Genomic DNA, 57,671 nt, shown 5'->3' with positions numbered 1-57,671 from the left:
CGGCACTTTTTAAGTTTGCCTACTTCCCCAACTATGACAAAGCCATTGAGTTCCTGGCCGAGAATCTTGCAGACCCTGAAGCTTGGGAATTCTCGGATGCAAACGAAAAACATTATTCAATTTTGAAGAGTTATCTGGAACATATTTTCAGAAAGCTCAAAGCAGAGAACAAGGTGGCATACACAAGCAACAACTCTCACGCTTGTTTCAATACGGGATTGGTAACCAAGAATCTGGAGCCTATATTCGCTTTCTTTGAGGAATACCGCAAACCTCGGAAAGGAAAGGACAATCCCCAATATTGTTTCAAGGCTTTCCTAAAAGAAAGTGACATCCAACTGCTAAAAACATTTCCAAGCAGACACCCGGACATTGCCGACTTCTTTCAGAAACCCGAGGATCTGATTTTCAATCCACGATGTCAACTTATTCCACAACTTGACCATATCATTGAAGACAACCTGACACGATTCCCCATCCACATCCAATCTCTGGATTCGGGAGAAATACGCCGTAGACTGGATGGAGCCATAGAAGAAGTGAAGAAAAGAGTAAAAACCAACTACAAACTGGCTGTCCCTCAATTTTACAACAACCGTATCCAGCTATTGTTACCCCTGAACCTTACGCCAGGGTCTCCCAATCCTGATTTGGCATTGGTCATCCATAAAATCAGCGATGATACTTATACCGCCCGCACCTGTCTCACACTGAAAATGGCGTATAACAATGCCCGGTTGATCGTGAAGCCGCAAAGCGTATGGCTGAAACCATAAGCACTTCTCCATCAGGGTGAGCCATCCATCTGTCATTCACCCATGGCCTATCAACACCCCTGCCCGAAAAGCACACTCTTGTAATCAGGCCTTGCCGGGGAGTTGCCGCTCCGTCACACACAGGAAGGACAGATGCCCCCACGCACAGAACAGCTGGCCACACAACGCCGGTAGTAGCACGGAGGATTTTTGGGGAAATAAAATAAAAGTAGTACCTTTGCAGTCAAATTACGATATAATAAGGTATTAGAAAAAGATGATCACACTTTCAAATCTTGCGATCCAATTCGGCAAGCGGGTTCTCTACAAGGACGTTAATCTGAAGTTTACACCGGGCAACATCTACGGCGTCATCGGTGCCAACGGCGCCGGCAAGTCGACGCTGCTCCGGGCCATCTCCGGCGACCTGGAGCCCAACAAGGGAACCGTGGAACTGGGGCCGGGCGAACGGCTGTCGGTATTGGAGCAGGACCACTTCAAATATGACGGATACAAGGTGATGGATACCGTCCTCATGGGACACGAGACGCTCTGGCGGAACATGAAGGAGCGTGAGGAACTTTACGCCAAACCGGAGATGAGCGAGGCGGACGGCAACCGCGCCGCCGACCTCGAGCTGAAGTTCGCCGAGATGAACGGATGGGAGGCTGAGAGCAATGCGGCACAGCTGCTGCAGAACCTCGGTGTCAAGGAGGACCTGCACCAGAAGCAGATGGCGGAACTGTCGAATACGGAGAAAGTGCGCGTCATGCTGGCAAAAGCCCTCTTCGGGAAACCGGAGAACCTGCTGCTCGATGAGCCTACCAACGACCTCGACCTCGACACCGTCGAGTGGCTGGAGGACCACCTCGGCGACATCGACGAGCACCAGACGGTACTGGTCGTTTCCCACGACCGTCACTTCCTCGATTCCGTCAGCACGCAGACCATCGACATCGATTTTGGCAAGGTGACCGTCTTCGCCGGCAACTACTCTTTCTGGTACGAAAGCTCGCAGCTGGCTCTCCGCCAGGCCCAGAACCAGAAGATGAAGGCCGAGGAGAAGAAGAAACAGCTGGAGGAGTTCATCCGCCGGTTCTCGGCCAATGTGGCAAAGAGCAAGCAGACCACCTCGCGCAAGAAGATGCTGGAACGCCTGAACGTCGAGGAGATACGTCCTTCGAGCCGCAAATATCCGGGCATCATCTTCTCCATGGAGCGCGAACCGGGCAACCAGATCCTTGAAGTGGAGAACCTGAAGGCTGTCGATGCCGACGGCACAGTGCTGTTCGACAACGTGAACTTCAACATCGAGAAAGGGCAGAAGGTCGTCTTCCTCTCCCGCAATCCGAAGGCGATGACGGCCCTCTTCGAGATCATCAACGGCAACCGAAAGGCTGACGGCGGCACTTACAACTGGGGCGTGACCATCACGACGGCCTATCTCCCGCTGGACAATACCGGGTTCTTCAACAGCGACCTGAACCTCGTCGACTGGCTGTCGCAGTACGGGCCGGGCAACGAGGTCGCCATGAAGGGATTTCTCGGGCGCATGCTCTTCAAGCAGGAAGAGGTTGAAAAGAAGGTGAACGTGCTCTCCGGAGGCGAGAAGATGCGCTGCATGATTGCACGTATGCAGCTGCAGAACGCCAACTGCCTGATTCTCGACACGCCTACCAACCACCTCGACCTGGAGAGCATTCAGGCGTTCAACAACAACCTGATCAGCTTCAAGGGCAACATCCTCTTCAGCTCCCACGACCACGAGTTCATCAACACCGTGGCCGACCGCATCATCGAACTGACGCCGAAGGGAACCATCGACAAGCTGATGACCTATGACGAATACATTCACGACGACCGCATCAAAGAGCAGAAGGCGGGGATGTATTAAGGCAGAATCCGGGGATTCCATACAGGCATGCCGGAGCCATGAGGCAGGGCTGGCCCGCCGGTGTCTTCCTGCTTTCATGCGGCATCCCCGGCCGGCCGGGAAGGCTGAAGCCGTCAGAGGCGGTCGGCAGAACCGGTCTTGAGAACGTCAAAGATGGCATACAATTTGCAATACATACTTATGAGAAATAGAATTTAGACATGAGTAAGAACAAGAGAAAGATAAACGTGGATGGCGAAGAGCTGGAACAGAACAGCCAGAATACCGCCGCGAACGAAGCTGAGACGCAGGAAGAGCAGCCTGTGCCGGAAGAACAGGAGACCGACCCTGCAACGGCTGCACGGCAGGAAGCCGACCAGTGGAAAGACAAGTACATCCGTCTGGCGGCTGAATTCGACAACTACAAAAAACGCACGCTGAAGGAGAAGTCGGAGCTTATCCTCAACGGAAGCGAGAAGACCGTCTCGGCAGTCCTGCCCGTTCTTGACGATTTCGAACGCGCACTTGCTGACAAGACGGAAGACCCGCAGGCCATCAAGGAGGGCTTTGAACTGATATTCAAGAAGTTCATCAAGGTGCTGGAAACGTTAGGCGTAAAGAAGATCGAAACCGACAACGCCGACTTCAACGTCGACTACCATGAGGCCATCGCAATGGTTCCGGGCATGGGCGACGAAAAGAAAGGCAAGGTGATCGACTGCGTACAGACGGGTTACACGCTCAACGACAAGGTCATCCGCCATGCGAAAGTGGCCGTCGGACAATAATATCGGAAGGAGACAGAAAGAGACGAAGAGGCGCTGAAGGAAATCCCACTCATGCGGGGGCTGTCCCCTCGGCACTCCGGACATAAGGGTCGGGGCGGCCGCCTTCCCCTTTGCAGCTCTCCCTGCCTCCTTAAATTCCATAAAGAAGAATGGCAAAAAGAGACTACTACGAGGTGCTGGGTGTCAGCAAGAGCGCCTCAGAAGACGAGATAAAGAAAGCATACAGGAAACTTGCCATCAAGTATCATCCCGACCGCAATCCGGGTGATACGGAGGCAGAGGCAAAGTTCAAGGAAGCCGCCGAAGCATACGATGTGCTGCATGACCCGCAGAAACGCCAGATGTACGACCAGTTCGGTTTCGATGCACCGGGCGGCGGATTTGGCGGCGGCAGTCCGTTCGGTGCAGCCGGCGGATTCTCCATGGACGACATCTTCTCCATGTTCGGCGACATCTTCGGCGGGCGCGGCAGAGGCGGACATCAGGCACAGAGATACCGGGGTACGGACCTGCGTCTGAAGGTCCGGCTATCCCTGCAAGAGGTAGCGACAGGTGTCACCAAGAAGTTCAAGGTGCGCAAGGATGTTACCTGCGACCACTGCCACGGCTCTGGAGCAGAGGCCGGCAGCGGTAGCGAGACCTGCCCGAACTGTCATGGGACGGGCGTGGAAATCCGCACCCAGCAGAGCATCTTCGGCATGATGCAGACCCAGACCGTCTGCCATGTCTGCGGCGGCGAGGGAACCGTTATCAAGAACAAGTGCAGCCACTGCCATGGAGAAGGCATCGTCAAAGGCGAAGAAGTCGTTGAAATCAACATCCCGGCAGGCGTAGCCGAGGGTATGGTCGTCAATGTCCCGGGCAAGGGCAACGCCGGAAGACACAACGGTGTGACGGGAGATATCCAAGTGTACATAGAGGAAGAGCCCGACGATACCTTCATCCGCGACGGACAGAATGTCGTCTACAATCTCCTGCTCGATTTCCCGACGGCGGTACTGGGCGGACAGGCTGACATCCCGACCATTGACGGGAGCAGCGTGAAGATCAAGATCGAACCGGGCACGCAGCCGGGCAAGACGCTCCGCCTGCGCGGCAAGGGACTGCCCGCCGTCCAAGGCTATGGAATCGGCACAGGCGATCTGATCGTCCACATCAGCGTGTATGTCCCGAAGGAACTGAACAAAGAAGAGCGGAAAGCCATCGAGAGGCTGCGTGAGAGCGAAAACTTCAAAGGCGACACCACGACCAAGCACTCCATCTTCGAGAACTTCCGTAAACTGTTCTCATAGACGCTTATCACCGCTTATCACAGCCCATCATCGCTTATCACAGCCATCATCGCTTATCACCAGCCATCACCGCTTATCACCGCCCATCCCCTCCTACCCCACCCATCCCATGACATACCAAGAAACTGTAAAATACCTGTTTGCCAGCACCCCCGTCTTCGAGCACATCGGTGCTTCCGCCTATAAAGAAGGACTGGGTACGACAAAGGCTCTGGACGAACACTTCGGCCATCCTCACACCCGTTTCCTGTCCATCCATGTTGCCGGAACCAACGGCAAAGGCTCCTGTTCGCACACACTGGCCGCCATTCTCCAGGCCGAAGGCTACAAAGTAGGACTCTACACCAGTCCGCATCTTGTTGACTTCCGAGAGCGCATCAGGGTCAACGAACAGATGATTCCGGAACAGGAAGTCATAGATTTCGTCGAACAGGAGCGTCGCTTCTTCGAACCGCTCCATCCGTCTTTCTTTGAGCTGACGACAGCACTGGCATTCAAATACTTTGCTGAACAGAAGGTAGACATCGCCGTCATCGAAGTAGGTCTGGGCGGCAGGCTGGACTGCACGAACATCATCACCCCCGTCCTGTCCATCATCACCAACATCTCACTCGACCACACACAGTTCCTCGGTAATACCCTGGCAGCGATTGCCGGCGAGAAAGCAGGCATCATCAAACAGGGCGTACCCGTCATCATCGGCGAGGCCGTACCCGAGACAAAGGCGGTATTCCAGGCAAAGGCACAGAAGATGGACGCACTCATCGTCTTTGCGGAAGACATTCCGGCCGTATGCGCATCACACGCACTCCCTACCGGCGGCATCGCTTACCGGACACGCTTCTTCGGCGACATCACCGGCGAACTGGGCGGCAGTTATCAGGAGAAGAATGCCAACACGGTGCTGACAGCCGCCATGCTCCTGTATAATAAAGGCGTGATCAGAAATACCGACAGCATCGCCCGAGGCTTCGCCGATGTCTGCGAGGCTACAGGCCTGATGGGGAGATGGCAGAAACTGCAGGACCGTCCGCTGGTCATCTGCGACACAGGGCACAATGCCGGAGGCTGGCAGTACCTCTCCCGGCAGATCCGTCACCAGCCCTGCCGCTGCAGGCGCATCGTCTTCGGCATGGTAGACGACAAGGACCTGCACGCTGTCATGTCCATGCTGCCCGACGATGCCGCCTACTACTGGACACAGCCCTCCACCCGACGTGCCTTCCCGGCAGAGAAAGTCGCCGCCACAGCTGCCGGCTACGGCCTGCACGGAGAGACCTTCCCTACCGTTCCGGAAGCCTACCGTGCCGCCCTTCATGCTGCCGACAAGGACGATTTCATCTTCGTCGGAGGTTCCAGCTATGTAGTGGCCGACCTTCTGGCAGCCATCAGATGACCTCCGGGCAGCCTTCGGTACAGGCTCTCAAAGCAAACATAAGTCCAACGAAGCACACAAAAGGACAAAGACACACAAGGGAAGCAAAGAGACATAAGAAAAGCAAAAAGAGACAAAGACACACAGAGGGAATGAAGGGGCGACTGCTGCAAAGCACGTCCCTTCATTCCCTTTTATCAATCCCCCTTCCCCGCCGATGCCGAAGCCGTCAGCTGCCTTTGTATTCCTTTGGAGACACCTTGTACATCCCGGTAAAACATTTGTTGAAATACGACAGACTGCTGAAGCCCACCTGATACATCACCTCGGAAACCGTAAGCTGCCCCTGTCCAAGCAGCATGGCAGCCCGCTTCAGCCGCTGTTCACGTATGAAACTGACAGGTGTCTGCCCTGTAAGCAACTTCATCTTCCGGTAAAGCTGCTTCTGTTCGATTCCGATCAGCTCGCACAGTCTGCTTACATTGAATTCTTCCGACGACATATTGCTGTTGATGGCCTTCATGATTTCGGTCATCAAACGCTCGTCATCATTCACCGTTTCAATTCTCCCCTGTCCCTCTTCCGCGATAGAAACGATATGGGCACTCTTGACTATCGAAGCCTTCCGCCTGAGCAGCTGTACCATGTGCAGCTGGAGTTTCTGCAGATTGAAAGGCTTGGGAATGAACACGTCGGCACCGCACGAAATGCTCTTCAGTTCTGTCGTCTGGTCATCTTTTGCCGTCAGCATGATGATGGGCGTGTCTGCTGTCGCATGGTTATGCCGCAGCCGCCTGCACAGTTCCGTCCCGTCCATGCCGGGCATCATCTGGTCGGTGATGATGATGTCGGGGACTGTCGCCGCCACGTGTTCCATCGCTTCCTCACCGCTGTAAGCCACCATCGCCCTGTAGTTCTCGTTCAGGGCAGACTTCAGGAAGTCCACCATGTCATGGTTGTCATCCACGACAAGCACCGTCGGCCGTCCGTCCGCATCGCCGGTACGACTTCCGTCGCCCGACAGTCCGTACCCGGCCTCGCCGACAGGAATCGAGAAGGTCACCCTCAGCCCGCCGGCATTCTCGGCGGCGATTGTCCCCCCATGGAGTTCCACATATTTCCTCGCCACGGCCAGCCCCAGCCCCGTACCGTCATGCTGGCTGTCGCCTTTGTAGTACTTATAGAAGATCCGGCGGAGTTCGCCTGCCGGGACACCCGGCCCGTTGTCAGCAACGCTGACCGTTGCGCAGCCCTGTCCCGTACCGACGCTGACCGTAATCCGCCCCGTCCTGTCGTCAACATATTTTGCAGCATTGGACAGGAGGTTGCGGACGACCGACTGTATCTTGACGATGTCAACATCCATCCAGAGCGTCTCTACGGAGCTGTGGAACGACAGCGACACCTGCCGGTCCCGTGCCCGGTCAGAAAACTCACGGACACAGTTGCCCACCAGGGAGACGAAATCGACGTGCGAGTCGAGAATCCGGTCATCGCCCTCGACTTCCATCCGCTTGAAGTCCAATATGCGGTTGATGATGTCGCTCAGCCGCATGGCATTGCCATGTATCGACCGCAGCTTCCCGCGGAAACGGGCATTGGTCGTTTCCGACAGCAGCTTCTCCAGCGGGGCTATGATCAGGCTGAGCGGTGTCTTGACCTCATGCGACATCTCGACGAAGAAGTCCATCTTCTGCTCCGTCAGGGCGATGGCGTTCTCCCGTTCGCGTTCTCTTAGCTCCTGCTGCGCACGCCTTCTGTAAAAGGAGAAGACCGCATAGACAAGCGACGAGGACGACAGAAGATACAGCAGCCATGCCCACCACTGCCGGTACCAGGGATAGGGCACCCAGAGCGTGTACTTCCTGACACTGCCCGACCGGGGACCGGCCGACACATACAGTTCGCAGGCACCGCCCGGCAGGGCCGGCAGGGCGATGCTGTTCGTCCCCGCAGCCAGCGGCATCCATCGGCTGCCGTCGCCCAGTCTGTACCACAGTACTTCCGAGCTGCCGTTGCCGTAGTCGTAGGTGGAAAGGAAGATGGAGATGTTCTTCCTTCCGCCAAGACGGATATCCGTGGCAAAGCGCGGGACAATGCCGCCGACAGCTCTGCCGTCGACGCTTATCCCCGTGACGTAAACATCCACGTCACGGCTGTTCCTTCCGTCCGATATCCGCTGCCTGGCCACGACATCCTGTCCGCCCCAGCATATCGAACGGTCTGCACCCACGTAAGTACCGGCCGTGAACCTGTACTCGGGCTTGCCCGAAGAATGGACCGTATTGTCGTGCAGGTCGATGTAGAAAAGTCCTTCTGACGTCGACATCCATACCCGGGCGTTCTCGTTCACGAAGGCATAGATCATGCCGTCATCCACGCTGAACCCGGTATCGGTGTACCTGCCCGATGCCATCTCGTATCTGTAAAGACGACCCTGCACGTCAATCCATACAGAGCCTCTTGCCACCGTCATGCCGTCAAGAAACATCTTCCGCCTGAGCGACACGCGGAAACTGCGTGTGTCGATGGACACCAGTCCCTTGCCGGTATAGGTCCACAGGTGTCCGCTGCCGTCCGGAACAAGCCGGTAGGCCGTGCTTACCAGCTCGGCATCCTTCCCGAAGGGCGACCGCAGCATCCGGTAAGTCCCGCCGCTCCGCAGCAGCGCCTTCTTGTCGACGACGTACAGTCCGCCCATGTAGGTGGCCACCCACAGCCTCCGCCGGTCGTCTTCGTAGAGGGCATAGGCCCAGTCCGAATTCCGTCCGTCGCTGCCGGTGAGGGTGAAATAGTCGAACCGGTCCGCCTGCCGGTCGTACCTGGCTATACTCGCATCCGTGGCGATCCAGATGTCATGGTCACGGTCTTCATAGATATGGCGTATCATGTTCTTCTTCAGTCCGCTGCCGACCCTGAACCATCTGCAGCCCCGCCTTGTGACGTGCAGGATTCCGTTCTCTCCTCCGAGCCACTTCTCCCCGTCAGCCGTCTCGAGGACGTTCGTGAAGGTGTTTCCCTCGTTCGAGCGGATCATGTCGACAATGCGGGTGTACTCGAAAGGATCCGCCTGCCGGGCGAATGCCGCCCCGTGGTCGGTGGAGATCCATATATTGCCCAGGCGGTCGCGGAAGAAGCTGTTGATACGGTTGCTGGGCAGACTGTACAGAGGCGACGACACGTCATGGCTCACCGTCCGTCTGCTTCCGCTTTCCGGGTTGAACACCAGCATGCCGTATTCTGAAGCGACGAGCAGGTTGCCGTCAGGCAGGACGAGGGGATGGTTGTACGTGCTGCCCGACAGGGCACGAGCCGTCTTTCCGTCCACCAGACTGCGGTGCAGGAGACCATGCTCCGTTCCGACCCACAGACACCTGCGTCTCCGGTCTATATCGATGCTGTAGACATTGTCGTGTATGCCCGTGTCCCTTATGTTTCCCCTGCCGTCCATGAAAGAGAGTCCCTTCAGATGGCCTATGTACACGCCGTTGCCGACAGGTCGGATGGCGTAGATGATATTGTCCTTGCCGCCCGGAACCATATACCGCTGCCACAGCCGGCGCCGGGTGTCGAAGCTGAAGAGACCGTTCGACTTCGTCCCCGCATAGAGGACTCCTCCCGACATGACGACTACACGTACCTCGCCCGTCTGCGGGACATTGCCCAGAGGGTTGCAGAGCCGTTCGCTCCTGATGTCGAGAAACCGGAGTCCGTCGTCACCGCCCAGTATAAGGATGTCGCGGTTCAATGCGGCAGCAGTCCAGAAGCTGCCGCCGGTAATCTTCCGGGTGCTGTAACCGTCGTAGGTGAACACGCCCTGCCTCGTGATGAGCCAGACCATCCCCTGGCGGTCCTGCCACACCTGCTCCACCTCGTTCGCCGCATAAGGCAGAGAAACGTTGAAAAACCGGGCGAAGTGCGCCGACCCGGACGCCATGCAGGCTGCTCCCGACAGAAGGAGCAGCAGTGAGAGGATTCTTCGTCTTAAATGTCCGAACATCTTTGTCATACCAAAAAGATTACAGCCGTGGAGCAGACAGGACCGTCCCTGTTTTCCCCGTACGGCAAATCATTTGCAAAATTACAGAAAAAGCCGCTTTCCGGGCGGCTTCTTCTTGTTTTTAATGTGTTTTCCGCACGGCAGCGGACAGGAAGGCAGGGAAGCGGCGGACAGCCCTCTTCCGGACGGATCCGCCTCCAAGGAACGGACAGGATTGCACCGGCCGTTTTGTGACCTGCCGTCCCCGACATTCCAACCAACGCCCTCTTGCCCTTCAATCAACGCCCCATCAGCCTTCAATCAACGCCTCCTTAGACCGCAACCAAGCACCTTTTGAAAACGGCTTTATAATGCACTGTTCATCAGATGGATACAAGTCCGGATCCAGCCGCCCTTCGGATGAAAGAGGAGACCGTGAAAAAGAAGTGGAAAAAAGGACTTTCGACGGATGCGGACGGCAGTCTGCCAGCCCGGTCCGGAAGAGCGAGCCGTTCTCCCACCGCCTGCGGTTTCCCGCCGTCCTCCGCTGCACAGCGGGCTATTCCGCATAGGCATCCAGCGCCACCGTGGGTGTACCGTTGACGAAACAGCCCTTGTTGTAGCCTTCGTTGTAACCGGCAGGTGCTTCCGGCTCCCAGTAGAAGACCCCCTCGAGATGTCCCGTGGCCTTTCCTTTGCGGATGACCGAGGCAATGCAGTCGCGGCACTCCTCGGCATTGTCATAGTCCATGCCGATCTCGCAGAGCATGACCGGTTTTCCATAGGTGGCATACAGCGTCTTGATATTGTCTACACATTTGTCTGCATAGACGGCACCCTTTCCCTTTTCAGGATAGAGCGACATACCGATGACATCGTACTTCCCGCCATACTTCCGCATATAGTCGAAGACACGGGTATAGAACGCCAGGTTGTCGCCACAGTCAATGTGGACAATCACCTTGGCGCCGGGGAAGACACCCTTTACCGCATCGTAGCCCGCATTGGTCAGTTCGGCATAGTTGCTCCCGTTGTCGATGCGGCCCAGCGGCCACAGCATGCCCGTGCGGGTCTCGTTGCCGACCTGCACCCATTCAGGGGTGATGCCGAACGACTTAAGTTTCGTCAGCACCGACGTGACATGGGCGGCCACCGCCGTCTTCATCTGCGGGAGGTCGTAGCCTGCCCACGCTGCCGGAACGGTCTGCTGTCCCGGATCAGCCCAGCTGTCACTGAAATGGAAGTCGATCATGACCCTCAGCCCCAGTGCCGCAGTCCGGCGCGCCTTCACCAGCACATCGTCGGCGTTGTTCCAGCCCGATGCCGGATTTACCCAGACACGCAGCCGGACGGCGTCTACATGGCAGTCTCTTTTGAGCAGTGTCATGAGTTCCGTGCGCCCGCCGTTCCCGTCATAGAAGCTCTGTCCCTCGCTCTCCAGCTGGGTCACCCAGCTTATGTCCGCACCTTTGGCGAACGTTCCGGCTGCGGCCGGTGTCTGTTCCGGCTGCCGGGGGGAGGTCACGGGACTGTCTTCTTTGTTGCAGGATGCCTGCACGCCTGTGATGAACAGCAGCAGGGCGATCATATTAAAAAACTTCTTCATTTTTACAGTTGTATAAGGATGTTGTTTATTGTTCAGTTAATGTATAAGTGCCCTTGCAGAGATCGACGGTGAAGGCATAGGTCTTCCCGACCTTCCATCCCTTCGGTGCGCCATCTTCCTTCCTGCCCCACCGGAGCGTGCCGTCAGCCTGCGTGCCAAACAGATTCTTGCTGGAACCATTGAGGAGAATCTGCACGCCCCACGGGGTATCGGCTGTCGCCGCGACCGTTGCGGCATATACCCCGGGACGGCCGGCTACGGGGGACATCCCGACCGGTTCCCAGCTGTCGTTGAAGCCGGCATATGCGACTTCCGTGACAGCCTCGTCCATCGGATACCAGTAGCTCATCCAACCGAGCGAGGCGCAAACGACATACAGGCCTTTGCCGGGCTGGGGAATGTTCCGGCCTTTCACGGTGAGCTTCTTCTCCTCCGTGGCGGGATCCTGGTCGATTTCCGTCCAGTCCTGATAGGCCTTCGAGAAGTAATAGCCCCATGAGGAATTGAAACTGACCGCTGCGGCATAGCAGAGATTGTCCTCGTCGTACAGCGTCAGATATTCCGTGTAGTCCCACAGGTCGTCGTTGCCGAGGATGTACAGCTTTCCCGGGACTTCTTCCGGAGTGCTGCCCTTGCCTGCCGTGCAGGTCCAGCCCGTCGGATCGGAAAGATCCAGCATCAGCGTCTGGTCGCCCGCAGAAGGAACCTGCACCGTGATGTCAGTAGGGACAGAACCGAATGTGATCTTCCCGTTCTCCATGCCAAAAGCCACGTCCGTGCGGAGGGCAGCCTCGTCGTCTGTCCCGGTAGAGACATTGTATTGCCTGCCGGTACCGCTGATACGGATCCTTACCTCTCCGGCTGATGCCGCATGGAAGGGCAGCGTCCACCTGCCCGTCTTCCTGTCGTAGGTCATTTCGCCCTCGATGGCTCCGCTGACGGAAAGCGAAGGAATGTACAGCGCACTCCATTCCTGCCGCGGGGTGTTCACGACCGTGTAGTAACAGCCTGACGGCCCCGGAAACCAGAAGTTCCAATGCGTCTCGCCGCTGCCTGCCGCAAACGCCTTGCCGCCGCCGTCGTCGCCGACATTGCCCCAGAGCGTGCCGTCGCCTTCCTGCAGCCACCAGTTGTACCATCCGGCAGCCCCCACGAACCCGCGGTAGATGCCGTCGGACTCGGGCGAAGAAAGCCGCCTGCCGGTGTCAGTACGGTCGGAGGCGAGGATGAAGGCCCGGCTCATGTCAATCCGGTAAGGGGTGACCTGTATGCGGTAAACGTTGCTGTACACGGGATCCAGGTTGTTCGCCAGCACCGACTTCATCCGTATGTACAGGGGCGACGGCGTATCGCCCGCCAGCCCCAGCCGTCCGGCAAGCGTGTTGAGTGCCTCGACCGTGTACTGCAGGGAAGTGCTGCCGGCCTTGGTGAGGACTTCCACCGGAGAGGAGAAATCCTCCGTACCGGCGAACTGCAACGTGTTTGCTGTCGTACCGGCCGGTGCCTGTACACGCTCATCGCTGGTGGACAGCCGGGAATTGTCCGTCCAGTAGAGGGTCAGGGCAAGATCCGGCTTATGGTTCTTGTCGAGGACGACATCGCCGGATCCGTCCAGTTCTACGGCCTGTGCTCCGCTGGAGGAAATCAGGTCAGCATCGGTGCTGCATGAGGCAGAGGACAGGACGGCCAGCAAAGATAGTAAAAAATATTTTGTTTTGTTCATAACCTATCAGGGAGTTAATAATTTTCGTTTGAAAGATTGGGGTTGGCCGACAGTTCGGCCGCGGGAATCGGATAGACATTGTACCGGCTGTCCGTGGCACGTCCGTCTGCCACGCCGCCTTTCCACTGCCACGTGTACGCATCCCCTGTGAACAGGCCGTACCGTATGAGATCCGTGCGGCGTGTACACTCCCAGTAGAGTTCGCGACCCCGCTCGTCGAGGATGAACTTCAGCGTGAGCTGCGCCGCACGGATGTCGCCGTCGGCATTGCCGAAGGCACGCTCCCTCACACGGTTGACGCATTGCAGTGCCTCGGCACGTGACGCACCCTGTCCGCCACGCAGCACGCTCTCAGCAAGCATGAGGTACACATCCGCAAGGCGGAACACAGGATAATCAATGCTGCACCCTGCCGCTCCCGTATTGCTGGCAGGCTCGCCTGCATCGGTAAGATTGGAGTATTTCTCGCCGAAATAACCTTCCGACTGGTTGTCGATGCCCTTTCCGAGCCATTGCTCCTGACCGTCGGTATAGAACCTGTACCGCCGGTCGGTCTTCTCCCTGCCTGCGAAAAGCTGCGGCAGTTCACCCCGCACACGGAACATACCCCATCCGTTCGTCAGTCCATAGCGGGCAGGATTCTGGGTGCTGGTGTTGCCGCATTCGCCACAGACGATATAGGTCGTGGCACCCCAGGAGACCGTGTGGACGGCATCGACGACAAGCGGGAAGATAATCTCGTTGGTACGCTTGTCATTGTCGGCATTGAACAGTTTGCCGTAATCCTGCTCAAGGGAAAAGCCGGCACTGACGATTTTCTTGCAGCAGGTAATGCAGTCTGTGTAGTGCATACCGGCACCGTACACTTCTGCATTGAGGTACAGCTTCGCCAGCAGAGCCCATGCAGCAGCCTTTGATGCACGTCCGTATTCGCACGACTGCGGGGCCTGCAGGCCGTCGGAGGATATGCTTTTCAGTTCCGATTCGATATAACTGAAGAGCTGCCTGTTGCTGTAACACCCGGGCGTGTAAGATCCGACGCCCATCGTTTCATCCACGAAAGGTCCCTTCCCGAAAAGGTCGAGCACGTAGTAGTAGGACAGCGCACGCAGGAAGCGGGCCTCCGCACGGTAGGCCTTCAGACGGCTGTTCCCCCCGGAGACGGCTTCGGTGTCATGGCGCAGGAACTCATTGCACAAGGCAATCGTATAGTATGCACGATAGTAGGTGTCGGCCACCCAGGGGTCGCTGGCATCCCACGACATATAGGTCAGTCCCTCTATCTTGTCGCCCGAGAGCCATGTCCCCGCCAGCTCGTCAGTAGGTGCCTCCTGGAGATTGAAGTAGCCGCGGAGGAAGTCGTAGCCGCTGTTGCTTGCCAGATCGGCATTGCCGCCGCCCTGTTCCTGTCCGGTGATGACAAACGAGGCATACAGTTTGGCAAGTGCCTGCCTGTATCCTTCTTCCGTGCCGTAGACTTCACCGGCGGAATGCTGGCTGTCGGTATGGGGAGTCTGGTCGAGGTCGGCCGTGCAGGCGTTCAGACCGCATACGGCCAGAGTAATAAGAATGATATGTTTTGTCTTCATTGTTTTCGATGTTTTAGAAATCCAATCCTATGGTCAGAGAATAGATACGGGGACGCGGGTACACGCTCATGTCTATGCCGCCCTGGCACTCCGGGTCGACACCCGTGTAATCCGTGAGGGTAAACACGTTCTGCACCATGAACGAGGCGTTGAGCGAACACCACTTCGCAATCTTCCCGAAATTGTACGACAGCTGCAGGTTGTCCATCTTCAGGAACGAAGCGTTCTCCACATAGAGGTCGCTCTCGAACTGCCGTTTCCGGAAATGTGTCTCCAGATAGCTGGCATTGAGGCGGTTGAGCTGGTAGCTGTTGTACGACATCGTTTCCCATGCACCCGTATTCATCGCCATTCCGTTGTAGAGGTAATTGCCGACACTGGCACGGAGCGATGTGCTCAGCGTGAGCCGCTTCCAGCGCACTGACGTGGAGAGACCGAAGAGCCAGTCGGCCGACGGCGAATGGTGATGGTACAGGTCCTTCGAGTCTACCTTTCCGTCGCCGTTGAGGTCGGCGTAGAGTCCTTCTATCGGCAGTCCTGTCCTCTCGTCATAAATCTGCTTGTAGACGTAGTAACTATAAGGTGCATGCCCCTCTGACAGCACCTGTACATAATGCGAGTCGATGGCACCGGCCGGCGTGTGGGGCGATGCCGAACGGGCGTTGAGGCGGAGATTCGTAATCCGGTTGCGCTGCCAGGTCGCATTACCGCTGAGGCTCCACTCCCAGCTGTCTGTCTGCACAGGCGTTGCAGACAGGGAGATTTCCACACCTTTGCCCGTGATATTCCCCACGTTGCTCAGCATCTGCTTGTTGAAGTTCGTACCGGCTGCAACAGGGACCGTGGCCAGCAGATCTTCTGTCCTGCGGCGGTAATAGTCGATGGAACCTGTCAGCCTGTCGCCGAAAAATCCGAAGTCCAGCCCCCAGTTCCAGGCCTTTGTCGTCTCCCACTTCAGACCGCTGTTGTATGCGGACGGACGGTAGGTTGCCGTCGGAATGCCTCCGAACATATAATAGGCCCCGCGCTGGCTGAGCGTGTACAAAGGCAGATAGCAGTAATTGGCAATGCCGTCCTGCTGCCCGGTCACACCATAGCTGGCACGCAGTTTCAGCGTGCTGAAAGCCGGTTTGAGCACCTTGAAGAAGCCTTCCTCAGACACCCGCCATCCCAGTGCGACCGACGGGAAAGAACCCCACCGGCTGTCCTTGCCGAAGCGGGAGGAACCGTCGCGGCGCAGACTGGCCGTGAGCAGATACCTGCCGTCGAAGCTGTAGTTCAGACGGCCGTAATACGAGAGCAGGACATGCCGCTGGTCGTCGGCGGCAGAGGCAGCCTGCTGCTCGGCCGGTTCTCTGTCATTGAGTTCGGTGTAGGCGGCGTTGGTGTACTTCCAGAACTGGTAGTCGTAACCGGCCGTGACCTCAAAGTTGCTCTTGATACGCTCCACATATCTGTTGTAGTTGAAATAGAACGTGAACAGCCTGTTCCGGTTCTTCTGCGGCCCGTACCCGTAGTTGCGGCCTCCTGTGTTGTAATACTGGTAGGCTTCGTGTGGCACATAGACGTGTCCCCGGCCGCGCGACCCGTCGTAGCCGAGCGTAAGGTGGGCATGGAGACCGGGCAGGAAACGGAAGCTGTAATCTGCATCGAGGCTGCCGATGACCCGGCAGACCTTGCTCGTGGAATGATAATTGGAAAGTAGTCCTGCCGGATTTCCCGTAGCACCCGTGACAGGAACGCCGTTGGCATCGACCGCTTCGTGATAGCCGAGGAAAGCGTCGCTGCCCGAATAGACCGGCGAACAGGGATTGTGCGTGGCAGCGCTCCAGATGGCTTCCGTATTGGCAAATCGGTTGTCGCCATAGGTCGCCTTCAAGTTGACATTCAGCTTGACACGGTTGTCCAGGAGGGTGGGAGTGAGCGTAAGGCTGCCGGTGTAGCGGGTCACATTGTCCGTCCGCAGGATTCCGTTCTGGTCGCTTATGCCGAGGGACAGGCGGTAAGGCATCGCACCAGCCCTGCCGGAGATACCAAGGTTGTTGTCCGTTCCGAAAGCGGTATGGAATATTTCTTTGTTCCAGTCGGTGTCGACACCGTCGTTGAGCAGCGACTTCTGGCTGTCATTGCCGTAAGTGCGCACCAGACGGTACAGCTCGTCACGTGTAATCATATCAGCCGTCCGGGTGGGAGTCTGGAGGGCGTTCGTCGAGGAGAACGTGATCTTCGGGCGGACGGAACTGGTGCCCTTCTTAGTGGTGATGATGATGACACCGTTGGAGGCACGCGATCCGTAGATGGCCGTCGAGGACGCATCCTTGAGGATAGTCATGCTCTCGATGTCGTTCGGATTGATGAGACTCAGGAAGTTTCCGCTGCCGGAAACCGACCCGCCGACCTCCATGGGCATGCCGTCGAGCACTATCAGCGGGTCGTTGGACGCATTGAGCGATGCGCCGCCACGGATGCGGATCGTACTGCCCGCCGAGGGCGAGCCGCCGCTGTTGACAATCTGCACACCGCTTACCTTGCCATTGACCAGTGCCTCGGGCGAACTGACAACCCCCTGGTTGAAATCCTTGCTGCCCACACTCGACACGGAGCCGGTAAGATCGCTCCTGCGCTGTACACCGTAACCGATGACGACAGCCTCCTGCAGGACCTGCTCGTCAGAGGCAAGCGTGACAGACAGCGGTCCCCTTGCGGGGATGCGCACCGTCCGGGTCTTGTAACCGACATAGGAGACCTGCACTTCTGCCGTCTGCCCGTCTACTTCAAGGACGAACTTTCCGTCAAGATCGGTGACAGTGCCTTTCCCTTGCCTCCCTGTCGTCACGGTCGCACCGACAAGGGCTTCCCCATTGTCGTCCGACACCGTGCCTGTCACCGTCCTGACATTCTGTGCGAAAGAAGACGCAGTGACGAGAAAGACAAGGAAAACCATACAGAACAAGCGCGCTTTGAAATTGCTTTTGTAAATCATATTGGTTTTTAGTTATATAGATAATTGTATCCGGTATAAGAAATCGTGCTCCCCAGAGCCGGCCGGCCGCCTCCTGTCCTCCCTGCAACAAGGCTGGAGAGGCTGACCGATGACACCTTCGTCCAGGTCAGGAGCAGCCTGCCAGAGAGAGAGGCGATCCGTTTGATGTGGCAAAATTAATAGACTTCCCGATACAACGCAAGCACAAAATGGACAATGTTTTGCTCATTTTGGACAGGGTGGGAATCTGTTGGGACAAAACGTTTTCTACCGGTGCAGGAGGGGGATTTTCCATTCCCATTGTGAAGCCGACAGCTATCCGGCAGCCGGAATGGAACGAATAAGATTTCTGTATGACGCAGGGATGAACCGCAGGCGGATCTGTCATGCAGACCTCATCAGACCGATAATAAAAAAGGGGATGTGTAAAATGCAAATTAATAACCTGACAACTTTCAAACTATAAGCAGGTTTTTCCTAAAAGCAAAGAAAAGGCCATTTCTTTACTCAAAATCGAGTACAGAAATGGTCATTTTTAATGAATTGTCTCAAACTGTAAGATGATCAAAATGGTATTTGCATTTTGACACACCCTCAAATCAGATCTGTATGATGGGGAACAGTTGTCCTATTCCCGGGATACAGTCTGACAGGCCGGAGGACAGACATACCCGGACCGCAGGCAAGTGGATGATGCCGGTCTGACCCAATAGGACAGACAGGATGTCAGGTACCGACGGCAAGAGGCTTTCCGCCGGCACAGGGAATGCTGTTCCCAACCGGTCGGGATTCCTGTTCCCAGCCGCTGGGAATCCAGTTCCCGGCCGTCGGGAAGCCGAGTCCCGACTGGCTGGAGACCATTCCGGGGCGCGCCTGATGTCCGGGGGCGTGCGGTTCAATGTTTCCGGTTGACCGCCTTTCGGCCTGCTCTCAGGCCGGGTTGACGGTTTCAAGACAGAATCCCGCTCTTCCGACGACCTGTGATCTGACCGCCGGCCGCCTCCCTATTCGTTGACGACTTTCTTCCGGGCTTCTGTCCATGCGATGATTCCGCCCCGAAGATTGGTGACGGAATACCCTTTCCCGGCAAGGAGCAGAGCGGCAATGGCGGAACGCTTGCCCGAACGGCAATAGACGGCGCAAGGACGCTTCCTGTCGAGCCGGGCGAGCGCATTTGTCAGGAAGGCGGAATCCTTCACATTGATGTTCACTGCCCCGGCAAGATGCCCCTCGGCATATTCCGCCGGTGTACGGACATCCACCAGCTGGACAGAATCGGAACTGATGACCTGCTCGAAACGGTTGACATCTACATTCTCGAAAAGCTCCTGCGCCGTTGCGCCAAGACTGACGCCCATTGCTGCCAGCAGGGCTGTAATCATCTTTTTCATCTCTCTTCTGGTTCTTTTATCTACTGACGGGGACTGCACAGGCCTCCCTCTCCTCCCCCTGACAATCCTTGCTCAACGCAAGGGCATGTCCCGGAGAGCCTCACGGATCCCTGCACCGGCCGTCATCTGGTTTGTTATAAGACAAAAAAAGAGAGTTGAATCATCAACTCTCTCTCTGTTGGGATACCCGGATTCGAACCAGGAATGACAGGACCAGAATCTGTAGTGTTACCATTACACCATATCCCAATGAACATTCAACTCATTTCCGAATTGCGATTGCAAAGGTAGCACTTTTTCCCGAACTGCCAAAATTTCCATGGACTTTTTTCTATCTACAGCCTGTTTTTTATGCTTCGCCCGCCAAACGGGCGGATTCCCGCCGTGCCTGCAGCGCCGCCTTCGGCGTGAAGGAACGGAGGAAAAATCCCGCTCATTGCCTGCGGACCAGACGGATCACGTTCACCTCCGGCCACGCCCCGAACCTGAACGGGACCGTACCGCCGATACCGAGCGAGACATACAGCATAGAACCGTCTTCTACGTATTTGCCGCCCCACTCATGGTACGCCCACTTGGCGGGAGAGAACCGGCCGATCTTCAGCTGGCCGGCATGGGTATGGCCGGAAAGGGTAAGGGCGATGTCCGTCTTGTGCAGGACGCCCCGCCGCCAATGCGTAGGGTCGTGGCTGAGCAGGATCTTGAACGTCCCGGCGGCCAGTCCCTCCATGGCCTTCCCCAGGTCGCCCATGCTCTTGAAAGGCGGGCGGCTGATATTCTCCACACCGATCAGGGTTATCGATTCGCTCTCGTCCGCTCCCTCCCGCCGGCGCTTACGGACAATATGGACATGGCGGTTCATCAGCAGATGCCAGCCGATCTTCTCCTCCAGATACTCCAGCACACGCTGGTTGCGCAGGGCGGGCGGTTCCTGGGCGAATGCCCCTTTCCGGTCGCCGCCCCTGTTCCCGGCAGTCGCCTCCATGCCGTATTCGCAGTAATCATGGTTGCCCATGACACTATAGACGCCATCCGGAGCGGTGATCCGGCTGAGGTCGGCAAGGAAAGGGAGCACCTCGTCTGCCCGCACATTCACCAGATCGCCGGTGAAAACCACCAGGTCCGGTTTCTGTTCGTTGACCATCCGCACCAGTTTCCTGATGAATCCGGGATTGCGGAGATACGTGCCGAGGTGCAGGTCGCTCAGCTGCAGGATACGATAACCGTCGAAAGCCGGGGGTAGCAGTTCCGACTCGCAGACCGCCGTACGCACCATGATCCGCCGCCAGCCGAAGAAGAAGCCGTAGACGAAGACGGCTATCAGGGCGGCAGCGCACAGCAGGGCGGCCTCCGGCGGGAGGACAAACTGCAACAGGACGAACACCAGCCTGGGCAGGTCGAGACAGAGCAGGAGTACCGTGAAGGCACGCAGGAGCGCATTATGGTAGATTCCCGCACGGAACAGATAGAAGGTGGCGACAGTCGCCACGGTCGGCAGCAGCCAGACAACGCCCAGCCCGAAGTCCCGGGAAGGCAGCACATACCGCCATCCCACGTACCCGTCGGGCAAGGCGAGCAGCAGAAGGAAAAGCACGACAGGCAGCAGCTGTTCCTTGAAATCCGCTTTCATCGGAGAGTGGATTTGCGCCCGGACCGATAGCCTTTATTCTGTACCAGATTGCCGTTGAGGTCGACGACACGTTCCGGAATCGGGAAGACGATGGTGTGGCGGTCGGCTTCCGTCGCCGGTGCCGTCCGCTGGTCGTAGGACCGGTGGAAACGGCCGAAGCGGATGAGGTCGTTGCGCCGCCATCCTTCCCACATCAGCTCCATGAGCCGTTCGGCAAGGATGTTGTCCAGGGTGGCCGCCCTGTAGCCCATTCCGCTGCGGCTGCGCACGGCGTTCAGCTCGGCATCGCCGTTCTCGCCGTTGCGCACCTCTGCCTCGGCTTTCATCAGCAGGACATCGGCATAGCGGAAGAGGACAATGTCGTTGTCGGGACTCTTTCCGTCGTTGTAGGCATTGGGATCCACCTCATACTTCGCCATCCGTGCCCCTGCCGTCTTGACATAAGGACTGTTCGTGAGGTTCACCTCCACTTCAAGCGGCATGTAGACAAGCGGGTCGCCGTTCTCCAGACGGACGATCTCACCGTTCACACGCACCGTGTCGGAATAGAGGTTATAGGCATAACGCCTGTCCACCGCGCTGGTTCCATAGCCGTAGGTGCGGACGGTGGAGAGCGTCGCACAGGATCCGTTCTCCGAGGAAGTGCCTACCGCACCGCCGTGGGCATAGTGGCGGGAACGGAACAGATACTGGAACTGGGCTTTATATAGGTGCTTGTCCATCGGAATGACAAAGATGTTCTCCGGCGAGTTCTCGTTGTGGACAGAGAAGTTGCTCAGGTAGTCGGGTGCCAGTGTGAAGCCGGCGGCCGTCACCTTGTCGCAGTAGTGCTTGCAGGCCTGCCAGGCGTTCATCTGCTGGCCGTCGACCGCAAAGTACAGCTGACTGCCGTCCGGCTGCTGGCCGTCCGTCCAGTCGGCGTCGGCATACACCTCGGCATTCAGCATGAGTTTGGCCAGAAGGAAGTCGGCGACAGAGCGCGTCACGCGTCCGTAGTCCTTGCCCTCGAAGTTACTGTGCCCTGCCGGAAGCAGCGGCTCTACCTCCTGCAGCTCCTTCACGACGAATCTGAACACTTCCGGCCGGCCTGTCTGGACGGCATTCCCCGGGGTCTCCTCCACGCCCGTTATCAGCGGGACATTGCCGAACATATCCATGAGGTAATAATAGAACATGGCACGGACGGCACGCGCCTCGGCCCGGTAGGCCTTGTACTGTGTGTCGGTAAGCAGATGCCTGTACTTGTCGATGGTGGCAAGACCGTCATTGCTGAAAGTGATCACCTTGTAGAAATATAACCAGGTATTGTAAAGCGGTCCGTCATCCGTCTTCCAGCGGTGCAGGTACAGGTTCTCCCAGAAGCCGCCGTCGTACCAGTCGCCGCCGCGCACAGGAATAAGCGCCTCGTCGGTCGTGAAGGTATTGTAGTCGTAGACACCGCGATAGGTTCCCTGCAGTCCCTCGCTGTCCTTGTCGCTTCCCATATAATTATATAAGGTGGCGACGGCATTGACGTAGACAGCCTTCGCCGAGGTATAGACCTGACTTTCGTCGAGACTGTCCCTTGCGTTCTCGTCCAGGCAGCCGGTCAGTGTCATGACACTTAGAATCAATAGAGAATGGCGTAAATACTTCATGTGAAACAGATGTTTGTGTTAGGATACCATGCTTAAAACTTGATGCTCACTCCGATGGAGTAAGTGCGATAAGGAGGATAGGTGCGCTTGTCGTCGATGCCCAGCGTATTGTCCACCACGTAGCTGTTGATCATCGGCGACAGCCCGCTGTAAGAGGTGATGGTGGCGAGGTTGTTGATGTTGAACGAGAAGCGCAGGGAGCTGATGTACCTGCTCCTGACAGGGGCGTTCCAGCAGATGGCGAGGTAGTCGAAGTTCAGATAGTCGCCCCGTTCCAGCCAGTAGTCGGTTACGTTCTGGTCGACGATGTTGCGCCCGGGAGCTTCCGCCAGCACGTTATAGTCGGGGAAGTTCGACATGTTCAGGTAGGACAGCGCCGTCCCGTTGAAGATCTTATGGCCGAAAGCTCCGTTCATCTGCAGCGAGATGTCGAAGTTCTTGTAGCGGAAGCTGATGTTGGAGCCCAGCGTCATCTTCGGCGTGGCCTGTCCCGCAATGTAGCGGTCGCCATGGTCGCTGAGGTCGATCACGCCGTCCTCGTTCAGGTCGGCGATGTCGTATTTGTAGTGTCCGTGCCCGTTGTCAACGATTCCCTTGCAGTGAGGAAGATAGAACACACCCAGGGGCTGGCCGACAATCTGGTACAGTATGTCGCTGTTGCCGCCGTGGAAGCCGGCGCCGTTCATGCCTCCGATGGCCGTAATGTCCGATGCGGTCATCTCCCTGCCGTTGCACCTTCCGTTCAGCGAGAGCAGCTTGTTCTTCTGCCAGGACATATTGACATTGACGTTGAGTTCCATGTCCTTCTTCGAGACCGGCACGACCCCGATGCCCAGCTCGAAACCGCTGTTCGACATCGAACCGATGTTGGCCAGGAGCTTGTTGAAGGAGAAAGGCGGTACGGGCACATCATACTCGTAGAGCATATCGGTCGTCTTGGAATAGTAGCACTCTGCCGTAAGCAGCACCCGGTTGCTGAACAGGCCGAGGTCAGCACCGAGGTTGAAGGTGCTTCGTATCTCCCACCGCAGGTCGGGATTGCTGTTCCGCAGCGTTCCCATCGTCACGGTCGGCGTGCCGTTGTAGGAGATCAGCCCGACCGGAACGAACTGCTTCATGGTCAGATAGGAACTGATGGCGCCGAGGTTGCCGGAGCGTCCGTAGCCCGTCCGCAGGTCGAGCAGGCTGACCGGTCTGCAGCCGCGCAGGAAACGCTCCTTCTTCATGTTCCACGTCATCGAAGCAGAAGGGAACACACCCCAGGTGTGGTCACTGCCCACCATGGACGAACCGTCGGCGCGGGTCGTCAGGTTGACGGTATAGCGGTCGAGCAGCGTATAGGTGAGCGTTCCCATGACGGAGGCCAGACCGGGGTCGGCATAGCTGCTGCCTGTGCCGCCGTAGGGCCTGTCGGACGCTGCCGCAAGATTGTCGTACCCGAAGCTGTTGCTGGCAAGTCCCTTCACCTGTGTCCAGAAAGCCGCCATCTTCTTCTTCTGGTATTCGCCCAGCAAGGTGGCAGAGAGGGCGTGTACGCCCCAGTGGTGCTTCCAGTCGAGGGAGATGTTGCCCAGCATCTCTTCCGTCTTCCGCTCGCCCCGGTATGCCATGCCCTGCGCCCACACCCACGTAGGGGCAAACTTCGCATTCTCCGTCGAGGTGTAGGAGTAAGAGCCCAAGGTGGAGAGCTGCAGGCCGTGTCCCAGCTGCAGAGACAGCTGCAGATGCGTATTGAACGTGAGATTCTTCTCGTCGTTGCGCTCCAGCAGCAGGGGGGCGGGACTTGCTATCTGGGAAGAATTGCTGTTCCGCTGCCAGCCGTCACCGACCTTGCCGAACGCCATGGTGGGATTCATCGCCGCCGTGGAGTAGGCAAGCATCTGCAGATCGTAGATCTTGTCGTCCTGCTGGGACGCTCCGAAGACCCCGAAGTCGATCTTCAGCTTCTCGTCGAAGGCGAGCTGGGAGATGTCCAGCTTGGCGGTGAAATTGCTGTAGTCCTTGTTCCTGATGACGGTCTGTCCCCGCATATAGCCCAGCGAAGCACGGTAGTTCGATGTCCCGCTGCCGCCGCTGAAGGCGATGTGATGCGTATTGACAAAGCCTGTCCGCACGATTTCCTTCTGGAAATCGGTATCATATCCTTTATCGACATAGACCAGCCCCAGCGCCTTCGCCGCCCCGACATACCCGGCGGCATCCAGCATGTTGAGCCGTTTGTACACGTGCTCGAAACCTATCGTCCCGTCGTAATAGATCTGGAACCCGCCGCCCTTGCCGCGCTTCGTCTTCACCTCGATGACACCCGATGCACCCCGCGAACCGTACTTGGAGGTCTCGGAGGCGTTCTTGAGAATCGTGAAGTTCTCGATGTCGGCGGGGTAGATGGTAGACAGGGCGGCAAGGTCGGAGGAGACACCGTCGATGATGACCAGCGGGTCGTTGCCGCCGGTAAGGGAGGTGGTACCGCGCACGCGCACACTCGTCAGCATGGCCATGCGGTCCTGTCCGTTCGACACGACGTTTACGCCCACCGCCTGACCCGAAAGGGCATCGAGTGCCGAACTTACCAGACCTTTGTTCATCTGTTTCTCCCCCACTTTCGCTATCGACCCGATGACGGGCAGGGTATCACTGACGTGGAACAGCGGCTGTTCCTGAACGATAGCACGTGGCTTGTGTTGTCTTTGCGCGTTTGCCATGCCGGTAGAAGCCGTTATCAAAAGGCAGCAAACGAGCGTCCGGGGTAAAATGTATTGTCCAGCCATATTAAAGGTAATAAATGTTATATATGCTGTTTGTCTTAGCAAATATACACAATTTCCGGGAGACAAACGCCAGATTACCATTTTTTTTGTTAAATTTGTCGATATAATTCTCCCAACGGATCTTTTTTTCATGGAGAGCCTGAAGGGAAAAACCTAAATTCTTACCAAATGGAAAAGATACTTTTAGCGGCTCTGCTGATGGGGATGTCCGTGACGGGAAGCCGGGCACAGAACACCACACAGATGCCGGATTTCACGGAATGGCACGACCTTCAGGTGAACGCCGTCAACCGTTTAGCAACACACACGGACTTCTTTGCCTTTTCTCCAGAAGATGACCTCGTTGGCCAACAACCGGACAAAAAGAAATCGAAGAACTACCTCCCGCTCGACGGCAACTGGAAGTTCAAATGGGTGGAGAATGCCGACCAGCGTCCGACCGACTTCTTCCGTACAGATTACGATGATTCACAGTGGAAGGACTTCCCTGTCCCCGGCATCTGGGAGATGAACGGCTTTGGCGACCCCGTCTATGTGAACATCGGCTTTGCATGGCGAGGGAACTTCAAGAACAATCCACCTGAAGTGCCTGTCAAAGACAACCACGTCGGTTCGTACCGTCGTACCATCCACATTCCGGATAGCTGGGACGGAAAGCAGGTCATCGCCCACTTCGGCTCGGTAACGTCTTGCATCTATCTGTGGGTAAACGGACAGTTCGTCGGCTACAGTGAAGATTCAAAAATCGGACCAGAGTTTGACGTGACAAGATACCTCCGGAAAGGTGACAACCTGATAGCCTTTCAGGTGTTCCGCTGGTCGGACGGCAGCTACTGCGAGGACCAGGATTTCTGGCGGCTCAGCGGTGTTGCGCGCGAAAGCTACCTCTACGCCCGTGATGCCAGACAGCACCTGAAGGACATACGTGTCACGCCAGACCTCGTAAACGACTACAAGGACGGAACGCTCAGCGTCAACCTTCAGCTTTCCGGCAGAACAAAAGCATTCCTTGTATTGGAAGATGCCGACCGTCAACTTGTCTGCAAGACTGCAGCCAGTCCGAACAAAACCGGACAGGCAAAGGCTTTCATGGAATTGAGGAATCCCAGGAAATGGACTGCGGAAACACCTTATCTATATTATCTGTATGTACATACCGAGGATGCCAGGACCGGGAAAGAGCTTGAAACAATTCCTCTCCGGGTCGGTTTCCGCAAAGTTGAAATCAAAAACGCACAAGTGCTGGTCAACGGGCAGCCAGTCCTCTTCAAGGGAGCAAACCGCCACGAGATGGATCCGGACGGTGGTTATGTGGTAACACGTGAACGGATGATACAGGACCTCAAACTTATGAAGCAGCTGAATGTCAACGCTGTGCGGACCTGCCACTATCCTGACGACCCTCTTTGGTACGATCTCTGCGACGAGTACGGGCTATATGTCGTCGCCGAGGCCAATCAGGAGAGCCACGGCTTCGGCTATGGTGAGGACGCCGTGTCAGGCACTCCCCTCTTTGCCAGACAGATCATGGAGCGCAACCAGCACAATGTAGGCACGAAATTCAACCATCCCAGTATTGTCATCTGGAGTCTCGGCAACGAGACACGGTACAGCAAGAACTTCGATGAAGCCTACGACTGGATCAAGTCGCAGGACAAGAGCCGCCCCGTCCAGTACGAACGGGCGGAGCTGAAGGGATATGCTACGGACATCTTCTGTCCGATGTACTACCCTCCGAAAGCCTGTGAGAAATATGCACAGGACGACAGTCATACCCGTCCCCTCATCCAGTGTGAGTACAATCACACAATGGGAAACTCGGGCGGCAACCTGAAAGAATACTGGGATCTCGTCCGCAGATACCCGAAATACCAAGGCGGCTTCGACTGGGATTTTGTCGACCAGGCATTGCATCGCACCCCTCATTTCGATGCTTCCCGCTCACTGGCCGACTATGAGCGTATGGCAAAGGAAGCGAACGTGAAGACCGAATACACCTATGGAGGTGATTACAACCGGCATGACCCGTCAGACAACAATTTCAACTGCAATGGCATGATCGGCCCCGACCGCCAGTTGAATCCGCACGCTTATGAGGTAGGCTACGAATACCAGAACATCTGGGCTTCACCGGTCGACCTCAGACAAGGAAAGATACGCATCCACAACGAATACTTCTTCCGCGACCTCGGTAATTACCGCATGGAGTGGAGTCTCGTTAATGAAGGGGAAACCGTCAAGAGCGGTACGATTGACCAGCTGGACATTGCACCGCAGCAGACCGCCGAATACACCCTGCCTATCACAGGAAAGGAATACGACGGTGAAGTCCTGCTGAATATAGACTTCAAATTGAAGGATGCCGAGCCACTGATGACAGCAGGACAGACCGTGGCAGAAGCGCAGATGGAGGTGCAGCCCTGGCAGCCCGTACAGAAGAGGGAACCGGTTGTGAAGGACAAGATAAAAGTCACAGACAAGATAAAGGAAAATCTTATCCGATTTTCCGGCAACGGCTTCAGCATCACGTTCAACCGCAAGACCGGCTTCCTCACGAGTTATCAGGTTGACGGGCACGACTTGCTGGGTGAAGGCGGAACACTGAAGCCCAACTTCTGGCGGGCCGTGACAGACAATGACATGGGGGCAGACTTCCAGAACCGACTTTCCGTATGGCGCAACCCCACACTGATGCTGAAATCGCTGGAAGTTGAGAAGAAGACCGGATGCCTTACAGCAGTGTATGATATGCCGGAGACAGGAACTGGCTTGCGTCTTGTCTATCATGCCACACCGGACGGCGCACTCCATGTCGGTATGGAAATGGAAATGAAGAAAGGCAGCAAGACACCGAATCTCCCCCGTTTCGGAATGTTGATGCAGCTCCCTTACAAGATGGACAGGTCGGTCTTCTACGGCCGCGGGCCTGTAGAGAACTATGCCGACCGCAAACTTTCACAGCGTATCGGACGCTATGAGCAGACGGCTGACGAACAGTTCTTCCCCTACATCCGTCCACAGGAAACAGGTACGAAGAGCGACATCCGCTGGTGGCAGCAGACTGACAGCAGCAACCGTGGCTTCCGTGTACAGCCTGACGAGGCGGCTTTCTCTGCCAGCGCCCTGCATTATAACATCTATGACCTCGACGAAGGAAAGGAGAAACACCAACGTCACAGCTACCAGGTACCGTTATCGGAGTACACGAATCTCACCCTGGACGCTGCGATGATGGGGGTCGGCGGCATCGACAGCTGGGGTTCCGAACCGCTGGAGAAGTATCAGCTGCCGGCTGGGAACCGCTCCATGCACTTCTGGATCATACCGGTACGCTGAATCTTCCACAAGGCAATCCGCCACGGAGACCACCCCTACAGAACAAACAGACTTCTGTAACCTAAAAGGCATTAAAACAGCCATATCAATGCATCCGCTGCAGAGATATGGCTGTTTTTGTTTTTACAGCCACTTCCTACCGCCGGACTTCTGTCCATATATGAGCATTGTCAACTCTCCCTGTATCTTTCTGTTTTCATGCGCAAATGATGGAGACAGAACCGGCGAGACGTATTTCTCTGTAGAAAAAGAGGCATTATTCAACAGACTGGCATACAATCCACTTTTTTTATGTAAATTTGTAAACAGAATATATTTCTTTCAAAATATGATTTAACGGCAGAGGAAGTCCAATCAATGAAACAGACATCCTTCACCTCCAGCTTTCTTGATTCCGGAATAACAGACGATGATAAACGAAGAATTAACATACAGGGTTCTGCGGAACTTCGGTTTCGTTCCTACCGACGACCAGCGGAACGCCATAGAAGTCTTTGCACGCTTTATGACCGACCGTAACGAGCGTTCCGTGATGCTTCTCCGTGGCAGTGCCGGTACGGGAAAGACCTCCCTGGCCGCCGCCATTGTACGAACGATGCAGGAACTGAAGCAGAGGGTATCGCTGCTGGCTCCTACCGGACGTGCCGCAAAGGTGTTCTCGCTGAATGCCGGTCAGCCGGCTGCCACCATCCACCGGGCTATCTACCGGGAGAAGGCATTTACAGGACTGGACGGCACGTTCAACCTGAATGTCAATCTCTTCCGCGACCGGCTGTTCATGGTCGATGAGGCATCGATGATCAGCCTGTCGGCAGGCAACACGATCTTCGGCAGCGGATGCCTGCTGGACGACCTCATCCAGTATGTCTATAACGGACGCAACTGCCGTCTGCTGCTTGTGGGCGACAAGGCACAGCTGCCACCTGTAGGCGAGGAGGAGAGCCCTGCCCTGCGTGCAGATGTACTGCAGGCTTACGGACTGGCTGTCTATACGTGCGATCTGGACGAGGTACTCCGGCAGAGCCAGGATTCCGGCATTCTCTACAACGCCACCCTCATCCGTCGGATGATCACCCATAATGAAGCTACACAGCTGCCGAAGATACACTTCGAAGGCTTTGCCGACATCTCCATTGTCCCCGGCGACGAACTCATCGAGAGCCTCGCTTCCAGCTATTCGGAGGTAGGTATGGACGAGACGATGGTTATCACCCGCTCCAACAGGCGTGCCAACGTCTTCAACCAGGGCATCCGAAACAGGGTGATCGGACGTGAGGAGGAACTGACGGCAGGCGATATGCTGATGGTGGTGAAGAACAAGTATATGACTCCGCCGGACGGCCTCTCTCGGGAAACAGCAACAGAGCATTCCATGCCTGCCACAGCTTCCCTGGCCTTCATCGCCAACGGCGACCGGGCCGTTGTCCGCCGTGTCCGCAACGTGCGGGAACTCCATGGCTTCCGGTTTGCCGATGTGACGCTGGAGTTTCCGGACTATGACACTCAGGGGGAGGAAATGACAGTCATCCTCGACACGCTCACGACGGAAGCACCCGCCTTGACACATGAACAGAACGAGCAGCTCTTCCGGAATGTGCTGGAGGACTATGCCGACATACCGCTGAAGGCCGACCGCATGAAGAAAGTCCGTGAGGATACTTACTACAACGCCCTGCAAGTGAAGTTCGGCTACGCCGTCACCTGCCACAAGGCACAGGGCGGGCAGTGGGCGCACGTCTATCTCGACCAGGGCTACATGACCGACGAGATGCTCACGCCCGACTACATCCACTGGCTCTACACCGCCTTCACCCGGGCCACGACGCATCTTTATCTTGTCAACTGGCCGAAGACGCAGATAGCGGGGCAGGCGGATATGGAACGGTAGGGGCTTCTCCCACCGGCCGTCCCTCTGGGGGGACAGGCTGCCACCGGCTGCTCTCCCACCGGCCGGGCACACGGGGAACAAGCTACTTCTGTCTGCCCCGTCCCGGAATTACACGGACACGACAGAACTGCAAAACCGAATCCGAAGTCCACTTCCAGCCTCTGCGTGATATTTCATCAAAGTCGTCAACTCACGAGACAGATCTCACCACTCCGAATTCCTGACGACCCCAAAATCACCCCTGCAGGCAACAGAATCCGTACTCGCGGGGAGCATCCGGCCTTTTCCGGAACGAAAAGAACTACTTATGGCTCGTGTACTTGGCGTACTGTTCCTTGGTAAGAATCTTCTTCAGGGCGGCATTATAGGCATTGCGCCGCTCGTGCTGCTGCCTGATATGCGTCCTAACTTCCTCTGACTGCGCATGCTGGGTAGCCCCAGTGGAACCGTCGACACCGGTCTCCTTGCGCTCTTTGACAGGCTGCGGTCTGCCCTTGAAGCGCGGATTGGCAATCAGGTCCGCATATTGCTGATTGAGTTTCAGAAGTTTCTTTGCCTGTTTCTCGTTCAGCGCCAGTTCCCTCACGAGATTGTCCGTCGCCTGCTGCGGAGTCAGGGCAGCAGGGTTGTTGTCATGCTGGAAGACTGCCCGGCGGCCTGCCGGAACATGATACAGTCCTGCCGACACGCCGGAAGCGGTCAGCAGACCGGCGGCAAGGAAGGATAGAATCGTTTTCTTCATTGTTTTTCCGTTTGATCTGTTTTTACTTTTCTATGTTGCTATCCAAACCATTGGATAATGTTTATTTTGTAATGAATGGATTGAGAAACAAAGGGAGTCTTCACGCTGACACCATACGCTCTATCATGCAAGGGATACGCTTTCAACGGAAAAATCCTGCAATACAAAGCGCTGACGGACCGCAAGCAGAAACCCTCTGGCCGGATGGTTCCTGACAGGAAGCCCCGCAAGAAGAGATTTATCCTGATACTCCCTCACCCGGACGACCGATCTCACAGGCTATTCAAACAGGCCTGCCACACCGTCTTTGATACGCTTGAAGAAGTTTGTCCAGCTCCGGCTCGACCCCTTCTTTTCGTTGACAGTCTGCGTGTTCTGTCCATTCTGCCTGCCCTGACTGCCTTGTGAGGGCGGCTGCTGACGGTTCGCCACAGTGCGTGCCGGGTGCGCCGCCTGCTGGGACTTTGCCCTGTACGGCTGAGAGGCATTGCGTGTTTCCGTATTGTTGTCTTTTCCGTCTCTTTCCGTCCTTGTCTGTGCGAGGGGTTTCCTGTTACCCAGACGGGTATTCACCCTGCGTTCAATCTCCTTCGGCCTGTCTTCCTCGGGCTTCTCCCATTCGGGGATAAATTCATAACATACACCTGCCGTTCCATACTCCACCTCGGGCATTTCGATACCGCCCTTTGACTCGGAGACAAACGGGACTTCGGTTTCCTTCGGCACGACCTCCACTTTCACGTACGCTACACCACAGGACAGCGTCCCCAATTCACGTGCGGCAGCGTAGGACAGGTCGACGACACGTCCACGCACAAAAGGGCCACGGTCCGTTACACGGACGATGACCGACCTGCCGTTACGGGGATTCGTCACCCGAAGACGCGTGCCAAATGGAAGGGTGCGATGCGCACAAGTGAAGCCGTTACGGTCGTAACGTTCGCCGTTGCTCATCCGGCGGCCGTGCAGACCGCTGCCGTAATAAGAAGCTTTACCGTCCGACTGTGCCTGGACGGTCAGTGTGAAGATGCTGACCAGCGAGAAAAACGCTGTCAGGAGAAGCCTGGTTCTATACATAAACATTCATTCTACATCACCAGCCTCCTCCTGTAACGTTTCATGCGCTTCCCCGCCCTGGCGGCAGGGAAGTGCGAAGGAAAACCGGTTTCTATTATACGACGCCCTGTGCAAGCATGGCCTTCGCCACCTTCATGAAGCCTGCGATGTTGGCGCCCTTGATATAGTCGATGTGACCGTCAGCCTGCTTGCCATACTTCACGCACTGCTCGTGGATAGAGCTCATGATGTAATGGAGCTTCTGGTCGACCTCCTCCGGACTCCATGAGAGGCGGAGCGAGTTCTGCGACATCTCGAGGCCTGACGTTGCCACGCCACCTGCATTGACAGCCTTGCCGGGAGCGAAGAGCTGCTTGGCAGCGGTGAACTTGTCGGCAGCCTCGGCGGTACAGCCCATGTTTGAAACCTCGGCTACACACAGCGGCTTGCAAGCCAGAATCCTGTCGGCATCCTCGCCGTTCAGTTCGTTCTGTGTCGCACATGGCAGATAGATGTCCGCCTTCTGCTCCCAAGGCTTGCGACCCTTGAAGAACTGTGAACCCGGGAACTTCGCTGCATAAGGCTCGCAGACATCGTTGCCGCTGCCGCGGAGTTCGAGCATGTACTCGATCTTCTCGCCGCTGATGCCGGCCGGATCGTAGATGTAACCGTCAGGACCGCTCAGCGTGATGACCTTCGCACCCAGCTCGGTAGCCTTCTTGGCAGCGCCCCATGCTACGTTTCCGAAGCCGGAGAGAGCCACAGTCTTGCCCTTGATGTCGAGTCCGTGCGTCTCCATCATCTGGTGAACGAAGTAGAGCGCGCCGTAACCCGTTGCCTCCGGACGGAGGATAGAGCCGCCCCACTCTCTTCCCTTGCCTGTGAGCATGCCCTGGAACTGGTGCGTCAGCTTGCGGTACTGACCGAAGAGATACCCGATCTCACGTCCGCCGACACCGATGTCGCCTGCTGGCACATCCTCGTCAGGACCGATGTGACGGTAAAGCTCGTTCATGAAAGCCTGGCAGAAACGCATGACTTCAGCATCGCTCTTGCCGCGCGGTGAGAAGTCCGAGCCGCCCTTGCCGCCGCCCATAGGCAGTGTGGTGAGCGCATTCTTGAAAGTCTGCTCGAAACCGAGGAACTTCAGGATGCTGAGGTTTACGGATGCGTGGAAACGCAGACCTCCCTTGTACGGGCCGATGGCGCCGTTGAACTGTACACGGTAACCGAGGTTCACCTGTACCTTGCCCTGGTCATCCACCCATGGCACACGGAAAGTGATGATGCGCTCCGGCTCCACGATGCGTTCGATGATGCTTGCGCGCTCGAACTCGGGGTGCTGGTTGTACACATCCTTTACAGAAACGAGCACTTCGCGTACCGCCTGCAGATACTCTGACTCACCTGGATGCTTCTGCTCCAGTGCTTGCATGATTTTTTCGACTTCCATAGTAAATTGACTTTTTATTTGTTTATGTTAGGTAGTTTCATCCGGTTCAGAATGGTACGGCAAATATATCCAAATTCTGTCAAACCACCAAATGAAAATCGAAAAAATTTAATTTTCCACTGGCTTCTCGGCTGCCGCCATGATTACCAGGGAAAGATGCTGGCGTGCAAAGTAATAAAAAACATATCATTTATGTAGCGAAAAGATAGGATGTCTTGTATTTATTTCGTATTTTTGTCGAAAATTAAGTTTTTGAAGATGAGTGAGCAGATTCCCCCGCAATGGAGCAATTTTTATCTGAAGGACGTCAGTTTCGTCAATCTGATGATGCGCCGTATCTACAACGTCCTGATTGTTGCCAACCCCTACGATGCCTTCATGCTCGAGGACGACGGACGTGTGGAAGAGAAGATCTACAACGAGTACATGGAGCTGGGGCTGCGCTATCCGCCTACCTTCACGCAGGTCTCGACAACCGAAGAGGCTGCCAGGGTACTCAGCACGGTAGACATCGACCTGGTCATCTGCATGCCGGGCAATGCCGACAATGACGCCTTCGACGTGGCGAGAGCCGTGAAAGCGGAGTTCCCCGGCATCCACTGCGTGGTGCTGACTCCTTTCTCCCACGGCATCACACAGCGCATCCAGCACGAAGACCTGAGCATCTTCGACTATGTTTTCTGCTGGCTTGGCAATACCAACCTTATCCTGTCCATCATCAAGCTGATGGAGGACAAGATGAACATCGACCATGACATCCGCGAGGTGGGCGTACAGATGATCCTGCTCGTGGAGGACTCCATCCGCTTCTATTCCTCCATCCTGCCGAACCTGTACGGCTACATCCTCACGCAAAGCCGGAACTTCGCCACGGAAGCCCTCACCCGACACGATGCCTCGCTGCGCCAGCGCGGCCGTCCGAAGGTCGTCCTCGCCCGCACCTACGACGAAGCATGGGAGATATACCAACGCTACAAGGACAACTGCCTGGGCGTCATCTCCGACGTGAGGTTCCCTATTAATAATAATGTGGAACGGAAGGAAAAGACTTCAGCGAAAGACCCGGAAGCCGGACTGAAGCTGCTCCGCGCCATCCGGAAGGAGGACGAATACCTGCCGCTGATCCTCGAAAGTTCGGAGAGCGACAACCGGGAGAAGGCGGAGGCGGAAGGCTTCCGGTTCGTAGACAAGAACTCGAAGAAGATGAGCGTGGACCTCCGCCATCTGCTCGAAGAGCACATGGGCTTCGGCGACTTCATCTTCCGCGACCCGACGACACACGAGGAGGTGATGCGCATCCACAGCCTGAAAGAACTGCAGGACAACATCTTCAAGATTCCGCGCGACTCCATGCTCTACCACGTCTCACGCAACCACGTAAGCCGCTGGCTCACCGCCCGGGCCATCTTCCCCGTATCGACTTTCCTGAAGGGCATCACCTGGCACAAGCTGCAGGACGTGGACATGCACCGGCAGATCATCTTCGATGCCATCGTCGCCTACCGGCGGATGCGCAACGTGGGTGTCGTCGCCCTGTTCGACCGCCACAAGTTCGACCGCTATGCCCATTTCGCCCGCATCGGCGACGGATCGCTGGGCGGCAAGGGGCGGGGGCTGGCCTTCCTCGACAACATCATCAAACGGCATCCCGACTTCAACGGCTTTCCGAACGCCACGGTGCAGATCCCGAAGACGGTCGTCCTGTGTACGGATGTATTCGACAGCTTCATGGAGCAGAACAACCTCTACCAGATCGCCCTCAGCGATGCCCCCGACGACGAGATTCTCCATGCCTTCCTGCACGCCCAGCTGCCCGATGCGTTCATCCCCGACTTCTTCGCATTCTTCGAGGCGACACGATCGCCGATCGCCGTGCGGTCGAGTTCGCTGCTGGAAGACAGCCACTACCAGCCGTTCGCCGGCATCTACTCCACCTATATGATACCCTGCCTGGAGGACAAGTACGAGATGCTGCGGATGCTGGCGTGTGCCGTCAAGGCGGTCTATGCCTCCGTCTACTACCGCGACTCCAAGGCCTACATGGCCGCCACGAGCAACGTCATCGATCAGGAGAAGATGGCGGTCATCCTCCAGCAGGTGACAGGCAAGGACTACGGCGGCCGCTTCTACCCGAACATCTCGGGTGTCCTCCGCTCCCTGAACTACTATCCCATCGGGGAAGAGAAGGCCGAGGAGGGCATCGCCTCCCTGGCGCTCGGCCTGGGAAAATACATCGTCGACGGCGGCCAGACCCTGCGCGTCTGTCCGTTCCATCCGCACCAGGTGCTGCAGATGAGCGAGCTGAAGATGGCCTTGCGTGAGACTCAGACGCAGTTCTATGCTCTCGATATGCAGCACGTAGGCGAAGACTTCAAGGTGGACGACGGCTTTAACATTCTCAAGTTGCAGGTGAAAGAGGCTGAGGCGGACGGCAGCCTGCAGTACATCGCCTCCACCTATTCGCCCGACGACCAGGCCATCTACGACGGAGCCTACGAAGAAGGGCGCAAGATTGTTTCCTTCTGCGGCGTGTTGAAACAGGAGGTCTTCCCCCTTCCCGAACTGCTCCAGATGGCGATGCGATACGGGGCGGAAGCCATGCGCCGGCCGGTGGAAATCGAGTTCGCCGTCAATCTGAACAGCGACAGGACGGGGGAGCTCTACCTTCTCCAGATCCGCCCGATCGTCGATACGAAACAGATGCTGGAGGAAGACCTTGCTTCCATTCCAGACGAACGGTGTCTGCTCAGGAGCCACAACTCCCTCGGACACGGCATTTCGGACGATGTGACGGATGTCGTCTACGTGAAGACGGACACCTCCTTTACCGCAAAGGACAACCCGGCCATCGCCGACGAAATCGAACAGATCAACCGCAGGTTCCTCGATGCCGGCCGCAACTATGTACTCATCGGTCCGGGCCGCTGGGGATCGAGCGATTCCTGGCTGGGCATTCCCGTGAAGTGGCCGCATATCTCCGCGGCGCGAGTCATCGTCGAAGAAGGGCTGGAGCACTACCGTGTAGACCCGAGCCAGGGAACGCACTTCTTCCAGAACCTCACCTCCTTCGGTGTGGGCTACTTCACCATCAATCCCTACAAGCACGACGGCTTCTACCAGCGCAGTGCCCTCGACGCCCTGCCTGCCGTAGACGAGACAGCCCACGTCCGCCACGTCCGCTTTCCCCGCCCGCTGAAGATCATGATGGACGGCAAGAAACAGGAAGGAGTCGTACTGATGCCCGGTATCTGACAGGCACCTTGGCAAGCAGGCCTCACTTGGCATCCAAGCAAGGCCTGCTTGGGCTTCAATCGGGCGTTACTTGAAGCGCAATCAGGCACCTTCTGGAAGCATGATTATAGCATACTGGTTTTCAGACGGTTAAGGATAGATGGAATCAGGGTGCTGCCCCCATGATTTTCTGCACTTCGGAGAAGACTCGAAAACTGCCGGGAGTTGATCGTTGAGGATTAAATGATCGCCCGATTTTCCGTATGGGTTTAAGAAGGACAGACAATCTATCTGAATCCGTCAGATAGAAGCAGGTCTTCCTGCCTGAGGGGAAACCGTCGGACAAAGAACAGTCTGCTCTTCCCTTTTCCGGAAAGTCAATGACGGCAGAGGCTGCGTAGATGAGACAGCCTGCTGAGGCGGGACTCCGCCCTGACCACCCCGACTGATAGCCCCCGACTGATATGCTTATCGGGAAAAAACAGCTTTTAAAATTGTTTTTTTCAATTTTATTTGTATATTTGCAATTATATTAATTTTTTGATTATAAACTTTTAAAACAAGCTATGGCGCAAACGGATAATCATCTTGTCATCATGGCAGGAGGGGTAGGAAGCAGGTTCTGGCCGATGAGTACGGCAGAATGTCCCAAACAGTTCATCGATGTCCTGGGGGTGGGCAGATCACTCATCCAGCTGACGTACAACCGCTTTGCAGACGTTGTCCCGTCGAAGAACGTCTGGGTCGTCACCAATCAGAAATACGTCGGACTGGTTCATGAACAGCTGCCGGACATTCCCTTCAATCACATTCTGAGCGAACCCTGCCGCCGCAATACCGCCCCCTGCGTGGCGTATGTCAGCTGGCGCATCAAGAAAGAGAACCCGAAGGCGAACATCGTCGTGTCGCCGAGCGACCATATCGTAACCGACGAGAAGGAATTCAGAAGAGTCGTCGGGAACTGCCTGAAGTTCACGGCCGAGACGGATGCCATCGTGACGCTGGGCATGAAGCCGACACGTCCGGAAACAGGCTACGGCTACATACAGGCCGACCTCACCGCCGCCTCCGCCAGGAACAGGGAGATCTTCCGGGTCGACCAGTTCCGTGAGAAGCCCGATCTGGAGACGGCCGAGCGTTACATCAGACAGAACAACTTCTTCTGGAATGCGGGCATCTTCATCTGGAGTGCCTCGACCATCATCAACGCCTTCCGCATCTACCAGCCCGGCGTGGCCCGCATCTTCGAACGCATCATGGATGTCCTGGGCACGGACGACGAGCAGCGGGTGATCGACGAGGTCTATCCGGAATGCGAAAACATATCGGTCGACTACGCCATCATGGAGAAAGCCGAAGAGATATTCGTCTGTCCGGCCGACTTCGGCTGGAGCGACCTGGGCACATGGGGGTCGCTGCTTGCACAGACACAGCACGACATCTACGGCAACACGGTGATAGGCAAAGACGTACGGCTCTTCGACAGCAGGAACTGCATCGTACATACGACCGAAGAGAAAAAGGTCGTCATCCAAGGGCTTGACGGCTACATCGTCGCCGAACAGAACGGCAAGCTGCTCATCTGCCGGCTCTCGGAAGAACAGCGGCTGAAACAGTTTACAGGGGAGGGATAAGCCCGCCGCAAATCCGGGAGCGTTGCCCACCATCCGGAAGGAGGAGCCGAAGGGAGGGCGACAGAACCGGCCGAAGTTCATAATCACATTCGCCAGAATCATGAAAGAGAAAACAAGTCTGCTTCTTTTCATCCTCCTGCTTTCACCACGTTTCCTCTTTTCCCAGGAGCCGCAGCGGGTGCGGATCCATCCGCAGCATCATTTCCAGCATACGGTGCCGAAGGGCAATTACAGCGGCCTGACCTGGCTCGGAGGCGACCGCTATGCCGTCGTTTCCGACAAAGCACCGCAGAGCGGATTCTTCATTTTCCACATACAGACGGATGCCGTCAGCGGAGAGATCACCGGCATCAGGACAGGACGGTTCTGTCCGTCCGGCGAACCGAACCGGGACGAGGAAGGCATCGCCTTCTTTCCCAAAGACAGCACGCTGCTGATCTCACGGGAGGCCGACAACAGTATCCTGGAATACGGGATGGACGGTAGACTGACAGGCAGGCGGCTGGCGATTCCCCGCATCTTCCACAGCGCTTCCCCCCGGTATGGCTTTGAAGCCCTGACTTACAATGCCGTCACGCATCGTTTCTGGACCACTACCGAGAGCACGCTGGCAGGGGACGGAGAACAGGCCGATGCCGGGAACAGGGTCGGAAACCGCATCAGACTGCAGAGCTTTGACGACAATTTCCAGCCCGGCAGCCAGTATGCCTATCAGATGGACGCACCGGAACACCATCCTTCCGCCTCGAACTATGCGATGGGCGTACCGGCCATGGCAGCCATGGACGACGGACGGCTGCTCGTTCTGGAACGTGAGTTCCTCGTGACGCCGGGCAAGCTCGGCTCGTTTGTCATCAACAGGCTCTTCTGTGTGAATCCGGCGTTGTCCGCACCGGTCAGCCCGGACAGAAGGCTTGATGCCGACAGCCCCTATCTGCAGAAAAAACTGCTGGCAGCGTGGAAGACGACGCTTACCCTCTTCCGGCAGAGCCTTGCCAACTACGAGGGAATGTGCCTCGGGCCGCACCTTGCCGACGGAAGCCGGGTCGTCGTGCTCTGCGCCGACAGCCAGAACCAGTACGGCGGCATCCTGCGCGACTGGTTCCGTACGGTCGTCATCCGATGACACTCTCCCGGGACAGGACACATTCGAGGAGGCACACCGGCATCCAAAGGCCTTTCAGAGAGCCTTCCGACCAGAAACGGCACGACAGGAAAAAGACCATTTCTCTACTCGAAACGAGTTTTGAAATGGTCTTTTCTTGTATTGGGGGAAACCCGACTTACGCACCGACACTTCTGCCACCTCCCGCCGGAAGGTACGAAAACAAGGAGAAGCACCTGCCCTTCTGGTGCGGACGCAGGTTCGGGAGAAGGCGCTTCCGACTTCATCCGTTCCTTTTCCCGGGTTTGAACAGGTCGCATTCCTTCCCGGACACAGTGCAACGGCGCACCGTTTTCTCCACCTGTTCCGACACGGAAGGGGAAAGCGGAATCCGGCCGTCTCCCCTCCCGGCGATGCGAAACGGCGTCCCTACTCCACCAGGCGATACAGGCCGATCTCCGAGAGGGTGGGCACAGCGCGTGCCTGACCGATGGTCAGCCGCACTTCCCGGGCGGTCTGTGTGGGGAACTTCAGCAGCCGTTTGTGTCCGACAGTCGTTCCTACGGCCACCTCTTTCCATTTTCCTCCGGCATCTTTCACCTCTAAGGAAAACGCCTCCACACGCTGCCCCCTGCGTATGTCCTCCTGCACGGAAAGGACATTGAACGTGACCGGACGCTTCGTCCGGAACAGGAAGACCGCCTTGCCGCCCTTCAGCTCCGGACGGACAGAGGTGTCATAATCACCGTCAATGACATTGCTTGCCTTGCCGTCTGAAAGGCGGCATCTGACCCGGGCACCGGACAGCAGATTGTGTGCAAACGTCGTATCATACAGCCGGCGGAAGCCACGGAGACTCTCCACGTCGGCCTTGGCAAGCCGTCCCTCTTTGTCCGGCGGAAGATTCAGCAACAGGACGCCGTTCATGCCGACAGAGGTGAAATAGATGTCCATCAGCTCCTTCGGCGACTTCACCTTGCTGTCCTGGTCTGCATGATAGAACCACCCCGGACGGATCGACACGTCGATTTCCGCAGGATACCAGACGAGCGACTTCGCCTTCTCTATCACCTTCCGGCTGCCCAGATCCTGCCCCCTCATGTCGCCCACGGGAGCCGTCAGCACCTCCTTCTGCGAGTGTTCCGCTATCGCCTCCGGGTCGAGATTGTCCTTGGGAACGACGCTCCACTCCGTCTCACGGCCACGCCCGGTCTCCGTCCCGACCCACCGGACGTCCGGGCCCATGACGGCAATCACCGCATCGGGCTGCAGCCGCCGGATAAGGCTGTACCAGCGCACGAAGTCGTACTCCTGTTTCCTTCCGTTCGCCCCTTCGCCGCAGGCTCCGTCGAACCACACCTCGCTCACCTTGCCGTACTGCGTAAGCAGTTCGGTCAGCTGCTTGACGAAGTAGTCGTTGTAGGCCTCCGTGCCGTAGAGTTTTGAATTGCGGTCCCAGGGCGAGAGGTAGATGCCGAACGACATACCGTATTTCCGGCACGCATCGCTCACCTCCCGCACCACATCGCCCTTACCGTCCTTCCAAGGGGCGTGCTTCACACTGTGCTCCGTATAGGCCGACGGCCACAGGCAGAAGCCGTCGTGATGCTTGCAGGTCAGGATGGCGCACTTGAATCCGGCCGCCTTCAACTCGCGGATCCACTGGTCGGCATCGAGGGCGGCGGGACGGAAGACGGCCGGCGACTCCGTACCGTCACCCCATTCCCGGCCCGTATAGGTGTTTACGCCGTAGTGAAGGAAGGCCGTCAGCTCCTGCCGCTGCCAGTCGAACTGTCGGCGGGACGGAACGACATTGGCAGCCTTGCGGACGATTTCGGCCGGAGAGTCCGCCGGATCGATCACGACGACATTCTGCTCCTGGGCAGGAAGAAGCGACGACACGGAAAAGAGCAGAACCATACAGGCCGCTGCTGTTCTGAAGAAACGAGAATGAGTTTTCAGCCACATACGAATATGATCAGGTAATGATTTGTAAACTATGAAAAAGGAATTTCACGGCAAAATTACACTTTTTTATTGAACGACCCAAAATACTGCGCATCAAATTTCGTGACACTGTCGCCGACCGACAAGATACCGTCAACAACATTCAAAAACAAGTCCCTGTCCCGCCAGCCAAGTTGAAAAGAAGACAGAAGGGAGCCGGCCAGAAACAGCTGACGACAGGGAGCAGCATTCCCGAGCGGCTGGGAACACGATTCCCGACCGGTCGGGAACACGATTCCCAACGGCCGGGCGACATGCCGGCAGACTCTCCTCCCAGTCCCCGAGGGCTGAATCGCTGGAGGAGACGTCAGGCCTCAACCGTTCATTTCCTGCCGGCCTGCACGACATAATAAGCGGCACCGTAGCCCAGCCAGCAGCCCAGTCCGCCCCTGACGTTGCCCGGGAGGTTCTGCATCGTATTGAACAGCGGGTTGCGGCCCTCGGCGTTATAGTCCTCAAAGGCCTTCCAATACCGGTAGCCGGTTGAATCGACATGACAGAACTTCACCAGCACCCTGTCGCCCTCTGAGAAATAAATGTCGGGGGCAGGGTGAAGGAGGTTGTTGCGTCCGTTGTTGATCGTGATCGTGTTGCCGGCGTTGAACGTCCTGTCGCTGAACACGCCGAAGTACGCGCTGCGCATCGTCATGTCCTTCTCCGACGTGCGGACAAACACCTTGTAGTAGTCTTCCGTCTGCGGATCGTCCTGCACCGAGGCCTTGATGGTGTACCGCCGGCTGTCTTCTTCCAGCGGCCGGACCTGGATGCCGCTGAGACCGACGGCGGCAGGGATGGCGGTCTCGGCCTGCGCATGGAACTGCGCATAGTCCACCTTCAGGGTATAGGTCCTGCCCGTCTCGCCCAGCATATCGCCCGTCGTATAGAGATAAGGCGGGGTGTAACGGCGGTTGTAGACACCTGTGAGAATCACTTCCTTCGTACCGTCAGAGACCGTCACCCTGGCCCACTTCAGCACGTAGCGGTCCAGAGAATCGACACTGTGCTTCGAGGTGGTGATGGGGACGGTGGTCGTCAGCTGTACGACAGGGGCCCGGCCGTTCTCTATCCAGCCCTCTACGACGAGCTGCGGGGCCGCCTCCTCAATCTCCGTGCGGTAGCAGGAGGAGAGCAGAAGGGAAACGGCGAGCAGAAGAAAAGACAGTCTGTGCATGATCAGAACTTGATGTAATAATTGATGGACGGCAGGAAAGGCAGCTTCTTCGGGAGTGGGCGCAGCGGCGCATAATAATACTGTCCGTTGTTGAACTTCAGCCGCCAGAAGAGGTCGTTGTGCCGGCAGTTCGCATTGTAGACGGAGAAGTTCAGACCGCTTTCCCGGCCGCCGTGTACCTTGATTCGGCAGGTTGCCGACACGTCCAGGCGGATGTAGGTGCTCAGACGGCCGCTGTTGTAGTCGCCGAACTGCGACAGGAGGTTTCCGTTCTGCAGGTAGAAATAGCTCGGCGGGGTGAACGGCGTACCGCCCGCCCATACCAGCGTGGCCCCGAACGACCATCTGCGCCCGGCCTTCCACGTGGCCACGGCATTGAACTCGTGTATGCGCTCGTGGCCGGCCGGGAAAGTCCCGCTGAACCGGCCGGGGTATCTGCGCAGTGCCCGCCCCAGTGAATAGCTCATCCAGCCCGTGAGCCGGCCGGTGCGTTTCTCTATCATCAGGTCCAGTCCGTAGTTCTCTCCCTTCCCGCTGATGAGGTTCTTGCGGTAGTCGTAGTCGCCGTATATCAGCTCAAAGGGTGTCCCGATGTATTCTGTCTGGTGACAGAGCCGCTTGTAATACAGCCCGGCCGACAGCTGCAGCCGCCCGGGAATGAGGTCTGTCCGGTATTCGGCCGAAAGCCCATAGGCATACTGCGGCCGCAGCCGCTCATCGGCCGGAAGCCAGAAATCCGTAGGCAGGTTGACGGCGGAGAGGCCGGTCCGGAAGAGGTACTGGTGCTTCACGTTCGCCGTGAGGCGGAACTGTCCGTACCCCGACGTCCACAGCAGCGACAGGACGGGGTCGGCACTGAAGAAGGCGGAACGGCGGATCGTGTAGACGTTTGCGCGCAGTCCGCCCAGCAGCTCCATGTTCCGGGCAACGGCAAACCTACAGTCTGCCCACAGCGAACCCTCCGTGCTGTGCCGGCGGGTGGCCGACAGGGTCGTCGTCTGCCGTTCTCCTTCCGTTTCAGGCTGCTGGGGACGGATGCTGTGCAGAGTCCAGTCGGTGCCGGCAGTCCATCTGCCCCGCCGCAGCGACAGCCTGTAGCCGTAGTCCGTGATGCCCGACGGCATACGCAGGCGGAAGTCCGGCCGTTCGATGGAAAAGCGGTTCCCGTAGCGGGTCATATAGGCCGTCTGGCGCAGGGTGAGTCCCCGCCGTTTCCACTCCCAGTTCATCGAGACCATCCGGTTGCCCCAGCCGAGGCGTGCGTCATAGTTCTCGCCGTCTTCCTGATAATCCATCCGGTCGTTGCCGCCGTAAAAGTCCAGCCACAGGGTGTTGCGCGCATCGGGGCGGTACAGCCACGTGACGTTGGCATCACAGAACGAATACCGGATGGCGGACTCCTCCACCTTCAGCCACCGTCCGTAGAGCAGGTTGATATAGGCCCCGCGGCCCGACAGGATGAGTTCGGACTTCCCTCCGAGGGGCAGGCGGAGTGTTCCCTGCGACGAAATCAGGCCGACGGACAGCTCGCCTTTCACCCTTCCTGCCAGCGTGTCCGGCCGCTGCATATCGATGAAACCGCCGAGACGGTTGGCTGCCGAGGCGGTGAAGGCCGAACCGGCGAACTGCAGGCGGGAATAGTGGGAGGGATTGAAGACGGAGAAGATGCCCAGTATGTGCTGGATGTCATACAGCTGGACACCGTTGATGCTGACCCCATTGTGCGCATTGTCGCAGCCCTGGACATACAGGCCGGCATCCAGTTCGGAACTGGTCTGCACGCTCGGCAGCAGCTGCGTGTAGCGTATCGGGTCGGCATTGCCGGCTATGCGCGGCATATCGTCGAGGAACGACAGATCCAGGCTCATGCCTCCGAGGCTGTCGTGCCGCAGCTTCCCCGTCACGTGCCGGCCGACGACCTCCACGCCCTGCAGCTCCTTCACCCTTGCCGTGTCGGCTTCCTGTGCATGGGCAGGCAGCGTGAAGAGCAGGGAGCAGAGCAGGGAAAACAGCAGTCTGCCGGCTTTCGGACGGATAAGAAGGGTGTGCATCGTGTCGTCGGAAGATGGGTTCATACAGACGGTGAGGTCACGCCAGAAGGCACAGACAGATCCTGGAAATCCACTCTGACAGATTTCCAGGACCTGCCGTCACCTCACGGACAGGTGTCTCTCCCGGCCTTGAGGAGATGGTATCAGAACTTGAAAAGACGTTTGAAGGCGTTGATCATATCGCCGGCTTCCTTGAAGACTCCGGCAAAGTTCTTCCGGCTGAAATAGTCGTCGACAGCATAGGTCGTGCCGTCAGTGAACTTGATCTGCGCATTGGAAATCCATTCAGCACGCCCGCTGTAGTCGTCCACAGTCTTCATCGCGCCCAGCAGCAGACCGGCCGAAGGCTTCGTGGCATAGCTGTAATAGACGTTCACGTCGAGCAGGCTGTTGGCATCGGCCACCTCTTTCTTGAAGCGGGCCTCATCGGTATAGACGGCTTTGTCCTTTTCCATCCTGTCGATGATCTCGGCCAGCCGGCTGCCGTTGGAGCACTTTCCTTTTACCTGCAGCTCGCCCAGGACGTCGGCAGCAACGTCGACACTGCCCACGTTGTCAACTCCCCGGTTGCTGACCAGCCCGTGCCCTGTGGCCTTGGCACCGAGGAGGGTCTTCCCGTCCGCCTTCAGTTCGACACCGGCCTCGGCATCGCCCGGCCCTTTGTAGAAGGCACGGTGTACGATGACCTCGTACTTCTGGAAGACGGTCTTGCAGGTGAATGCCAGCTGGTCTACGGCGAGGTTGAGGTCGCCGGAGGTGGTCAGGTCGGTGTGGATGTCGGTGGACAGCAGCTGCCTGCCGCCCTGCTGCAGCGTCATCCGCACGTCCTCCGGCACCATGACGGTGTTCTTGTATTTCGTCCTTTCCGTGTACCCCGGGTATCCCGCTGTCCCCGGGACATATTCGGTTTCCTCGCTGTTGAAGAACTCCGACCTCACCTCCTTCGCCTTGTCGCTGACCGTGAAGGCGAGCAGGCAGTCGTTGCCCTCCTGGTCGCGGAACAGGAACTCAAGGTTCTGCGAGTCCTTCGTGCGCACCCACTTGTAGCCCTGATGCTCGAAGCGGCCTCTGTACTTCGTCGCATCAATGATCCGTGCATACTCCGTGTAGCCCGGCTGTCCGGTGGCGATGGTCTGCGTCATCGACTGCAGGATGCCTTTCGCCCATTTGTTCAACGGCTCCACGCTCTGGTCGTCCAGATAGTGTTTATTGACATAGTAGGCTATCTCGTCCAGCACCTTGAAATCATTGGGTTGGATGCTGCTCATGAACTTCTTGGAGGTGGTCTCAAGCTGCTGCTTCTGCTGTTCCCGCGTCAGGACAGGTCCTTCCGAACGCTCCTTGGGGGCGGCAGAATCGTTGTCAGAACCGCAGCCGACGGCTGTGAATGCCAGTGCAATGCCTAAGAACAGGCCACCCAGTAACTTCTTTTTCTTCATATTCATTTTGGTTTTTGGTTGTTTGCAAACATTGCCAGAGGAGGGCAACGGACACTTCACATCTCCTGCCATAGTTTTTATCTACGGAAGGGACTATAAAAAGGAAGATGCCCATCCGAGGTGCAAATATAGTGAAAATATATTATAAAGAAAGTAGGAAACCGATTTTTTATCGTATTTCAACAGGGTACAGCACGGTCGCGGCACATTTTCACCATCTGCAACTGCCGGGCTGTCTCCGACCGGCCTGCGGGACAAGAGCCCCAGGTTTCGGTGTCAGCCTGTCCGGCAGGCATTTCCCGCCGCAGCCGGCCATTCCTTCCTGCCGGTGTGCTGATGACTGACCCGAATCGTGTCGATGGTAACCGCCGGTCGTGCCGACGGCACTACGCTGACTTTCTGGCGATGGACCGTCTCTGGTTTCTGCGCCTCCTCCAAAGAAAAAAAGCATTTTCTTTATCCAATTGGCTTATAAATCACAGTCTTTGTGTAAATTTGCAGACAAAGATTGTTTTTCCCGGAACATAGATATGAATTTCAAGTTAACATCGAAATACAGACCGACCGGTGACCAGCCGGAGGCCATCCGCGAACTGACGGACGGACTGGAGCGCGGCGACAAGAGCCAGGTGCTGCTGGGCGTGACGGGGTCGGGAAAGACGTTTACGGTGGCGAATGTCATTGCCGACGTCAACAAACCGACGCTGATCCTCTCGCACAACAAGACACTGGCAGCCCAGCTCTACGAGGAAATGAAAGGTTTTTTCCCCGACAACGCCGTGGAATATTACGTCTCTTATTACGACTATTACCAGCCGGAGGCGTATATGCCGACGACAGACACCTACATCGAGAAGGACCTTGCCATCAACGACGAGATCGACAAGCTGCGCCTGTCTGCCGTTTCCTCGCTGCTGTCAGGCCGGAAGGACGTGATAGTCGTGTCTTCCGTCTCCTGCATCTACGGTATGGGAGCGCCTGTGGCGATGAAGGAGAATGTGATTCCTGTCAGGAAAGGGCAGACCGTCGACCGCAATGACTTCCTGCGCCGGCTGGTGGATGCACTCTATATGCGCAACGACATAGACCTGCAGCGCGGCAACTTCCGCGTCAAGGGCGACACGGTGGACATCGCCATGGCGTATAATGACAACGTGCTGCGCATCACGTGGTGGGACGACGAGATAGACACCATAGAGGAAGTCGACTCGGTCGACTTCCACCGCATCGCCTCCTTTGACGATTATGAGATCTATCCTGCCAATCTCTTCGTCACTTCCAAGGAACAGACCGAGAGTGCCATCCGCCAGATACAGGACGACCTCGTGAAGCAGGTGGACTTCTTCAAGGGCATCGGCGACAACATCAAGGCGCAGCGCATCAAGGAACGTGTGGAATACGACATGGAGATGATCAAGGAGCTGGGGCACTGCTCGGGCATCGAAAACTACTCACGCTATTTTGACGGCAGGCAGGCCGGGCAGCGTCCTTACTGTCTGCTGGACTTCTTCCCCAAGGACTACCTGATGGTCATCGACGAGAGCCACGTGAGCGTACCGCAGATCTCCGCCATGTACGGCGGCGACCGTGCCCGCAAGACCAACCTCGTGGAGTACGGCTTCCGCCTCCCGGCCGCCTTCGACAACCGTCCGCTGCGTTTCGAGGAGTTCCACAGCCTTATCCATCAGGTCATCTACGTGTCGGCCACGCCGGCCGACTACGAGCTGAAGGAGTCCGAAGGGGTCGTGGTGGAACAGCTTATCCGTCCCACGGGGCTGCTCGATCCGGAGATAGACGTGCGCCCCTCGGAGAACCAGATAGACGACCTGATGAACGAGATCGTCGTGCGTGCCGAGAAGGAAGAGCGCGTGCTCGTCACGACGCTGACCAAACGGATGGCGGAGGAGCTGACGGAATACCTGCTGGACCACGACATACGCACGGCCTATATCCACAGCGACGTGGCAAGCCTGGACCGTGTCAAGATCATCAACGATCTCCGGGCCGGCGTCTATGACGTCCTGGTGGGGGTGAACCTGCTCCGTGAGGGACTGGACCTGCCCGAAGTATCGCTCGTTGCCATCCTCGATGCCGACAAGGAGGGCTTCCTCCGCAGCCACAGGAGTCTGACACAGACGGCGGGACGTGCAGCGCGCAACGTACACGGGAAGGTCATCATGTATGCCGACAACATCACGGAGAGCATGCAGAAAACCATCGACGAGACCATACGGAGACGCACGAAGCAGCTGAAATACAACGAGGAACACCACATCACGCCGAAGCAGATCGTCAGGGCCATCAAAGGAACACTGCCGACCGGCGGCGAGGGGAACGCTGCCGCACCGGCCGACTCCGCCGCAAGGAGAACCGCCCGGGCATACGTGGAGCCGGGCGACGGCATGCTCTTCGCAGCCGACCCGGTCATTGCGAAGATGAGCCGGGCGCAGCTGGAAAAGAGCATCGAGAATACGACAGCCCTGATGAAACAGGCGGCAAAGAACCTCGACTTCCTGCAGGCTGCACAGTACCGTGACGAAATCATCCGTCTGCAGAAAGAACTGGAGGCAAAGTAGAGACCGTACGGTGCAGGACTTTGCCAAGAAAACGTTAAAAGAATTTATAAGTCTTGATAGGGCAAGTATTATTTTGTATCTTTGCTGATTAGTTAATCATCCAGTTAAAGTTTGAGACAATGAAGAAGACCCTGATATTCCTGTTCGTGTGCCTGCCCATGATGGCTCTGGCACAGGCCACGCTCACCCCTGAACAGCAGCTGGAACAGGCGCAGCGGCAGCTGGAGGCGGCCAAGGCAGCCCTGGAAACGGCCAAGGCAGCCAAAGCCAAGGCGGAGGCAGAGGCAGAGGCCAAGGAGAATGCCGCCAAGGCAGAGGCCGAAGCGAAGGAGATAAGAAGGAAAATCGCCGAGACGAAGGCCGAAACCGAACGGCTGAGGCGGGAAGCTGCGGCAGTCAGCGAGGCTGCCGGAAAGATGCAGGCCGTCCCTGCCGCAAAGGACGGGGCGAAGGAGGACGGGAACGCCGTGGAGAAAGAGAACCCGGCGGCATGGACCGTCCCGACGGCTCCGGCTGCCAGACGCACGAAGAATACGGCGGACTTAAAAGAGAAAGACAGCAAGGACTTCTATCTTCAGCCGGGGACGGTCCCCGAGGCGGGCGGTCAGGTGATCTGGACCGAGTGCGTCAGTGTGCCCGGTACATCGGCCGACGAGCTCTACCGCAAGGCCTTCGCCTACCTTACGGAACTTACACAGTCCGACAACCAGCTGGAGGGGAGCAAGGTGGCTCTGGTGAACGAGAAGGAACACAGCATTGTGGCGACCGTCCGTGAGAAGCTGATCTTCTCCTCATCGTTCCTCTCCCTGGACTACACACAGTTCAATTACGTGCTCCAGGTGGCATGCCGCGAGGGACAGGCGATGCTGACGATGAACCGCCTGACCTACAAGTACGATGTCCAGGGGAACGTGTCGAACTTTGCCGCAGAGACGTGGATCACCGATAAGTATGCCGTGAACAAAAAGCGGACACGCCTTCTGCCCGTGTCAGGGAAGTTCCGCCGTGCTACGGTCGACCGCAAGAACAGCATCTTTGAGGGCTTCCGCCAGACATTGAAGTAAGGAGCGGAAGGCGGACGGACAGGATGGGACTATGACGACGACGGAGCCGGTCGCGGCCAGCAGTGCCCGTTCCCCAGGAAGAAGACCGGCTGAAGGCCTGCCGCCTGCGGGTCTGTGTCTTTTCAATGCTCCCCATTTTAAAATATCAAACATAGATAATGGAAATACAGAACAGTACGGCGCGCCGGCCCGACCACCGCGTGCACAGACGTGAGCCGGCAGACAGATTCCTGCACATCCGGCAGTGGCTTAACATCATCTTTATGCTGGGTGCGGTCGTGGGAGTGGCGGTCTACTTCCTTGCCGACACCACCACGACCGGCACAGTCATCATTCTTGCGGCGATGGTCTTCAAGATCGTCGAGTGCCTACTCCGTTTTATCCGTTAGATGAAGAGATTTGTTTCTTTGCTCGTCCTCCTCGTGCTGGTGTCCCATGCGGCAGTGGCGCAGGTCGTAGACAACACGGCCGACGACAACGGCACGTTTACCGCAGACGGCATCCGGAACGGCCGGAAGACGGGGCGTTCGGACTCCATACAGAGCCAGCACAAGGAGATTCCGCGCGGCATGAAAGTATGGACGATAGACGAACGCTTCGGCGACCGCAGGCCTGCCGTACCCGATACGCTCTCGTATATGTTCATGAATGCCGGACTCAACACCGGTCTGTACGGGTCGTACAACACCCTGGGCAACCTCGGATCTCCCCGGCAGAGCCGTATCTTCGTCGACCGCCGGCCGGCATCGGAGTTCTTTTTCCTCGATCCGTATGACATGTTCATCGTGCAGCCGGACGATTTCCAGTTTACCTCCACGCTGTCGCCGATCACTGTCCTCACCTATAACACGGCAGGCAACAGGACCAATGGAGAAGACCGCTTCAGGGCTCTCTTTGCAGTCAATGCGGGGAAGGAATGGGGCTTCGGATTCAAGTTCGATTATCTTTACGGGCGCGGGTATTACAGCAACCAGAACACGTCCCTCTTCGATTATTCCATGTGGGGAAGCTATCTCGGCGAGCGGTATCAGGCGCATCTGCTGCTGTCGCTGAACCATCAGAAGGTGGCGGAGAACGGCGGCATCGCCAATGACGCTTATATCACGCATCCGGAGTCGTTCAATGATTCATACAGCGAGGAGGAGATTCCGACGATCCTGCAGAAGAACTGGAACCGGAACGACAACCAGCACGTCTTCTTCAACCACCGTTACAGTCTGGGATTCTTCCGCAAGGTTCCGATGACGGCCGAGGAAATCAAGGCGAAGCAGTTTGCCCTGAAGTCGCAGAAAGCACAGGAAGAGGAACGGGCAAAGGAAAAGGCACGCCGCCGTGCGAAGGCGAACGGCGACGATTTCGACGAAGAGGCATACGACCGGGAGAAACGCTCGTCGGGGCGGCCGGAGGATGCCGCAATAGCCGGCGACGTGTCGCAGGCACGGCAGGCGGCAGACAGTGCCGGAGCCGGCGACCGTGTGACGGTCGACCTGGGAGATTCCCTGCAGATGGCCGACCTCAGGCGGCGGGACGCGCAGGCAAAGGACTCTACAGAGAAGTGGATGAAGACGGAGTATGTGCCCGTGACGAGTTTCATCCATACGGTCCGCTTCGACAATTACCGCCGCATCTACCAGGCTTACAACACCCCGAAGGACTTTTATGCACAGAACTATTTCAATTACGGCACGACGGCCAACGACTCCATCTACGACCGTACAAAGCACTGGTCGCTGAAGAACACGTTTGCTGTAGCTCTGCTGGAGGGATTCAACAAATGGGCGAAGGCCGGGCTGAAGGCGTTTGTATCACATGAGCTGCGCCACTATGAGCTACCCGTCATGGCGACTCCAGCAGGAAGCTCCGCCGCCTTCTTTGACGGAGAGGAGAAGTGGAACCGGCATGACGTGTCGGTCGGCGGACAGCTGCTGAAGACACTGGGGCGCACGTTCCATTATGACATCAGTGCAGAGGCATGGCTGGCCGGAGACAGAGCCGGACAGTTCCATCTTGACGGTCACGCCGACCTCGGCTTCCCGCTTCTGGGCGACACGGTACAGCTGGCTGCCACGGCGTTCCTGCACCGTTCCGCCGCCTCTTTCTATATGGAGCAGTTCCACGGCAAGCATTACTGGTGGGAGCAGCAGCTCGACCAGCAGATCCATTCGCGCCTGCTCGGCGAGTTCTTCCTGAAAAAGACACGCACGCGGCTGCGTGTGGGCTATGATGTGCTGAAGAACTACACCTATTTCGGAATCCAGAACGACCGGGTGAAGAGCGGCGACAGCTATCTTGTACAGCACAATGCGCTGAACGTCCGCCAGTCGGGGAGTCCTGTCAGCCTGCTCACGTTGCAGCTCCGGCAGGACCTGCGGCTGGGCATCCTCAACTGGCAGAACGTGCTGACCGTGCAGAAGTCGAGCAAGGACGACATTCTTCCGGTCCCTGTGTTCAATGCCTACAGCAACCTCTTCATACGGCTCAGAATCGCCCGGGTGCTGGATGTCGACCTCGGTGTGGACGGCCGCTACTTCACGGACTATTATGCGCCGGAGTACATCCCGGGAATCGGCTCCTTCGGCATACAGGAGACGGAAGCAAGCCGTACGAAAATCGGGAATTATCCGGTACTCGACGCCTATGCCAACTTCCAGCTCCAGCACACCCGGTTCTTCGTGATGTTCACGCACGTGAACAGCGGGGATGGAGGCGACTATTTCTATACGCCGCATTATCCCCTGAACCAGCGGGTGTTCAGGTTCGGCATCAGCTGGAACTTCTTCAACTGATCCGTACACATTATATAATAAGATGATTTCCGAAAAAAATATTCGTATCATAAAGATATAATAAGGTGGGCTCCGAAAAAAGATATTCGTACCATAAAGTGATTTCAGAAAACAACATAAAGACCAACAGCCTTGCGGCATGGATACTCGCCGCACGTCCCAAGACGCTCACGGGAGCCATGGTGCCGGTGATGATCGGGACAGCATGGGCCTGGAAGATCGGGGGGAGCGGACAATTCCGCATTGTCCCTGCCGTCCTCTGTTTCCTCTTCGCCTTCCTGATGCAGATAGACTCAAACTTCATCAATGATTACTTCGACTGTGTGAGGGGGAATGATGACCGTGCGACACGGATGGGACCGAGACGGGCCTGCTCGGAAGGCTGGATCACGCTCCAGGCGATGCGTACCGGCCTTGCCGTAACATCGCTTCTTGCCTGCATGGCCGGTCTCCCGCTTGTCTTCTACGGCGGCTGGGAAATGATCGGCGTAGGGGCAGCCTGTGTCCTCTTCGCCTTTCTCTATACCACATTCTTTTCTTATCTCGGTCTGGGCGACGTGCTGGTACTTGTCTTCTTCGGTTTTGTCCCCGTGACATTCACCACCTATGTGATTCTTCCCGATCATCTTCAGGCAGTCTGCGCAGACGTGATCCTGTCGGGACTGGCCTGCGGTCTGGTCATCGACACCCTCCTTGTGGTCAACAATTACCGCGACCGGGACAATGACCGGAGGGACGGAAAGCGGACACTCGTCGTACACTTAGGGGAAAGACGGGCGGAGAAGCTGTATCAATGGCTGGGTGTCCTGGGGATCCTGCTGATGTACAACCTCCTGTTCGTCGGGAGGGAGAATGGATTTCTCTATTGCGTCCTGACACTGATTCTCTATGCACCTTACGGGATTCTCCATGGGAAAACCAGTGCGCTCATGATGAGGATAAAGCAAGGAAGAGACCTGAACATCATTCTCGCACAGACTGCCCGCAATATGTTCGTCTACGGACTCTCAACCGCCCTCCTCATCCTCGTCTCGTAAAATCCCACGCCCCTATCCTCGTTATCATCACCGCCTATCACCGCTTATCCCCGCCTATCACCTCCTATCTCCTCTCATCATGCCTCAACCCAACCTCGAAATAATGACCTTTGTGGAACGTCAGATACTGCCGCGCTACAATGCCTTCGGGCAGAGCCACGGCCTCGGCCATGTCCAGCGGGTCATCAGAAACTCTCTGGCACTGGCGGCCGTCACAGGTGCCGATGTGAACATGGTCTATGTCATCGCAGCCTACCACGACCTGGGCATGAAGGGGCCGCGTGCCATCCACCATCTCACCGGCGGGAAGATCCTCATGGCCGATGCACGGCTCCGCAGATGGTTCTCCGCCGAACAGCTGAAGATCATGAAGGAGGCCGTCGAAGACCACCGCGCCAGCAGTTCACGTGCGCCACGCAGCATCTATGGGAAGATCGTCGCTGAAGCCGACCGTGACCTTGAGCCGAATGTGGTATTCTCACGTGCCGTCCTCTTCGGCTTCGAGAACTACCCGAAGATGAACGAGGAGCAGATGTGGGAACGTTTCCAGAGCCACATGAGGGAGAAATACGGACGGACGGGATACCTGCGGCTGTGGATTCCCGGTTCGCCGAATGCAAAGAACCTTGAAGTGATCCGCAAGACGATAGACAGCGAGACGGAACTCCACAAAGTGTTCAGCCGTTTCTACAAGCAGATACAAGACAAGAAAAAATAACAAACCATCAATCCTACAATATGACGAAAGAAGAATTAATGCGGAGGGCGGTCAAGCTCTCCGCCGACAGTGTGCGCAACGGCGGCGGTCCGTTCGGCGCTGTCATTGCCCGCAATGGCGAAATCATCGCCGAGGGAAGCAATGGCGTGACCATCTACAACGACCCGACAGCCCATGCGGAGGTCTCCGTCATCCGGAAAGCCTGCCACCAGCTGCATACGTTCGACCTCACCGGATGCGAAATCTATACCTCCTGCGAGCCTTGCCCGATGTGCCTGGGAGCGATCTACTGGGCGCACCTCGACAAGATCTACTATGCCAACGACCGCAAGGACGCTGCCGCCATCGGGTTCGATGACGACTTCATCTATCAGGAGATAGAACTGGAACCGCTGCATCGCAAAAAGCCGTCGGAAATACTCCTGCGCAGTGAAGCGATAAAGGTCTTTGAACAATGGACAGAAAAGACCGACAAGACAGAATATTAATAAAAGGCAACAAGCCTGTGTGAACCGTCTGCTGTTTACACTGGCTTTTTTCAGTTTCTTCCGTTCAATGCGTGGATGCTTTTCGTATAGCTTTAACGGAAGAAACGAAGTGATCCATTAAAGTTTCCCACCCCTTAAAACACAGGCTTTTCTCATTTACTTTGGCTGTCGTCCCCCGTATCCATTGAGTTTTAACACATGGCTAATAAAAGTTATGTGGTCTGTCCATATACTTCATCCCATTTTCCAATGCTTCCGCCATTACAAGGATTTTGACCATCTCGTTGTCGTTGCCGCAGATCGTTCCATAAGGTGTCGGGGTGTCATCCCAAGTGTTTCTCCTAAAACGCGAAGAATGCGTCCGATACAGGCTAGGACTCGCTTCCATAACGTGAGTGCCATGAGATCGTCCTCCATATCCGAAAAGAGTCCGCCCATGGTTTTGATAAGTAGATGTTGAAAAATATTTTCGATATTATGAAAAAGCGTGGCTTGCCCAAGTGTTAACACCTTTATTTTCTCTGGGTTTGAAAAAAACTGGTAAACACTTGAACATATGAAATTAAATTATTATTTTTGTGACGTAACTATTGACATGTATTAAAACTGATATGTCCTAATTGTATCATTATGCCTCTATCAAGTGTAGATTTCGCCAATCAGTTAAGAAATATGGCTTACAAACGCCATTCTATTAATCTTAATAAGACGCAGGTAAACAAACTTCTGTTTATGTGCTATGGCTTTTATTTGGCTTTTTACAACCAAAGACTTTTTCATGAACCCCCTAAGGCTTGGCCGTATGGCCCAGTTTTCCCTAATGTATATAAACAATATTCCCTATTCGAAGTACCTATATACATTCCTGAAGAGAAAAATAAGGAATTTGAAAACGACGAAAGGGCAAAAGGGATTCTTACTCAGGTTGTTGACAAATATAGTCACATCAGTGCTTATGACTTAAGTCTGTGGTCACATCTTCCTGGCGGTCCATGGAGTCAAACGGTATATGGTATCAAAGGAGATAAAAACTCTGGATGGAACAAAGAAATAAGCGATGATCTCATAAAAAACTACTTTGCTAAAGAATAATATGACAAACAATAGGTCTAAAACAAGCAGTCCTAGAACGGAAATTGAAACTCCAGACCTTCCTATATCTACACAAGATACAGAAACCATACCATGGAGGTGCTTGGGCTTTAAAGTTTGGTACAATATAATTTACACTTTCAAAAACCCATTTAAGCGTGCAAAAAGAGAACTCAATCTCTTGGAACAAGTCGAGGTCTTGATTAATACTGGAGACTCTGGAGATGTAATAGACTATTGTGAAAGATATATTTTTCTTCATAGAATAATAGAAAATACACGTGCTCGCAGACGATTGGAACGCTGGGTAACTAGATTGATATCCATCTATCTTTTGATGGTTTTTGCTCTTATTATTCTCTCATATATATTAAAATGGAATTTACCTTTGGGTGTTATTATAACGATACTCTCAACTACAACAGTTAATATTGTGGCCTTAGGCTACATTCTCGTACGAGGATTGTTTCATGAGAATGAAAGTAAAGAAGCAAAAAAAGAGATTCCTGGGAAAGTAAATACAATTGAAACGCAAAATGATAAAAATGCGTAAACTATATTATAAACAAAAACAGAACAATGAAAAGGTTTCTAATTCTTTTTTTATTCTTTCTTGTTTCAATATTCACTTTTGGACAATCTGTATTGGGTATACCATTAGGAAGTTCGTATGAAAAGACGAAACATTTTTTACACACTAGATCAGTAGGAGATAATATGTGGGAACGAGACGGCAAGATATTTGTTACTAACGGCTACATCGGTAATATTCCATTTGGCTTAGGTATTTTTAATTTCCGATTTAAGGATGATAGTTCTTATTTGTATGCGGTATCTTTGTCCGATGTAGAACTAACATCTAATCAAGCAAAATCAAAAAGGGAAACATTTGCAGATGTAATAAAAGAAAAATATTATGGCACTATAAGAGAATACATAGATGATACAGGCTTTAAAAGATATGAATTCGGAATAAATCCACTTGACAAAAATGAACCACTAGGTAAGATTTTTATAGTTCATAATAGGAATACAAATAAATACGATACGGTACTATATTATGGGCCTATTAAGTATATAGAAGAAAATTCTGATTTTTAGTATATCTGTTTTATGTAGTTGTGAAGAACTTTAACCAAAATTAGAAAACAAATGGCAGAATAAATTGTTTTTTTTAGTTTCTAACACATTTCTATTTGCTATAAAAGTGAGCAGACATACAATGGAATGATATAGTATCCTACTTTCCTCCAAATGCGAAAAAGCTGTTTTCTATTATAATTTAACAAACGAAGTATTGCTTTAAAATAGATAATCCAATGCTTGAATATTATATACAATCATGTGCGTCAATTCTATCACTATGATAAGTAGATATTGAAAACTAGTTTACATCATACTTTTGCGT

The 57,671-nt window shown here is 56.0% G+C and carries 37 protein-coding genes, 1 tRNA gene and 1 pseudogene (1 of these 39 cut by a window edge); 21 read left to right on the top strand and 18 right to left on the bottom strand.

What is annotated here, in order from left to right:
* The 5 genes from HMPREF9141_RS04500 to HMPREF9141_RS04480 form a co-directional block, all read left to right on the top strand.
* Positions 1-776: the 3' portion of a DUF3825 domain-containing protein gene (locus HMPREF9141_RS04500; protein ID WP_007367323.1), read on the top strand. The gene continues 19 nt to the left of window position 1, outside the view; the window shows 776 of its 795 coding nt (coding positions 20-795); its start codon lies beyond the left edge, outside the window; its stop codon occupies positions 774-776.
* A gap of 256 nt (positions 777-1,032) precedes the next feature.
* Positions 1,033-2,649, top strand: a complete 1,617-nt coding sequence (locus HMPREF9141_RS04495) for an ABC-F family ATP-binding cassette domain-containing protein (protein WP_007367322.1) — start codon at positions 1,033-1,035, stop codon at positions 2,647-2,649.
* Positions 2,650-2,849: 200 nt separating this feature from the next.
* Complete coding sequence (locus HMPREF9141_RS04490) at positions 2,850-3,416, top strand: nucleotide exchange factor GrpE (protein WP_007367320.1); 567 nt, start codon at positions 2,850-2,852, stop codon at positions 3,414-3,416.
* Positions 3,417-3,565: 149 nt separating this feature from the next.
* On the top strand, positions 3,566-4,708 hold the full coding sequence (gene dnaJ, locus HMPREF9141_RS04485; RefSeq protein WP_007367319.1) for a molecular chaperone DnaJ: 1,143 nt from the start codon (positions 3,566-3,568) through the stop codon (positions 4,706-4,708).
* Positions 4,709-4,817: 109 nt separating this feature from the next.
* A complete protein-coding gene (locus HMPREF9141_RS04480; RefSeq protein ID WP_007367318.1) occupies positions 4,818-6,104 on the top strand; it encodes a bifunctional folylpolyglutamate synthase/dihydrofolate synthase in 1,287 nt (428 codons plus the stop codon).
* A gap of 208 nt (positions 6,105-6,312) precedes the next feature.
* On the opposite strand, the gene HMPREF9141_RS04475 is transcribed toward HMPREF9141_RS04480, so the two are convergent.
* On the bottom strand, positions 6,313-10,083 hold the full coding sequence (locus tag HMPREF9141_RS04475) for a hybrid sensor histidine kinase/response regulator transcription factor (protein ID WP_257009560.1): 3,771 nt from the start codon (positions 10,081-10,083) through the stop codon (positions 6,313-6,315).
* A 425-nt stretch (positions 10,084-10,508) separates the two neighbouring features.
* Between HMPREF9141_RS04475 and HMPREF9141_RS13840 the strand changes: the two genes are divergently transcribed.
* Positions 10,509-10,634, top strand: a complete 126-nt coding sequence (locus HMPREF9141_RS13840; RefSeq protein ID WP_257009559.1) for a hypothetical protein — start codon at positions 10,509-10,511, stop codon at positions 10,632-10,634.
* On the opposite strand, the gene HMPREF9141_RS04460 is transcribed toward HMPREF9141_RS13840, so the two are convergent.
* The 9 genes from HMPREF9141_RS04460 to HMPREF9141_RS04420 form a co-directional block, all read right to left on the bottom strand.
* Positions 10,622-11,668: a glycoside hydrolase family 53 protein gene (locus HMPREF9141_RS04460; protein ID WP_007367314.1), complete on the bottom strand. Its 1,047-nt coding sequence runs from the start codon at positions 11,666-11,668 to the stop codon at positions 10,622-10,624. The genes HMPREF9141_RS13840 and HMPREF9141_RS04460 overlap by 13 nt on opposite strands.
* Positions 11,669-11,693: 25 nt before the next feature.
* Complete coding sequence (locus HMPREF9141_RS04455) at positions 11,694-13,391, bottom strand: DUF5114 domain-containing protein (protein WP_007367313.1); 1,698 nt, start codon at positions 13,389-13,391, stop codon at positions 11,694-11,696.
* Positions 13,392-13,405: 14 nt separating this feature from the next.
* Positions 13,406-14,980 (bottom strand): RagB/SusD family nutrient uptake outer membrane protein, encoded by a 1,575-nt coding sequence (locus tag HMPREF9141_RS04450; RefSeq protein ID WP_007367312.1) that lies wholly within the window; start codon positions 14,978-14,980, stop codon positions 13,406-13,408.
* A gap of 13 nt (positions 14,981-14,993) precedes the next feature.
* Positions 14,994-17,963, bottom strand: a complete 2,970-nt coding sequence (locus HMPREF9141_RS04445) for a SusC/RagA family TonB-linked outer membrane protein (RefSeq protein WP_007367311.1) — start codon at positions 17,961-17,963, stop codon at positions 14,994-14,996.
* 1,004 nt (positions 17,964-18,967) lie between these two features.
* Positions 18,968-19,354 (bottom strand): rhodanese-like domain-containing protein, encoded by a 387-nt coding sequence (locus HMPREF9141_RS04440; protein ID WP_007367308.1) that lies wholly within the window; start codon positions 19,352-19,354, stop codon positions 18,968-18,970.
* A 178-nt stretch (positions 19,355-19,532) separates the two neighbouring features.
* Positions 19,533-19,603: transfer RNA gene (locus HMPREF9141_RS04435), tRNA-Gln, on the bottom strand.
* 184 nt (positions 19,604-19,787) lie between these two features.
* Complete coding sequence (locus HMPREF9141_RS04430; RefSeq protein WP_007367307.1) at positions 19,788-20,984, bottom strand: metallophosphoesterase; 1,197 nt, start codon at positions 20,982-20,984, stop codon at positions 19,788-19,790.
* Entirely contained in the window at positions 20,981-22,621 is a 1,641-nt protein-coding gene (locus HMPREF9141_RS04425; protein ID WP_007367306.1) for a RagB/SusD family nutrient uptake outer membrane protein, read from the bottom strand. The genes HMPREF9141_RS04430 and HMPREF9141_RS04425 overlap by 4 nt, the downstream gene beginning before the upstream one ends.
* 32 nt (positions 22,622-22,653) lie before the next feature.
* Entirely contained in the window at positions 22,654-25,389 is a 2,736-nt protein-coding gene (locus HMPREF9141_RS04420) for a SusC/RagA family TonB-linked outer membrane protein (protein ID WP_174256062.1), read from the bottom strand.
* Between the two features lie 168 nt (positions 25,390-25,557).
* Between HMPREF9141_RS04420 and HMPREF9141_RS04410 the strand changes: the two genes are divergently transcribed.
* Together HMPREF9141_RS04410 and HMPREF9141_RS04405 are read left to right on the top strand one after the other, a co-directional pair.
* Positions 25,558-28,725, top strand: coding sequence for a glycoside hydrolase family 2 TIM barrel-domain containing protein (locus tag HMPREF9141_RS04410; RefSeq protein ID WP_007367303.1), 3,168 nt, complete (start codon positions 25,558-25,560; stop codon positions 28,723-28,725).
* 409 nt (positions 28,726-29,134) lie between these two features.
* Positions 29,135-30,613, top strand: coding sequence for an ATP-dependent DNA helicase (locus HMPREF9141_RS04405; RefSeq protein ID WP_007367301.1), 1,479 nt, complete (start codon positions 29,135-29,137; stop codon positions 30,611-30,613).
* 301 nt (positions 30,614-30,914) lie between these two features.
* On the opposite strand, the gene HMPREF9141_RS12435 is transcribed toward HMPREF9141_RS04405, so the two are convergent.
* The 3 genes from HMPREF9141_RS12435 to gdhA form a co-directional block, all read right to left on the bottom strand.
* Positions 30,915-31,355: a DUF4890 domain-containing protein gene (locus HMPREF9141_RS12435; protein ID WP_007367300.1), complete on the bottom strand. Its 441-nt coding sequence runs from the start codon at positions 31,353-31,355 to the stop codon at positions 30,915-30,917.
* A gap of 279 nt (positions 31,356-31,634) precedes the next feature.
* Positions 31,635-32,432 (bottom strand): septal ring lytic transglycosylase RlpA family protein, encoded by a 798-nt coding sequence (locus HMPREF9141_RS04390; RefSeq protein WP_040554256.1) that lies wholly within the window; start codon positions 32,430-32,432, stop codon positions 31,635-31,637.
* Between the two features lie 94 nt (positions 32,433-32,526).
* Positions 32,527-33,864, bottom strand: coding sequence for an NADP-specific glutamate dehydrogenase (gdhA, locus tag HMPREF9141_RS04385; RefSeq protein WP_007367298.1), 1,338 nt, complete (start codon positions 33,862-33,864; stop codon positions 32,527-32,529).
* Positions 33,865-34,122: 258 nt separating this feature from the next.
* Here gdhA and HMPREF9141_RS04380 point away from each other — a divergent pair, with 258 nt between their 5' ends.
* The 3 genes from HMPREF9141_RS04380 to HMPREF9141_RS04370 all read left to right on the top strand — a co-directional run bounded on the left by HMPREF9141_RS04380 (position 34,123) and on the right by HMPREF9141_RS04370 (position 39,855).
* Complete coding sequence (locus tag HMPREF9141_RS04380; protein WP_040554255.1) at positions 34,123-37,116, top strand: PEP/pyruvate-binding domain-containing protein; 2,994 nt, start codon at positions 34,123-34,125, stop codon at positions 37,114-37,116.
* A 545-nt stretch (positions 37,117-37,661) separates the two neighbouring features.
* On the top strand, positions 37,662-38,729 hold the full coding sequence (locus HMPREF9141_RS04375; protein WP_007367296.1) for a mannose-1-phosphate guanylyltransferase: 1,068 nt from the start codon (positions 37,662-37,664) through the stop codon (positions 38,727-38,729).
* Between the two features lie 100 nt (positions 38,730-38,829).
* Entirely contained in the window at positions 38,830-39,855 is a 1,026-nt protein-coding gene (locus HMPREF9141_RS04370; RefSeq protein ID WP_040554478.1) for an esterase-like activity of phytase family protein, read from the top strand.
* Between the two features lie 408 nt (positions 39,856-40,263).
* Here the strand turns inward: HMPREF9141_RS04370 and HMPREF9141_RS04365 are convergent, their stop codons facing one another.
* From HMPREF9141_RS04365 to HMPREF9141_RS04350, 4 genes are all read right to left on the bottom strand, one after another.
* Positions 40,264-41,754, bottom strand: coding sequence for an alpha-L-fucosidase (locus tag HMPREF9141_RS04365; protein WP_007367294.1), 1,491 nt, complete (start codon positions 41,752-41,754; stop codon positions 40,264-40,266).
* Positions 41,755-42,163: 409 nt separating this feature from the next.
* Positions 42,164-43,012 carry a DUF4249 domain-containing protein gene (locus HMPREF9141_RS04360; protein ID WP_007367293.1) on the bottom strand — a complete coding sequence of 283 codons (849 nt, stop codon included), beginning with the start codon at positions 43,010-43,012 and terminating at the stop codon, positions 42,164-42,166.
* A gap of 2 nt (positions 43,013-43,014) precedes the next feature.
* Positions 43,015-45,087, bottom strand: coding sequence for a TonB-dependent receptor plug domain-containing protein (locus tag HMPREF9141_RS04355; protein WP_007367292.1), 2,073 nt, complete (start codon positions 45,085-45,087; stop codon positions 43,015-43,017).
* 119 nt (positions 45,088-45,206) lie between these two features.
* Positions 45,207-46,502 (bottom strand): hypothetical protein, encoded by a 1,296-nt coding sequence (locus HMPREF9141_RS04350; protein WP_040554476.1) that lies wholly within the window; start codon positions 46,500-46,502, stop codon positions 45,207-45,209.
* 530 nt (positions 46,503-47,032) lie between these two features.
* Here HMPREF9141_RS04350 and uvrB point away from each other — a divergent pair.
* From uvrB to HMPREF9141_RS04315, 7 genes are all read left to right on the top strand, one after another.
* A complete protein-coding gene (uvrB, locus tag HMPREF9141_RS04345) occupies positions 47,033-49,078 on the top strand; it encodes an excinuclease ABC subunit UvrB (protein WP_040554253.1) in 2,046 nt (681 codons plus the stop codon).
* Positions 49,079-49,197: 119 nt separating this feature from the next.
* On the top strand, positions 49,198-50,142 hold the full coding sequence (locus HMPREF9141_RS04340) for a DUF4468 domain-containing protein (RefSeq protein ID WP_007367289.1): 945 nt from the start codon (positions 49,198-49,200) through the stop codon (positions 50,140-50,142).
* A 158-nt stretch (positions 50,143-50,300) separates the two neighbouring features.
* Entirely contained in the window at positions 50,301-50,531 is a 231-nt protein-coding gene (locus tag HMPREF9141_RS04335; protein ID WP_007367288.1) for a hypothetical protein, read from the top strand.
* The gene (locus HMPREF9141_RS04330; RefSeq protein ID WP_007367287.1) at positions 50,532-52,928 is read left to right on the top strand and encodes a putative porin; all 2,397 of its coding nucleotides are present in this window, start codon (positions 50,532-50,534) and stop codon (positions 52,926-52,928) included.
* Between the two features lie 98 nt (positions 52,929-53,026).
* Positions 53,027-53,965, top strand: a complete 939-nt coding sequence (menA, locus tag HMPREF9141_RS04325) for a 1,4-dihydroxy-2-naphthoate octaprenyltransferase (RefSeq protein ID WP_007367286.1) — start codon at positions 53,027-53,029, stop codon at positions 53,963-53,965.
* A gap of 79 nt (positions 53,966-54,044) precedes the next feature.
* Complete coding sequence (locus HMPREF9141_RS04320; RefSeq protein ID WP_007367285.1) at positions 54,045-54,683, top strand: HD domain-containing protein; 639 nt, start codon at positions 54,045-54,047, stop codon at positions 54,681-54,683.
* Positions 54,684-54,703: 20 nt separating this feature from the next.
* Complete coding sequence (locus HMPREF9141_RS04315) at positions 54,704-55,171, top strand: nucleoside deaminase (protein WP_007367284.1); 468 nt, start codon at positions 54,704-54,706, stop codon at positions 55,169-55,171.
* Positions 55,172-55,383: 212 nt separating this feature from the next.
* Here HMPREF9141_RS04315 and HMPREF9141_RS04310 read toward each other — a convergent pair.
* A pseudogene (locus tag HMPREF9141_RS04310) lies at positions 55,384-55,615 on the bottom strand (IS4 family transposase); the annotation flags it as partial.
* A 228-nt stretch (positions 55,616-55,843) separates the two neighbouring features.
* Here HMPREF9141_RS04310 and HMPREF9141_RS04305 point away from each other — a divergent pair.
* From HMPREF9141_RS04305 to HMPREF9141_RS04295, 3 genes are read left to right on the top strand one after another with little or no spacing between them, the layout of a single operon-like run.
* The gene (locus HMPREF9141_RS04305; RefSeq protein WP_040554251.1) at positions 55,844-56,263 is read left to right on the top strand and encodes a Panacea domain-containing protein; all 420 of its coding nucleotides are present in this window, start codon (positions 55,844-55,846) and stop codon (positions 56,261-56,263) included.
* A gap of 1 nt (position 56,264) precedes the next feature.
* Entirely contained in the window at positions 56,265-56,816 is a 552-nt protein-coding gene (locus tag HMPREF9141_RS04300) for a hypothetical protein (protein ID WP_040554249.1), read from the top strand.
* Between the two features lie 26 nt (positions 56,817-56,842).
* A complete protein-coding gene (locus tag HMPREF9141_RS04295; protein ID WP_156792417.1) occupies positions 56,843-57,364 on the top strand; it encodes a hypothetical protein in 522 nt (173 codons plus the stop codon).
* Positions 57,365-57,671: the final 307 nt, after the last annotated feature.

The sequence above is a fragment of the Prevotella multiformis DSM 16608 genome, assembly GCF_000191065.1.
Classification (GTDB): domain Bacteria; phylum Bacteroidota; class Bacteroidia; order Bacteroidales; family Bacteroidaceae; genus Prevotella; species Prevotella multiformis.
The sequence above is the reverse complement of the archived record's forward strand: the minus strand, read 5'-3'. Positions and strand labels throughout refer to the sequence as shown.

Bases quoted from the DNA above. Each gene is read 5' to 3' on its own strand.
- HMPREF9141_RS04390 (WP_040554256.1), bottom strand. From the start codon at position 32,432: ATGTATAGAACCAGGCTTCTCCTGACAGCGTTTTTCTCGCTGGTCAGC.
- HMPREF9141_RS04425 (WP_007367306.1), bottom strand. From the start codon at position 22,621: ATGAAGTATTTACGCCATTCTCTATTGATTCTAAGTGTCATGACACTG.
- HMPREF9141_RS04430 (WP_007367307.1), bottom strand. From the start codon at position 20,984: ATGAAAGCGGATTTCAAGGAACAGCTGCTGCCTGTCGTGCTTTTCCTT.
- HMPREF9141_RS04305 (WP_040554251.1), top strand. From the start codon at position 55,844: ATGGCTTACAAACGCCATTCTATTAATCTTAATAAGACGCAGGTAAAC.
- HMPREF9141_RS04360 (WP_007367293.1), bottom strand. From the start codon at position 43,012: ATGCACAGACTGTCTTTTCTTCTGCTCGCCGTTTCCCTTCTGCTCTCC.
- HMPREF9141_RS04460 (WP_007367314.1), bottom strand. From the start codon at position 11,668: ATGAAGAAGTTTTTTAATATGATCGCCCTGCTGCTGTTCATCACAGGC.
- HMPREF9141_RS04475 (WP_257009560.1), bottom strand. From the start codon at position 10,083: ATGTTCGGACATTTAAGACGAAGAATCCTCTCACTGCTGCTCCTTCTG.
- HMPREF9141_RS04365 (WP_007367294.1), bottom strand. From the start codon at position 41,754: ATGGTTCTGCTCTTTTCCGTGTCGTCGCTTCTTCCTGCCCAGGAGCAG.
- HMPREF9141_RS04300 (WP_040554249.1), top strand. From the start codon at position 56,265: ATGACAAACAATAGGTCTAAAACAAGCAGTCCTAGAACGGAAATTGAA.
- HMPREF9141_RS04420 (WP_174256062.1), bottom strand. From the start codon at position 25,389: ATGGCTGGACAATACATTTTACCCCGGACGCTCGTTTGCTGCCTTTTG.
- HMPREF9141_RS04455 (WP_007367313.1), bottom strand. From the start codon at position 13,391: ATGAACAAAACAAAATATTTTTTACTATCTTTGCTGGCCGTCCTGTCC.
- HMPREF9141_RS04315 (WP_007367284.1), top strand. From the start codon at position 54,704: ATGACGAAAGAAGAATTAATGCGGAGGGCGGTCAAGCTCTCCGCCGAC.
- HMPREF9141_RS04330 (WP_007367287.1), top strand. From the start codon at position 50,532: ATGAAGAGATTTGTTTCTTTGCTCGTCCTCCTCGTGCTGGTGTCCCAT.
- HMPREF9141_RS04335 (WP_007367288.1), top strand. From the start codon at position 50,301: ATGGAAATACAGAACAGTACGGCGCGCCGGCCCGACCACCGCGTGCAC.
- HMPREF9141_RS04355 (WP_007367292.1), bottom strand. From the start codon at position 45,087: ATGAACCCATCTTCCGACGACACGATGCACACCCTTCTTATCCGTCCG.
- HMPREF9141_RS04380 (WP_040554255.1), top strand. From the start codon at position 34,123: ATGAGTGAGCAGATTCCCCCGCAATGGAGCAATTTTTATCTGAAGGAC.
- HMPREF9141_RS04295 (WP_156792417.1), top strand. From the start codon at position 56,843: ATGAAAAGGTTTCTAATTCTTTTTTTATTCTTTCTTGTTTCAATATTC.
- HMPREF9141_RS12435 (WP_007367300.1), bottom strand. From the start codon at position 31,355: ATGAAGAAAACGATTCTATCCTTCCTTGCCGCCGGTCTGCTGACCGCT.
- HMPREF9141_RS04410 (WP_007367303.1), top strand. From the start codon at position 25,558: ATGGAAAAGATACTTTTAGCGGCTCTGCTGATGGGGATGTCCGTGACG.
- HMPREF9141_RS04320 (WP_007367285.1), top strand. From the start codon at position 54,045: ATGCCTCAACCCAACCTCGAAATAATGACCTTTGTGGAACGTCAGATA.
- HMPREF9141_RS04480 (WP_007367318.1), top strand. From the start codon at position 4,818: ATGACATACCAAGAAACTGTAAAATACCTGTTTGCCAGCACCCCCGTC.
- HMPREF9141_RS04495 (WP_007367322.1), top strand. From the start codon at position 1,033: ATGATCACACTTTCAAATCTTGCGATCCAATTCGGCAAGCGGGTTCTC.
- HMPREF9141_RS04375 (WP_007367296.1), top strand. From the start codon at position 37,662: ATGGCGCAAACGGATAATCATCTTGTCATCATGGCAGGAGGGGTAGGA.
- HMPREF9141_RS04445 (WP_007367311.1), bottom strand. From the start codon at position 17,963: ATGATTTACAAAAGCAATTTCAAAGCGCGCTTGTTCTGTATGGTTTTC.
- HMPREF9141_RS04370 (WP_040554478.1), top strand. From the start codon at position 38,830: ATGAAAGAGAAAACAAGTCTGCTTCTTTTCATCCTCCTGCTTTCACCA.
- HMPREF9141_RS04340 (WP_007367289.1), top strand. From the start codon at position 49,198: ATGAAGAAGACCCTGATATTCCTGTTCGTGTGCCTGCCCATGATGGCT.
- uvrB (WP_040554253.1), top strand. From the start codon at position 47,033: ATGAATTTCAAGTTAACATCGAAATACAGACCGACCGGTGACCAGCCG.
- HMPREF9141_RS04405 (WP_007367301.1), top strand. From the start codon at position 29,135: ATGATAAACGAAGAATTAACATACAGGGTTCTGCGGAACTTCGGTTTC.
- dnaJ (WP_007367319.1), top strand. From the start codon at position 3,566: ATGGCAAAAAGAGACTACTACGAGGTGCTGGGTGTCAGCAAGAGCGCC.
- HMPREF9141_RS04450 (WP_007367312.1), bottom strand. From the start codon at position 14,980: ATGAAGACAAAACATATCATTCTTATTACTCTGGCCGTATGCGGTCTG.
- HMPREF9141_RS04440 (WP_007367308.1), bottom strand. From the start codon at position 19,354: ATGAAAAAGATGATTACAGCCCTGCTGGCAGCAATGGGCGTCAGTCTT.
- gdhA (WP_007367298.1), bottom strand. From the start codon at position 33,864: ATGGAAGTCGAAAAAATCATGCAAGCACTGGAGCAGAAGCATCCAGGT.
- HMPREF9141_RS04350 (WP_040554476.1), bottom strand. From the start codon at position 46,502: ATGAAGAAAAAGAAGTTACTGGGTGGCCTGTTCTTAGGCATTGCACTG.
- HMPREF9141_RS04490 (WP_007367320.1), top strand. From the start codon at position 2,850: ATGAGTAAGAACAAGAGAAAGATAAACGTGGATGGCGAAGAGCTGGAA.